Annotated in this window: 54 protein-coding genes (2 of these 54 cut by a window edge); 25 read left to right on the top strand and 29 right to left on the bottom strand. The window is 66.0% G+C overall.

Annotation, left to right across the window (positions count from 1 at the left end; all coding sequences use genetic code 11):
* Positions 1-676, top strand: the 3' end of a protein-coding gene (recN, locus tag AC56LU_RS04245) for a DNA repair protein RecN (RefSeq protein ID WP_497174356.1). Its footprint begins 989 nt before the window's first position; 676 of the gene's 1,665 nt are visible here — the last part of the coding sequence; its start codon lies beyond the left edge, outside the window; the stop codon is at positions 674-676.
* A gap of 33 nt (positions 677-709) precedes the next feature.
* On the opposite strand, the gene AC56LU_RS04250 is transcribed toward recN, so the two are convergent.
* Entirely contained in the window at positions 710-1,867 is a 1,158-nt protein-coding gene (locus tag AC56LU_RS04250; protein ID WP_497174357.1) for an NHL domain-containing protein, read from the bottom strand.
* Positions 1,868-2,056: 189 nt separating this feature from the next.
* On the opposite strand from AC56LU_RS04250, the gene AC56LU_RS04255 reads away from it, so the two are divergent.
* From AC56LU_RS04255 to AC56LU_RS04285, 7 genes are all read left to right on the top strand, one after another.
* The gene (locus AC56LU_RS04255) at positions 2,057-2,491 is read left to right on the top strand and encodes an organic hydroperoxide resistance protein (RefSeq protein ID WP_497174358.1); all 435 of its coding nucleotides are present in this window, start codon (positions 2,057-2,059) and stop codon (positions 2,489-2,491) included.
* A 92-nt stretch (positions 2,492-2,583) separates the two neighbouring features.
* On the top strand, positions 2,584-3,687 hold the full coding sequence (gene hemH, locus AC56LU_RS04260; protein ID WP_497174359.1) for a ferrochelatase: 1,104 nt from the start codon (positions 2,584-2,586) through the stop codon (positions 3,685-3,687).
* Positions 3,688-4,064: 377 nt separating this feature from the next.
* The gene (grpE, locus tag AC56LU_RS04265; RefSeq protein ID WP_497174360.1) at positions 4,065-4,682 is read left to right on the top strand and encodes a nucleotide exchange factor GrpE; all 618 of its coding nucleotides are present in this window, start codon (positions 4,065-4,067) and stop codon (positions 4,680-4,682) included.
* Between the two features lie 93 nt (positions 4,683-4,775).
* Positions 4,776-6,719, top strand: coding sequence for a molecular chaperone DnaK (gene dnaK, locus AC56LU_RS04270; RefSeq protein ID WP_497174361.1), 1,944 nt, complete (start codon positions 4,776-4,778; stop codon positions 6,717-6,719).
* 139 nt (positions 6,720-6,858) lie between these two features.
* The gene (gene dnaJ / locus AC56LU_RS04275; protein WP_497174362.1) at positions 6,859-7,992 is read left to right on the top strand and encodes a molecular chaperone DnaJ; all 1,134 of its coding nucleotides are present in this window, start codon (positions 6,859-6,861) and stop codon (positions 7,990-7,992) included.
* Positions 7,993-8,173: 181 nt separating this feature from the next.
* Positions 8,174-8,869: a carbonate dehydratase gene (can, locus tag AC56LU_RS04280; protein WP_497174363.1), complete on the top strand. Its 696-nt coding sequence runs from the start codon at positions 8,174-8,176 to the stop codon at positions 8,867-8,869.
* Positions 8,847-9,218 (top strand): nucleotide pyrophosphohydrolase, encoded by a 372-nt coding sequence (locus AC56LU_RS04285; protein ID WP_497174364.1) that lies wholly within the window; start codon positions 8,847-8,849, stop codon positions 9,216-9,218. Before can ends, AC56LU_RS04285 begins: the two co-directional genes overlap by 23 nt.
* A gap of 18 nt (positions 9,219-9,236) precedes the next feature.
* Here AC56LU_RS04285 and AC56LU_RS04290 read toward each other — a convergent pair whose 3' ends face one another.
* Positions 9,237-9,911, bottom strand: coding sequence for a hypothetical protein (locus AC56LU_RS04290; protein WP_497174365.1), 675 nt, complete (start codon positions 9,909-9,911; stop codon positions 9,237-9,239).
* A 258-nt stretch (positions 9,912-10,169) separates the two neighbouring features.
* Between AC56LU_RS04290 and AC56LU_RS04295 the strand changes: the two genes are divergently transcribed.
* From AC56LU_RS04295 to AC56LU_RS04310, 4 genes are all read left to right on the top strand, one after another.
* Positions 10,170-11,813, top strand: a complete 1,644-nt coding sequence (locus tag AC56LU_RS04295; RefSeq protein WP_497174366.1) for a S41 family peptidase — start codon at positions 10,170-10,172, stop codon at positions 11,811-11,813.
* 310 nt (positions 11,814-12,123) lie between these two features.
* Positions 12,124-12,885, top strand: coding sequence for a gamma-glutamyl-gamma-aminobutyrate hydrolase family protein (locus AC56LU_RS04300; protein ID WP_497174367.1), 762 nt, complete (start codon positions 12,124-12,126; stop codon positions 12,883-12,885).
* A gap of 122 nt (positions 12,886-13,007) precedes the next feature.
* Positions 13,008-14,378 (top strand): glutamine synthetase family protein, encoded by a 1,371-nt coding sequence (locus AC56LU_RS04305; protein WP_497174368.1) that lies wholly within the window; start codon positions 13,008-13,010, stop codon positions 14,376-14,378.
* A 27-nt stretch (positions 14,379-14,405) separates the two neighbouring features.
* Positions 14,406-15,848 (top strand): aspartate aminotransferase family protein, encoded by a 1,443-nt coding sequence (locus tag AC56LU_RS04310; protein WP_497174369.1) that lies wholly within the window; start codon positions 14,406-14,408, stop codon positions 15,846-15,848.
* 3 nt (positions 15,849-15,851) lie between these two features.
* Here AC56LU_RS04310 and AC56LU_RS04315 read toward each other — a convergent pair whose 3' ends face one another.
* Positions 15,852-17,312, bottom strand: a complete 1,461-nt coding sequence (locus AC56LU_RS04315) for a high affinity choline transporter 1 (RefSeq protein WP_497174370.1) — start codon at positions 17,310-17,312, stop codon at positions 15,852-15,854.
* 129 nt (positions 17,313-17,441) lie between these two features.
* On the opposite strand from AC56LU_RS04315, the gene AC56LU_RS04320 reads away from it, so the two are divergent.
* Positions 17,442-18,941 (top strand): aldehyde dehydrogenase, encoded by a 1,500-nt coding sequence (locus AC56LU_RS04320; RefSeq protein WP_497174371.1) that lies wholly within the window; start codon positions 17,442-17,444, stop codon positions 18,939-18,941.
* A 19-nt stretch (positions 18,942-18,960) separates the two neighbouring features.
* Here the strand turns inward: AC56LU_RS04320 and AC56LU_RS04325 are convergent, their stop codons facing one another.
* From AC56LU_RS04325 to AC56LU_RS04370, 10 genes are all read right to left on the bottom strand, one after another.
* Positions 18,961-20,346, bottom strand: coding sequence for a sensor histidine kinase (locus AC56LU_RS04325; RefSeq protein ID WP_497174372.1), 1,386 nt, complete (start codon positions 20,344-20,346; stop codon positions 18,961-18,963).
* Complete coding sequence (locus AC56LU_RS04330) at positions 20,343-21,008, bottom strand: response regulator (RefSeq protein ID WP_497174373.1); 666 nt, start codon at positions 21,006-21,008, stop codon at positions 20,343-20,345. The genes AC56LU_RS04325 and AC56LU_RS04330 overlap by 4 nt, the downstream gene beginning before the upstream one ends.
* A 25-nt stretch (positions 21,009-21,033) precedes the next feature.
* A complete protein-coding gene (locus AC56LU_RS04335) occupies positions 21,034-21,675 on the bottom strand; it encodes a TRAP transporter TatT component family protein (RefSeq protein ID WP_497174374.1) in 642 nt (213 codons plus the stop codon).
* A 25-nt stretch (positions 21,676-21,700) separates the two neighbouring features.
* Positions 21,701-22,483, bottom strand: coding sequence for an SDR family oxidoreductase (locus AC56LU_RS04340; RefSeq protein ID WP_497174375.1), 783 nt, complete (start codon positions 22,481-22,483; stop codon positions 21,701-21,703).
* A complete protein-coding gene (locus tag AC56LU_RS04345) occupies positions 22,483-23,157 on the bottom strand; it encodes an iron-containing redox enzyme family protein (RefSeq protein WP_497174376.1) in 675 nt (224 codons plus the stop codon). The genes AC56LU_RS04340 and AC56LU_RS04345 overlap by 1 nt, the downstream gene beginning before the upstream one ends.
* On the bottom strand, positions 23,154-24,629 hold the full coding sequence (locus AC56LU_RS04350; protein ID WP_497174377.1) for an AMP-binding protein: 1,476 nt from the start codon (positions 24,627-24,629) through the stop codon (positions 23,154-23,156). The genes AC56LU_RS04345 and AC56LU_RS04350 overlap by 4 nt, the downstream gene beginning before the upstream one ends.
* Positions 24,613-25,239 carry a thermostable hemolysin gene (locus AC56LU_RS04355; RefSeq protein ID WP_497174378.1) on the bottom strand — a complete coding sequence of 209 codons (627 nt, stop codon included), beginning with the start codon at positions 25,237-25,239 and terminating at the stop codon, positions 24,613-24,615. The genes AC56LU_RS04350 and AC56LU_RS04355 overlap by 17 nt, the downstream gene beginning before the upstream one ends.
* A 107-nt stretch (positions 25,240-25,346) precedes the next feature.
* On the bottom strand, positions 25,347-26,102 hold the full coding sequence (locus AC56LU_RS04360) for a LytR/AlgR family response regulator transcription factor (RefSeq protein WP_497174379.1): 756 nt from the start codon (positions 26,100-26,102) through the stop codon (positions 25,347-25,349).
* A complete protein-coding gene (locus tag AC56LU_RS04365) occupies positions 26,099-27,178 on the bottom strand; it encodes a sensor histidine kinase (protein ID WP_497174380.1) in 1,080 nt (359 codons plus the stop codon). The genes AC56LU_RS04360 and AC56LU_RS04365 overlap by 4 nt, the downstream gene beginning before the upstream one ends.
* 96 nt (positions 27,179-27,274) lie before the next feature.
* Positions 27,275-28,888, bottom strand: a complete 1,614-nt coding sequence (locus tag AC56LU_RS04370; protein ID WP_497174381.1) for a response regulator — start codon at positions 28,886-28,888, stop codon at positions 27,275-27,277.
* A 78-nt stretch (positions 28,889-28,966) separates the two neighbouring features.
* On the opposite strand from AC56LU_RS04370, the gene AC56LU_RS04375 reads away from it, so the two are divergent.
* From AC56LU_RS04375 to AC56LU_RS04385, 3 genes are read left to right on the top strand one after another with little or no spacing between them, the layout of a single operon-like run.
* The gene (locus tag AC56LU_RS04375; protein ID WP_497174382.1) at positions 28,967-30,112 is read left to right on the top strand and encodes an MFS transporter; all 1,146 of its coding nucleotides are present in this window, start codon (positions 28,967-28,969) and stop codon (positions 30,110-30,112) included.
* Between the two features lie 37 nt (positions 30,113-30,149).
* On the top strand, positions 30,150-30,422 hold the full coding sequence (locus tag AC56LU_RS04380) for a hypothetical protein (protein ID WP_497174383.1): 273 nt from the start codon (positions 30,150-30,152) through the stop codon (positions 30,420-30,422).
* Between the two features lie 17 nt (positions 30,423-30,439).
* Positions 30,440-30,970, top strand: a complete 531-nt coding sequence (locus AC56LU_RS04385; RefSeq protein ID WP_497174384.1) for a dihydrofolate reductase family protein — start codon at positions 30,440-30,442, stop codon at positions 30,968-30,970.
* Between the two features lie 52 nt (positions 30,971-31,022).
* Here AC56LU_RS04385 and AC56LU_RS04390 read toward each other — a convergent pair whose 3' ends face one another.
* The 9 genes from AC56LU_RS04390 to AC56LU_RS04430 form a co-directional block, all read right to left on the bottom strand.
* Positions 31,023-33,746, bottom strand: coding sequence for a DUF4214 domain-containing protein (locus AC56LU_RS04390; RefSeq protein WP_497174385.1), 2,724 nt, complete (start codon positions 33,744-33,746; stop codon positions 31,023-31,025).
* Between the two features lie 186 nt (positions 33,747-33,932).
* Positions 33,933-34,427 carry an RNA 2',3'-cyclic phosphodiesterase gene (thpR, locus tag AC56LU_RS04395; RefSeq protein WP_497174386.1) on the bottom strand — a complete coding sequence of 165 codons (495 nt, stop codon included), beginning with the start codon at positions 34,425-34,427 and terminating at the stop codon, positions 33,933-33,935.
* Between the two features lie 7 nt (positions 34,428-34,434).
* The gene (panB, locus tag AC56LU_RS04400) at positions 34,435-35,283 is read right to left on the bottom strand and encodes a 3-methyl-2-oxobutanoate hydroxymethyltransferase (RefSeq protein WP_497174387.1); all 849 of its coding nucleotides are present in this window, start codon (positions 35,281-35,283) and stop codon (positions 34,435-34,437) included.
* A gap of 128 nt (positions 35,284-35,411) precedes the next feature.
* Entirely contained in the window at positions 35,412-35,747 is a 336-nt protein-coding gene (locus AC56LU_RS04405) for a DMT family protein (protein ID WP_497174388.1), read from the bottom strand.
* 10 nt (positions 35,748-35,757) lie between these two features.
* Positions 35,758-36,231, bottom strand: a complete 474-nt coding sequence (gene folK, locus AC56LU_RS04410; RefSeq protein WP_497174389.1) for a 2-amino-4-hydroxy-6-hydroxymethyldihydropteridine diphosphokinase — start codon at positions 36,229-36,231, stop codon at positions 35,758-35,760.
* Complete coding sequence (gene pcnB, locus AC56LU_RS04415) at positions 36,228-37,628, bottom strand: polynucleotide adenylyltransferase PcnB (protein WP_497174390.1); 1,401 nt, start codon at positions 37,626-37,628, stop codon at positions 36,228-36,230. The genes folK and pcnB overlap by 4 nt, the downstream gene beginning before the upstream one ends.
* Positions 37,621-38,295 (bottom strand): HAD family hydrolase, encoded by a 675-nt coding sequence (locus AC56LU_RS04420; RefSeq protein WP_497174391.1) that lies wholly within the window; start codon positions 38,293-38,295, stop codon positions 37,621-37,623. The genes pcnB and AC56LU_RS04420 overlap by 8 nt, the downstream gene beginning before the upstream one ends.
* The gene (gene hda, locus AC56LU_RS04425; protein ID WP_497174392.1) at positions 38,292-38,975 is read right to left on the bottom strand and encodes a DnaA regulatory inactivator Hda; all 684 of its coding nucleotides are present in this window, start codon (positions 38,973-38,975) and stop codon (positions 38,292-38,294) included. Before hda ends, AC56LU_RS04420 begins: the two co-directional genes overlap by 4 nt.
* Before the next feature lie 34 nt (positions 38,976-39,009).
* The gene (locus AC56LU_RS04430) at positions 39,010-40,092 is read right to left on the bottom strand and encodes an AI-2E family transporter (RefSeq protein WP_497174393.1); all 1,083 of its coding nucleotides are present in this window, start codon (positions 40,090-40,092) and stop codon (positions 39,010-39,012) included.
* 138 nt (positions 40,093-40,230) lie between these two features.
* Between AC56LU_RS04430 and purM the strand changes: the two genes are divergently transcribed.
* Positions 40,231-41,274, top strand: a complete 1,044-nt coding sequence (gene purM / locus AC56LU_RS04435; RefSeq protein ID WP_497174394.1) for a phosphoribosylformylglycinamidine cyclo-ligase — start codon at positions 40,231-40,233, stop codon at positions 41,272-41,274.
* Between the two features lie 68 nt (positions 41,275-41,342).
* Here purM and AC56LU_RS04440 read toward each other — a convergent pair whose 3' ends face one another.
* The 5 genes from AC56LU_RS04440 to AC56LU_RS04460 all read right to left on the bottom strand — a co-directional run bounded on the left by AC56LU_RS04440 (position 41,343) and on the right by AC56LU_RS04460 (position 48,202).
* The gene (locus AC56LU_RS04440) at positions 41,343-43,397 is read right to left on the bottom strand and encodes an alpha/beta hydrolase family protein (RefSeq protein ID WP_497174395.1); all 2,055 of its coding nucleotides are present in this window, start codon (positions 43,395-43,397) and stop codon (positions 41,343-41,345) included.
* Positions 43,398-43,520: 123 nt separating this feature from the next.
* Complete coding sequence (locus AC56LU_RS04445) at positions 43,521-45,590, bottom strand: VC_2705 family sodium/solute symporter (RefSeq protein ID WP_497174396.1); 2,070 nt, start codon at positions 45,588-45,590, stop codon at positions 43,521-43,523.
* On the bottom strand, positions 45,587-45,913 hold the full coding sequence (locus tag AC56LU_RS04450) for a DUF4212 domain-containing protein (protein ID WP_497174397.1): 327 nt from the start codon (positions 45,911-45,913) through the stop codon (positions 45,587-45,589). Before AC56LU_RS04450 ends, AC56LU_RS04445 begins: the two co-directional genes overlap by 4 nt.
* Complete coding sequence (locus tag AC56LU_RS04455; RefSeq protein WP_497174398.1) at positions 45,900-47,498, bottom strand: sensor histidine kinase; 1,599 nt, start codon at positions 47,496-47,498, stop codon at positions 45,900-45,902. The genes AC56LU_RS04450 and AC56LU_RS04455 overlap by 14 nt, the downstream gene beginning before the upstream one ends.
* Positions 47,495-48,202, bottom strand: coding sequence for a response regulator (locus AC56LU_RS04460; protein ID WP_497174399.1), 708 nt, complete (start codon positions 48,200-48,202; stop codon positions 47,495-47,497). The genes AC56LU_RS04455 and AC56LU_RS04460 overlap by 4 nt, the downstream gene beginning before the upstream one ends.
* Positions 48,203-48,439: 237 nt before the next feature.
* Here AC56LU_RS04460 and recA point away from each other — a divergent pair, with 237 nt between their 5' ends.
* The 6 genes from recA (at position 48,440) to AC56LU_RS04490 (ending at position 53,989) form a co-directional block, all read left to right on the top strand.
* Complete coding sequence (gene recA, locus AC56LU_RS04465; RefSeq protein WP_497174400.1) at positions 48,440-49,522, top strand: recombinase RecA; 1,083 nt, start codon at positions 48,440-48,442, stop codon at positions 49,520-49,522.
* A gap of 10 nt (positions 49,523-49,532) precedes the next feature.
* Entirely contained in the window at positions 49,533-49,991 is a 459-nt protein-coding gene (recX, locus tag AC56LU_RS04470) for a recombination regulator RecX (RefSeq protein WP_497174401.1), read from the top strand.
* 504 nt (positions 49,992-50,495) lie between these two features.
* Complete coding sequence (locus AC56LU_RS04475; RefSeq protein WP_497174402.1) at positions 50,496-51,071, top strand: DUF2889 domain-containing protein; 576 nt, start codon at positions 50,496-50,498, stop codon at positions 51,069-51,071.
* 77 nt (positions 51,072-51,148) lie between these two features.
* Positions 51,149-52,318, top strand: coding sequence for an ADP-forming succinate--CoA ligase subunit beta (gene sucC / locus AC56LU_RS04480; protein WP_497174403.1), 1,170 nt, complete (start codon positions 51,149-51,151; stop codon positions 52,316-52,318).
* 17 nt (positions 52,319-52,335) lie between these two features.
* The gene (gene sucD, locus AC56LU_RS04485; RefSeq protein WP_193688192.1) at positions 52,336-53,217 is read left to right on the top strand and encodes a succinate--CoA ligase subunit alpha; all 882 of its coding nucleotides are present in this window, start codon (positions 52,336-52,338) and stop codon (positions 53,215-53,217) included.
* A 292-nt stretch (positions 53,218-53,509) separates the two neighbouring features.
* The gene (locus AC56LU_RS04490) at positions 53,510-53,989 is read left to right on the top strand and encodes a pilin (protein WP_497174404.1); all 480 of its coding nucleotides are present in this window, start codon (positions 53,510-53,512) and stop codon (positions 53,987-53,989) included.
* Between the two features lie 89 nt (positions 53,990-54,078).
* Here the strand turns inward: AC56LU_RS04490 and AC56LU_RS04495 are convergent, their stop codons facing one another.
* The gene (locus AC56LU_RS04495) at positions 54,079-54,789 is read right to left on the bottom strand and encodes a flagellar brake protein (protein ID WP_497174405.1); all 711 of its coding nucleotides are present in this window, start codon (positions 54,787-54,789) and stop codon (positions 54,079-54,081) included.
* A gap of 229 nt (positions 54,790-55,018) precedes the next feature.
* On the opposite strand from AC56LU_RS04495, the gene AC56LU_RS04500 reads away from it, so the two are divergent.
* Complete coding sequence (locus AC56LU_RS04500) at positions 55,019-55,459, top strand: LysM peptidoglycan-binding domain-containing protein (RefSeq protein WP_497174406.1); 441 nt, start codon at positions 55,019-55,021, stop codon at positions 55,457-55,459.
* Between the two features lie 49 nt (positions 55,460-55,508).
* Here the strand turns inward: AC56LU_RS04500 and moaC are convergent, their stop codons facing one another.
* A complete protein-coding gene (moaC, locus tag AC56LU_RS04505; RefSeq protein ID WP_497174407.1) occupies positions 55,509-56,015 on the bottom strand; it encodes a cyclic pyranopterin monophosphate synthase MoaC in 507 nt (168 codons plus the stop codon).
* Between the two features lie 86 nt (positions 56,016-56,101).
* On the opposite strand from moaC, the gene AC56LU_RS04510 reads away from it, so the two are divergent.
* A protein-coding gene (locus tag AC56LU_RS04510; protein WP_497174408.1) for a M48 family metalloprotease crosses the window boundary here: on the top strand, positions 56,102-56,392 show its 5' portion. 1,302 nt of this gene lie beyond the right edge of the window; the window shows 291 of its 1,593 coding nt (coding positions 1-291); it begins with the start codon at positions 56,102-56,104; its stop codon lies beyond the right edge, outside the window.

Raw genomic sequence — 56,392 nt, forward strand, 5'->3', positions numbered from 1 at the left:
GGCGCTCGCCGCCCGCCTGCGCCAGCTGGCCGATGCCAGCGACCTCGACGGCTTGCGCAAGCAGGAAGAGAAAGCCAGGACGGCTTACATGAAAGTGGCCGAACGCCTGTCGAAGCGGCGCGCGGAGGCGGCCGTGGAGCTGGGCAAGGGTGTCACGGCGGCGATGCAGGAACTGAGCATGAGCGGCGGCAGCTTTGCCGTGGCCCTGAATCCCGGCGAGCCGGGCGCGCACGGGCTGGAGCAGGTCGAATTCCTGGTGGCCGGCCATACCGGGGTCGCACCGCGGCCGCTGGCCAAGGTGGCCTCGGGTGGCGAACTGGCGCGCATCTCGCTGGCCATCGCCGTGATCACCGCGCACGCCACCACCACCCCGACCCTGATCTTCGACGAGGTCGACACCGGCATCGGCGGCGGCGTGGCCGAGGTGGTGGGCCGCCTGCTCAAGCGCCTCGGCCACCAGCGCCAGGTACTGTGCGTGACCCACCTGCCGCAGGTGGCCAGCCAGGCCAACCAGCACTTCCAGGTGGCCAAGGGCGCAACCAGCGAGGGCCGCACGGTGTCGCGCATCGACGTGCTCGACACGCGGGCGCGGGTGGAGGAAGTGGCGCGCATGCTGGGCGGGATCGAGATTACCGAGACGACGCGCAAGCATGCGCGGGAGCTGTTGGCGTCCTGAGGCCGTCAGCGGGCAAAGTGCAATTCGGTGCTCCTAGCGCGCAGGCACAACCCGCAGGACCATGTTCTGCGAGGTCGTGGCCAGGCCGCCATCGGCCAGCACCGTGATGCCGCGCGGCGTGTTCAGGCTGCCCGGCAAGGGCCCGAGCACGACGTTCTGGGTGCCGGCCGCGCCGGCGACGGTGCTGACCTGGCCAGAGGGTGCGATGCGGCGGACGGTGCCGTTGCCGGTGTCGGCCACGAACAGCGTGCCTGCGCCATCGATCGTCAGCGCGGCCTGGCGGCAGAAGCGGGCGTTCGTTCCCTGGCCGTCGGCGCTGCCGCATTGTCCGGCGGCCCCGGCGATGGTGCGCACCTCGCCCGAGGGCGAGATCCGGCGGATGGTCGAGTTGGCGGTATCGGCCACGTACAGGTTGCCGTCGTAGTCGACCCGAATGTCCTGCGGTTCGCAGAAGCGCGCCTGCGCGCCGCGTCCGTCCGCGCTGCCGCAGGCGCCAGCCACGCCGGCGACGGTGGTGACGTTGTTGGCGCGGTCGATGCGGCGAATCGTGTGGTTCATCGTGTCGGCGACGTAGAGGTTGCCCTTGCGGTCGAGCGTGATGCCCTGCGGCTTGCAGAAGCGCGCGTTGCCGGCGTTGCCGTCCACGCTGCCGCATTCGCCGGCGCGGCCGGCGAGGGTGGTGACGGCGCCGCTGGCCCTGACTTCCCGGATCGTCGAGTTGCCGGTGTCGGTCACGTACAGGTTGTTGTCGATGTCGATCTCGAGCCGGGTCGGTGCGTTGAATCGGGCGGCGCCTCCGGCACCGTCGGCGCTGCCGGGCGTCCCGGCCTTGCCGGCGAGCGTGACGGCAACGCCCTGCTGCGACACCTTGCGGATGGTGGCGCTCCCCCGTTCCGCTATGTAGAGGTTGCCGTCGGCGCCGAGCACGACGCCTTCGGGCGCGTCGAAGCGTGCGGCGGAGCCGGAGCCGTCGAGCGAGCCGCCGCAGTTCGGACACAGGCCGCCGGCGATCAGGAAGATGCCCGGGTCGCCGCGCGGCTTGTCGGGATGGTGGTGCTCGTCGTCATAATCGACGTAGCTGAATCCGAGCGCGACCCCGCCGCCGCAGCCGGCCAGCACGACCGACAGCAAGAGCGCGCCGAGACGCAGCGCGGGATCGCGCCACATGCGGGAAAGAATGGTGATGGCCATGGCATCTCCTGGGGCTTCGTGACCGCATCGAGGCTAATTGATGGGATCACGACGGACTTGACGGCGATCAAGCGTGCGCTGGTGCTGACGCGCGCAAGCTACCGTCCTGCTTCTTCCGCCATTCTGTGGCAAAGTGATAAACGTTCCGCCTCCGGCGGACCTGTCCAACCAACACAGAAGGGAGTTCGAATGAGCATCGAAAAAGTGCTGTACCGCGCCCAGGCCACCTCGCAAGGCGGCCGTGAAGGGACCTCGAAAAGTTCCGACAACGTACTTGACCTGAAGCTGAGCACCCCGAAAGAACTCGGCGGTGGTGGCGGTTCCGGCACCAATCCGGAGCAACTGTTTGCGGCCGGCTATTCGGCCTGCTTCCTCGGCGCCCTGAAGTTCGTGGCGGGCAAGGAGGGCGTGTCGCTGCCGCAAGACCTGACCGTCAGCGGCGACGTCGGCATCGGCCAGATCCCGACCGGCTTCGGCATCGAGGTCGACCTCACCATCAAGGCGCCCGGCATGGACCAGGCCCAGCTGAAAGACCTGGTCGACAAGGCCCACGTGGTCTGCCCGTACTCGAACGCCACCCGCAACAACATCGACGTGCGCCTGCATACGAGCACGGGTAGCTGAATCAGTAACTGAACCGCTGTTGTTTGGCGTACACACGCCAGGCAAGGGGACGCCACTTATAATAGCGGGCGTCCCTTCAACTACCTTCGCTCATGCCCTTCAGACGAGAACCGCCTTTCCCGCACGGCACCGTGCCTTCCAGCGCCATCGTGCTGGTCAACCTCGGCACGCCGGACGAGCCCACCCGCAAGGCCGTGCGCCGCTACCTGAAGCAGTTCCTGTCCGATCCGCGCGTGGTGGAGATCCCGGCCAGGGTCTGGTGGTTCATCCTGAACCTGGTCATCCTGCCGTTCCGCTCCGGGAAGTCGGCCGCAAAATACCGCACCATCTGGACCAAGGAGGGCTCGCCGCTGAAGGTGCATACCCAGAAGCAGGCGAATTTGCTGGAAAAGGCGCTGGTCGAGCGCGGCCACGAGGGTGTGAAGGTGGCGATGGCGATGCGCTACGGCTCGCCCTCGCTGCCCGAGGTACTGGACCAGCTGCAGGAGCAGCACTGCCAGCGCATCGTGGTGCTGCCGGCCTATCCCCAGTATTCCGGCACCACGACCGCCTCGGTCTGGGATGCCGTGTACGCCCACTACGCACGGGTGCGCAACGTGCCCGAGCTGCGCCTGGTGCGCCATTATCATGATCATGAAGGCTACATCGAGGCGCTGCGCGAGCAGGTCGAATCCTACTGGGAAACGCATGGCCGCGGCCAGAAGCTGGTGATGAGCTTCCACGGCACGCCCAAGCGCACCCTGATGCTGGGCGACCCGTATTTCTGCGAATGCCAGAAGACCGCGCGCCTGCTGGCCGTCGCGCTGGGCATGGGCGCCGATGAATACATCGTCACCTTCCAGTCGCGCTTCGGCAAGGCCGAGTGGCTGCAGCCGTACACCGCCCCCACCGTGCAGGAACTGGCGCGCCAGGGGCTGGAGCGCATCGACGTGATCTGCCCCGGTTTTACCAGCGACTGCCTGGAAACCCTGGAAGAGATCAATATGGAAGTGCGGCACGACTTCGAGGCCGCTGGCGGCAAGGAATACCACTATATTCCCTGCCTGAACGAATCGCCGGTCTGGATCACCGGCCTGGCCGAGATCGCCGAACAGCACCTGATCGGCTGGCCGACCATCCTCACCCCGGCGCAGCGGGCGGCGCGCAAGCGCGATGCGCTGGTCGGCGCGCAGCATGCGGCCCAGTTGGGCGCCTGAAGCTGGTTTTATCCAACTGTTAAAATAGGCGTTTACCCGTCAGTGCCATGGCGCCGCGGCGATACCGGCGTGGCTTAGCCATGCCAGCACCGCGAGGGTGTACAGCACGATGGCGCCACTGATCAGCCGGAGTCTCATGATTCCTTATCCCTGGTATGCGCGGCTGCTTGCCGCAAGCTTGTCGAGAAGATTAAAACTTTTCAGCGGGAAATGATTCAGGGAAACCGTAAATCTTGTAACAAATGATTTCCACTTTTTCATGGGCTGTCCTGGAAATGCCCCTTGAAAATGTAGGACATCGCCCCATGTAGGGCCCTGTGTGTCAGGCAGGACACGTTACCAATTCAGCCAAGTCCTTGATTCTAGGAGTTTTTTCGATGCAAGACCAAGAAAACCAAGAGCTGTCCAAGCAGGGCAACGACGCAGCGCCGCAGGCCGATACCGCCGCAGCCGCCGCTACCGAAGCCGCGCAGGCCAGCGCCGGTCAGGCAGGCGTTCCGCCAGCCCCTGCCGACATGTCGGACCAATCGCACCAGTCGCACCTGGAAGCCCAGCTGAGCGCTACCGAAGCCAAGCTGGCCGAGATGCACGACGCCTTCATGCGCGCGAAAGCCGACGCGGAAAACATCCGCCGCCGCGCCCAGGAAGACGTGACCAAAGCGCATAAATTCGCCATCGAAAGCTTCGCCGAGGCCATGGTGCCGGTGCGCGACAGCCTGGAAATGGCGCTGAAGGTCGAAACGCAAACCGTCGAAGCCATCCGCGAGGGTGTCGAAATGACGCTCAAGCAGCTGAGCGCCGCTTTTGAAAAGAACCGCCTGGTGGAAGTCATGCCGGCGGTGGGCGAGAAGCTCGACCCGAACAAGCACCAGGCCGTGGCCGTGGTGCCATCCGAGCAAGAGGCCAATACCGTGGTCACCGTGCTGCAAAAGGGATACATGATCGCCGACCGCCTGCTGCGTCCGGCCATCGTGACGGCCGCAGCGCCGAAATAAGCAGCAGCTGGACCGCTGCGCCCTTGAAAGAGCGCGGTATTTCCCAATATTGAATCCATCCGAAACTAAGCGTTTATATAAAAGGAACACATCATGGGCAGAATTATCGGTATTGACCTGGGAACCACCAACTCCTGCGTCGCGATCATGGAAAACGGCCAGCCGAAGGTCATCGAGAACGCCGAAGGCGCGCGTACCACGCCTTCGATCATCGCCTACCAGGAAGACGGCGAGATCCTCGTCGGCGCCCCTGCGAAGCGCCAGGCCGTCACCAACCCGAAGAACACCCTGTTCGCGGTCAAGCGCCTGATCGGCCGCAAATTCGCCGAGAAGGAAGTCCAGAAAGACATCACGCTGATGCCTTACCAGATCCTCGGCGCCGACAACGGCGACGCATGGGTCGGCGTGCGCGACAAGAAGCTGGCGCCACCGCAGATCTCGGCTGAAGTGCTGCGCAAGATGAAGAAGACCGCCGAAGACTACCTCGGCGAAGAAGTCACCGAAGCGGTCATCACCGTGCCGGCCTACTTCAACGACTCGCAGCGCCAGGCGACCAAGGACGCCGGCCGCATCGCGGGCCTGGACGTCAAGCGCATCATCAACGAGCCGACCGCGGCCGCGCTGGCATTCGGCCTGGACAAGACCGACAAGGGCGACCGCAAGATCGCCGTGTATGACCTCGGCGGCGGCACCTTCGACGTGTCGATCATCGAGATCGCCGACGTGGATGGCGAGAAGCAGTTCGAAGTGCTGTCGACCAACGGCGACACCTTCCTGGGCGGCGAAGACTTCGACCAGCGCATCATCGACTACATCATCGACGAGTTCAAGAAGATCAACGGCCTCGACCTGTCGAAGGACGCGATCGCCCTGCAGCGCATCAAGGCCTCGGCCGAGCGCGCCAAGATCGAACTGTCGTCGTCGCAGCAGACCGAGATCAACGAGCCCTACATCGCCATGGCGAACGGCGCGCCGGTCCACCTGAACCTGAAGATGACCCGCGCCAAGCTGGAATCGCTGGTCGAGGAACTGATCAACAAGACCATCGAGCCATGCCGCGTCGCCATCAAGGATGCCGGCGTCAAGGTCTCGGACATCGACGACATCATCCTGGTCGGCGGCATGACCCGTATGCCGAAGGTGCTGGAAAAGGTCAAGGAGTTCTTCGGCAAGGAGCCGCGCCGTGACGTCAACCCGGACGAAGCCGTCGCTGTCGGCGCCGCCATCCAGGGCTCGGTCCTGTCGGGCGAGCGCAAGGACCTGCTGCTGCTGGACGTCACCCCGCTGTCGCTGGGTATCGAAACCCTGGGCGGCGTGATGACCAAGATGATTCACAAGAACACCACGATCCCGACCAAGTTCTCGCAGGTGTTCTCGACCGCCGACGACAACCAGCCGGCCGTGACCATCAAGGTCTACCAGGGCGAGCGTGAAATCGCAGCGGGCAACAAGGGCCTCGGCGAGTTCAACCTCGAAGGCATCCCGCCGGCAGCGCGCGGCACCCCGCAGATCGAAGTGACCTTCGACATCGACGCCAACGGCATCCTGCACGTGGGCGCCAAGGACAAGGCCACCGGCAAGGAAAACAAGATCACCATCAAGGCCAACTCGGGCCTGTCGGAAGACGAAATCCAGAAGATGGTGAAGGACGCCGAGCTGAACGCGGAAGAGGACAAGAAGGTCAAGGAACTGGCCGAAGCCCGCAACCAGGGCGACGCGCTGGTCCACTCGACCAAGAAGTCCCTGACCGAATACGGCGACAAGCTGGAAGCCGGCGAGAAGGAAGCGATCGAAGCGGCGATCACCGACCTGGAAGGCGCGATCAAGAGCGGCGACAAGGCCGACATCGACGCCAAGACCGCGGCCCTGTCGAGCGCATCGCAGAAGCTGGGCGAGAAGATGTACGCCGACATGCAGGCGCAGCAGGCCGGCGCGGCCGGTGCGGCCGGCGGCCAGCCGGGCGGCGAGCAGCAACAGCAGCCGCAGCAGGACGACGTGGTCGACGCCGACTTCAAGGAAGTGAAAGACGCGAAGTAATCCCCGGGCGGGGCAGGCTTGAGAAGCTTGCCCACTTGCGGGAACCGCCGAGCCGCTGCGACCGAATGGTTCTCCGGCTCGGTTTTTTTGCCTTTCAGCTTAACCCGTTTTACCAGTACATAACAGCAAGGTGCCGCCAATGGCAAAGCGTGATTTTTACGAGATCCTCGGGGTCGCGAAGAATGCGTCGGAAGACGACATCAAGAAGTCGTATCGCAAGCTCGCGATGAAGTACCACCCCGACCGCAACCCTGACAACAAGGAAGCGGAGGAGAAGTTCAAGGAGGTCAAGGAAGCCTACGAGATGCTCACCAATCCGGAGAAGCGCGAGGCGTATGACCGTTACGGTCATGCCGGCGTCGATCCGAACATGGGCGGCGGCGGTGGCTTCGGCGGCGGCGCGGGCGGCTTCGGCGATGCCTTCGGCGATATCTTCGGCGACATCTTCGGCGGCGGCCGCGGCGGGCGCGGCGGCGGCGGACCTCAGGTCTACCGCGGCGCCGACCTGCGCTACAACCTCGAGATCACGCTCGAGCAGGCGGCCCACGGCTACGAGACCACCATTCGCGTGCCGAGCTGGGACAAGTGCGACACCTGCCACGGCAGCGGCGCCAAGCCGGGCACCCAGCCGGTCACCTGCACCACCTGCTCGGGCCACGGCCAGGTGCGCATGCAGCAGGGCTTCTTCAGCATCCAGCAGACCTGCCCGAAGTGCCACGGCAGCGGCAAGATCATCCCGGAACCGTGCGCGGCCTGCGGCGGCGCCGGACGCATCAAGCGCAACAAGACGCTGGAAGTGAAGATCCCGGCCGGTATCGACAACGGGATGCGCATCCGCTCGACCGGCAACGGCGAGCCGGGGACCAACGGGGGCCCGGCGGGCGACCTGTATGTGGAGATCCACATCAAGCCGCACGCCGTGTTCCAGCGCGAAGGCGACGACCTGCACTGCGAAATGCCGATCTCCTTCGCCAAGGCGGCGCTGGGCGGCGAGATCGAAGTGCCGACGCTCACCGGCAAGGTCTCGTTCACGGTGCCCGAAGGCACCCAGACCGGCAAGACCTTCCGCCTGAAGGGCAAGGGCGTCAAGGGCGTGCGCTCGGGCTACACCGGCGACCTGTTCTGCCACGTGGTGGTCGAGACCCCGGTCAAGCTGACCGACAAGCAGAAAGACCTGCTGCGCGAGTTCGAACGCTCGACCAACGAAGGCGGCGCCAAGCACAGCCCGCAGAGCAAGGGCTGGATGGACAAGGTCAAGGACTTCTTCGAATAAGCAGCCGCATCAAAACCGCTGACCGGTGCAAGCCGTCAGCGGTTTTTTTTCGTCTTTCGTAGGGTGGACGGCTTTGCCGTCCGCGCGTCCAACTCCGGCTTGCTTTGCCACTGCGCAGCCGGGAGCTGAACGCTGCTGGTATACTTTCGCCCATTCAGCACGCATCAAACCAGGGAGAACAATGGATAACAACACGACGGGCGTAAGCGCCGAAGACCTCTTCGCACGCAACCGCAAATGGGCCGCCTCGATGGTGGCCGAAGACCCGAACTTCTTCAAGGCGCTGTCGGAACAGCAGGCCCCGGAATACCTGTGGATCGGCTGCTCCGACAGCCGCGTGCCGGCCAACGAGCTGCTGGGCATGGCGCCGGGCGAACTGTTCGTGCACCGGAACATCGCCAACGTGGTCGCGCACTCCGACCTGAACTGCCTGAGCGTGCTGCAGTTCGCGATCGACGTGCTGAAAGTGAAGCACATCATCCTGTGCGGCCACTACGGCTGTTCGGGCGTCGGCGCCGCACTGACCGGCACCCGCGTGGGCCTGGCCGACAACTGGCTCGGCCACGTGCGCGACGTGCGCGACAAGCACGGCAAGTACCTCGGCAACGTGGTGGGCCGCGCGGCCGTCAACCGCCTGGTCGAGCTGAACGTGGCCGAGCAGGTGATCAACGTGGCGCAGACGACCATCGTGCGCGACGCCTGGGAACGCGGCCAGCCGCTGACCATCCACAGCTGGGTGTATGGCGTGCACGACGGCCTGCTGCGCGACCTCGGCATCACGGTCAGCAGCTTCGAGGAGATCGCGCCCAAGCTCACGCGCGTGCTGAACGGCTACCTCGACGGAGACCAGGTCCGTGCAGAACGACGCGGACAGTGACCTGGTCCGCTTGCGCGGCCTGGTACGTGAATTCGTCGACGAGCGCGACTGGGACCAGTTCCACACGCCGAAGAACCTCGCCTCGGCCCTGAGCGTCGAGGCGGCCGAGCTGCTGGAACACTTCCAGTGGCTGCAGCACGGCCGCCTTGAAGAGCTTGGCGAAGCCAAGCGCCAGGAAGTGCGGCACGAGATGGCGGACGTGCTGGTCTACCTGGTGCGCCTGGCAGACAAGCTCGACGTCGACCTGTTCGCCGCGGTGCAGGAGAAGATGGTGCTCAACCGGGCCAAGTACCCGGCCGAGCAGGTGCGTGGCGACGCCCGCAAATACGACGAGTACAAGACGAAGTAGACCCCGGCCCGGCAGTGCTCAGGGAGCGCTTGCCGCTACCTGGGTGGTCCCCGGCGCCGGACTGAGTTGCGGCTTGCCTTCCACATAGGTGGCCTTGGCCTGCGCCGCCGCTTCGACGCTGCGCACCATGTCCCAGACCGTCTTGTTCACCCATTCCTCGGGCGTTCCCACCAGCCGGTTGGCGAGATCGCGCGGTAGCCGCATCAGGCCGCCTTCGGTCTTCTGGAATACCGTGTAGGTGTCGAGTTGGTAGCCTTCCTTGTACGGGTACAGGCAGGCGTGCAGCGTCAGCTTGCTGGCCAAGGCAGTGGTCCGCACTGCGCGCCCGGTCCATGCGGCGCCTTCGCAACTGGCGCTCTTCAGCCCGGTGCCGCCGTTCCCCATCGCCGCCGGCTGCGCGGTTGCGGCCGCGCCCGGATCCGCCGCCTTGGCGCCGGTGTCGGCGGTGGTGAAGCGGCCGGGCTTGGCGGGCACCTCCGCACCCGGCTGCAGCAGGGTATTCGAGATGACGCTGCTCGTATTTTTGCCCAGCCCATCGGTTGCGGCTCGCGCGATCGCCAATGTCGGCGCCGCCGTCTTGAAGTCGAAGATGTGATACATCTCGACGGCGGTGCTTTTGTGCGCGAGGTAGTTGTTGCTGGTCCCGCAGCCGGCGGCGAACAGCAGGGGCAGGAGAACGCTCAATTTCTTCATGGATAAGCCTCTTCACGTGATGGACGGCGATAAGCCGGGAAACGCTCGCACTTTACGTGGCCTGTCGTAACGCACTTTGTGTGCACGCAGGGCTTATCGGGAACTTGCCCGCGGCGCCGTGCATGATGGGCTGAGCTGGGTATTAAGCAATTGCTGTCGTGCAGTCTGCTCCGTGATTCATGCCGCCTGTCGCATCCCGCTCCACTCTCGCGAACCGCTTTCGTAGAATCGCCCCCATCGAACACAAGGGGAGAATCCATGGTACGTCGCATCATCGCGGCCGCAGTCTTCGCGGCCTGGTCCGGAGCAGCGTTCGCGCACGACGCGGACGGGCTCGCACAACGCGGCCGCGCGGCCTACGCCGCCGGGCAGTACGCCGAATCGGCGGCCTTCTACCTGCGGGCGGCGGCGCAGGGACCGAGTGCCGGCCTGCTGTACGACGCCGCCTGCTCGCAGGCGCTGGCGGGCGACGTCGACGGCGCCTTCGGCAGCTTGCAGAAGGCCTTCGAAGGCGGCTGGTCCAACGTTGCGCATGCCGAGAAAGACGTCGACCTGGCCGCGCTGCGCGGTGACGCCCGTTGGCAGCAGCTGCTGGCGGCAATGAAGGAGCGGCAGGCGGCCGACGCCAAGCTGTTCGACTCACCGGCGCTGGCCTCGCCCTACCGCGACAACATCAGCGAAGACGAGAAGCTCGCAGGCCTGTCGAAGTTCTGGTCCGAGGTGAAGTACAACTTCGTGTATGTCGACAAGCTCAAGCAGATCGACTGGGACCAGCTCTATCTCGACACCATTCCGAAAGTGCGCGCCACTACCTCTACCGCCGCGTACTACCGCGTGCTGATGGAACTGTGCGCCAGGCTGCAGGACGGCCACACCAACGTCTATCCCGGTCCCGAGCTGCGTAACGCGATGATGGCGCGTCCGCTGCTGCAGACCCATCTGGTGGAAGGCAAGGTGCTGGTGCGCGCCGTGCACGATCCGGCGCTGGCCGCCAAGGGCATCGTCGCGGGCGCCGAGGTGGTCGAGGTCGATGGCGAGCCGGTGCTGGCCTATGCCGAGCGCGAGCTCGTGCCCGTCACCAGCGCCTCCACCCCGCAGGACATGGCGCAGCGCGCCTACGGCTACGCCTTCCTCTCGGGCCCGATCGACAAGGCGCCGCGGGTGCGCTTCCGGCTGGCCTCCGGCAAGCTGCTCGACCTGGACGTGCGCCGCGTCGACGCCGACACCTATGGCAAGGCGATGCCGTCGCGGCCGCCTTTCGAATTGCGCAAGCTGCCGGGGAACGTGGCCTACGTCGCGCTCAACAGCTTCGGCGACAGCCGGGCGGCCGACGCCTGGCTGGCCGCGTTCGACCAGATCGCCGCGAGCGCGGCCGTCATCGTCGACGTACGCAACAACGGCGGCGGCAATTCGGACGTCGGCTACAAGGTGCTGGCCACGCTCACCGACAAGCCGTTCGAGACGGGCAGGTGGTCGACCCGCCAGTACCTGCCCACCTACCGCGCCTGGCAGCGCCCGATGCCGAACCTGGACCAGCCCCATGCGACCCGGCCGGCCGACGGCAAACGCCACTTCCGCGGCCCGGTCGCGGTGCTGTCTTCGGGCGGCACCTACTCGGCGGCCGAAGACTTCCTGGTGGCCTTCGCATCGATGGGGCGCGGCGCGATCGTGGGCGAGGCCTCGGGCGGCAGCACCGGCCAGCCGCTGTTCATCAAGCTGCCCGGCGGCGGGGTAGCGCGCATCTGCACCAAGGCCGATACCTATCCGGACGGACGCGCCTGGGTGGGCCACGGCATCCAGCCGACCATCAAGGCCGCGCCGACCGTGGCGGACCTGCGCCGCGGCCGCGACACGGTGCTGGAAGCGGCGCTGGCATCCTTGTCCCTGGAAGGGAAGAGGTAGGCCGCGTTTTGCCGAGATGAAATAATATTTCATGGGGGCGCCCTGCATGAAATAGTATTTCACCGTCAGGTTTGCCTTGGGGCCGCCTTACCGTGTTGGCATGCTTCTCGAGTTACCGTTATGATTTTGTTATGGATTGCGCGCGCCTATCCTGTGGGTGGCGCGCGTTTCCTTCGCAGATCAGCGGAAGCAAGCATTGCTCCGGTCGCGCCACATTGATCTGGCGCATTTGATCTGAGTCATAGACCTTCGCGCCCGGACCTGAATCGTCGTATCATGGTTTCGTGCGCTTCACCACAAGGTAGAGACCATGCGCCCCATCGTCATCGTCCCCGCATGCACGCGCGATTTCGGCGAACACCCGTATCACGCGGCCCAGCACAAGTATGTCGACGCCGTCGTTCTCGGCGCCGATTGCGCCCCCATGATCCTGCCCTCGCTGGGCGAGTCGCTCGACCTGGAAACGGTGCTGGCCTTGTGCGACGGCATCATGCTGACCGGCTCGGCGTCGAACGTCCATCCCAGCTACTACTCCGAAGAAGTGCTCGACCCCACGCTGCCGCAAGACCCGGCGCGCGACCTGACCACGCTGCCCCTGATCCGCGAGGCGGTAAAACGCGGCATCCCGATCATCGCGATCTGCCGCGGCTTCCAGGAGATGAACGTGGCCCTGGGCGGCAGCCTGCACCAGGCGGTGCAGAGCGTGGCCGGCAAGTTCGACCACCGCGAGAATCCCGAGCTCGGCATGGACGAGCAGTATGGCGACGCGCATAACGTCACCATCATCCCGGGCGGCTGCCTCGAGCGCATGCTGGGCCAGTCGGAGATTCCCGTGAACTCGCTGCACGGCCAGGGCATCAACGAACTCGCGCCCGGCATGACGGTCGAAGCAGTAGCGGAGGATGGCCTGGTCGAAGCCTTCTCGGTCTCCACCGCGCCCGGTTTCACGCTGGCCTTGCAGTGGCACCCCGAGTGGCGCATCCAGCACAACCCGTATTCGATGAAGATGTTCGGCGCCTTCGGCGATGCCTGCCGCGCGTATCAGGCGCGAACGAAGCGGAGTTCCGCATGAACGTATTTGCCAACCCGATGGCCCGCTCTCCCCGGGCCAGGGGCGCCGTTCCCTAGCTTCCCTGCCTGATGCGAGCAGCGCGCACGACCGCGCGCGTATTTCAAACAGACAGTGAGGCAATCATGGCAATCCGCGACAATTTTTCTTACACCGACATGGAGGAGTGGCTCAACGCGAAACGGGTCACCGAAATCGAATGCCTGGTCCCCGACCTGACCGGCGTCGCCCGTGGAAAGATCCTCCCCCGCACCAAGTTCACCAACGACCGCGGCATGCGCATCCCCGAAGTGGTGCTGGGCATGACCGTCACCGGCAATACGCCCGAGCGCGACGAATCGTACAACCGCGCCATCGCAGCCACCGACCGCGACATGATCCTGAAGGCAGACCCGACCACCATCACCATGGTGCCGTGGGCGGTCGACCCGACCGCGCAGGTCATCCACGACTGCTATTTCGCCGACGGCACGCTGGTCGACTACGCGCCGCGCAGCGTGCTGCGCCGCGTGCTCAAGCTCTACGCCGAGCGTGGCTGGAAACCGGTGGTGGCGCCCGAGCTCGAGTTCTACCTCACGGCCAAGAACATCGATCCGAATTTACCGCTGACCTCGCCGGTGGGCCGCAGCGGCCGCGCCGAGACCAGCCGCCAGGTCTACAGCATCGATGCCGTCAACGAATTCGACCCGCTGTTCGAGGACATCTACGACTACTGCGAGATGATGAACCTCGACGTCGACACGCTCATCCACGAGATCGGCGCGGGCCAGATGGAGATCAACTTCCTGCACGGCGATCCGCTCGGCCTGGCCGACAAGGTCTTCTACTTCAAGCGCACCCTGCGCGAGGCCGCGCTCAAGCACGAGATGTACGCCACTTTCATGGCCAAGCCGATGGCCGACGAACCGGGTTCGGCCATGCACGTGCACCAGAGCGTGATCGACCTTGAAACCGGCCGCAATATCTTCAGCAATCCCGACGGCAGCGAGGCGCCGGCCTTCCGCCACTACATCGGCGGCCTGCAGCGCTACATGCCCTCGGCAATGGCCATCATCGCGCCCTACGTGAATTCCTACCGCCGCATCGTGCGCCATTCGGCCGCGCCGATCAACCTGCAATGGGGCATGGACAACCGCACCGTGGGCTTCCGCGTGCCGGTGTCGGGCTCGCAAGACCGGCGCGTGGAAAACCGCGTGATCGGCGCCGACGCCAATCCCTACCTGGCGCTGGCCGTCACGCTGGCCTGCGGCTACCTGGGCATGCTCGACGCGGTCGAGCCGAGCGCGATGGTCGAGGTCAGCGCCTACGACATGCCGGTGGAACTGCCGCAAGGCCTGTCAGAGGCCATCACCCTGCTGCGCCGCGAAGACCGCTTGCGCGACGTCCTTGGCGAGCGCTTCATCGACGTGTACTCTGCGGTAAAGGACCTCGAGCACCAGGAATTCATGCGCGTCATCAGCCCGTGGGAGCGCGAACACCTGCTCCTGCACGTCTGAACGGTTCTTGTACAACGGGAGCCGATCATGACAACCAATACCCCGCTCGCTTCGCTGCGCGTCACCGCACCCGAAGCCAATGACACCTACGACACCCAGGAACTGCAGCGGCTCGACAGCGCGCACTTCCTGCATCCCTTCACCGACCACGCCGCGCTGAGGGAGCAGGGCGCGCGCGTGATCGTGCGCGCCGACGACGTCTACCTGTGGGATTCCGACGGCAAGAAGATCATCGACGGCATGGCCGGCCTGTGGTGCGTGAACGCCGGCTATGGCCGCGCCAGCATCGCCGACGCGGTGCATGCGCAGATGCTGCAGTTGCCCTTCTATAACAGCTTCTTCAACACCACCAACGTGCCCGCGGTGAAGCTGGCCGCGCTGCTGGCGCGCATCGCGCCATCCGGCATGCAGCACGTGTTCTTTACCGGCAGCGGCTCGGAAGCGAACGACACCATCGTGCGCATGGTGCGGCGCTACTGGCAGCTGGCGGGCAAGCCTGAACGCGAAGTCATCATCAGCCGCCGCAACGCCTACCACGGCAGCACGATGGCCGGGGCCTCGCTGGGCGGCATGGCCGGCATGCACGCCCAGGGCGGGCTGCCGATTCCCGGCATCGTCCACATCGGCCAGCCCAATTACGCCGAGGGCGGGCAGGGCATGAGCGAAGCCGAATTCGGGCTGGCGGCGGCCGGCTGGCTGGAAGAGAAAATCCTGGAGCTGGGGCCCGACAAGGTGGCCGCCTTCATCGGCGAGCCGGTGCAGGGCGCCGGCGGCGTGATCATCCCGCCCGCCACCTACTGGCCAGAGATCCAGCGCATCTGTGACAAGTACGACATCCTGCTGGTGTCCGACGAAGTGATCTGCGGCTTCGGGCGCCTGGGCACCTGGTTCGGCTGCGAGCTGATGGGCTTCCAGCCCGACCTGATCGCGTTTGCCAAAGGCGTCACCTCGGGCTACGTGCCGCTGGGCGGGGTGCTGGTGGGCGGGCGCGTGGCGCATGTCCTGATCGAGAAGGGCGGCGACTTCAACCACGGCTTCACCTATTCCGGCCACCCCTCGGCCTGCGCCGCAGCGCTGGAGAACATCCGCATCATCGAGGCCGAAGGACTGGTGGAACGCGTGGCGCTGCAGACCGGCCCGCACCTGAAGTCGCGCTTCGCCTCGCTGGCGATGCACCCGCTGGTCGGGCATGCCGAGACCTGCGGCATGACGGCGGGGCTGAACCTGGTGCGCCGCAAGGGGGCCACCGTGCACGACTGCGTCGCCTTCCCGGCTTCGCACGGGGTGGGGATGCTGTGCCGGAAGCACATGTTCGACAACGGGGTGATCATGCGTGCGGTCGGCGACCGCATGATCGTGGCGCCGCCGCTGTCGATGACGGTGGCGCAGATCGACGAGATGGTGGAGCGGATCGGCTATTGCCTCGACCTGACGCTGGAAGAGCTGGTGGAACGCGGGTGGATGGCCTGAGCGTCAGCTGCCCGCGACGATATGCTTGGTCGGCTCCCCGCCATTCCTGACGAACTGCGGCGCCAGCGAGCCCGCGAACATGCCCATGAAGGCCGCCAGCAGCCCCGCCAGCTGGCCCGGGAAGTGCTCGCCCCAGGTGGTCACGCCTTCGAAGAACAGCAGCCACACCACGATGCCCGCGCCGATCGACACGATCGCGCCCTGGGTGGTCGCGCGCTTCCAGTACAGGCCCATCACCAGCGGCACGAAGGCTCCGACCAGGGTCACCTGGTAGGCGCTCGACACCAGTTCGTAGATCGAGGTGCCTTCCATGGCGATCGCGTAGGTCAGCACCATGGCGGCGAAGATCACGATGGTCAGGCGCATCGCTGCCAGCTTCTGCTTGTCGCCCATGCCGGGCTTCAGGTTCAGGAGGATGTTCTCGACAAAGCTGGTCGACGGCGCCAGCAGGGTGGCCGAGGAGGTGCTCTTGATGGCCGAGAGCAGCGCACCGAAGAACAGGATCTGCATCACCAGGGGCATCTTGGTCATGATGAAGGTCGGCAGCAGGCGCTGGTAGTCGTTCTGGGCGATCTCCATCGCCGAGTTCCCCATTACGACCACGGCCGCAGCGACGATGAACATCGGCACGAAGGCGAACAGGATGTAGCTGGCGCCGCCGATCACGGCGCCGGTGCGCGCGGTCGGCGCGTCCTTGGCCGACATCACGCGCTGGAACACGTCCTGCTGCGGGATCGAGCCGAACATCATGGTGACGGCCGCGCCCACGAAGAAGGCGATGTCGGTGAAGCTCGGCTCCGGCCACACGCGCCACAGGTCGGCCTGGGTCGCCATCGCCAGCACCTTGTCGGAACCGCCGGCCAGGTCGGCCGCGAAGACCGCGATGATGGCCATGCCGACCACCAGCACGATCATCTGGACGAAGTCGGTGATCGCCACGGCCAGGAAGCCGCCCACCACCACGTAGATCAGCACCGCCAGGGTGCCGATCAGCATGCCCATGGCCGGCGACATCGCGCCGTCCGTCAGCACCGTGAACACCAGGCCCAGCGCCGTGATCTGCGCCGCCACCCAGCCCAGGTAGCTCAGGATGATCGCCACCGAGCAGAAAATCTCGATACCCTTGCCGTAGCGCTGGCGGTAGTAGTCGCCAATGGTGAGAAGATTCAGCTTGTACAGTTTCTTGGCGAAGAACAGGCCGACCAGGATCAGGCACATGCCGGCGCCGAACGGATCCTCGATGATCGCGTTCAGGCCGCCCTGCACGAACTTGGCCGGCACGCCCATCACGGTCTCGGCGCCGAACCAGGTGGCGAAGGTGGTGGTGATCACCATGATCAGCGGCAAGCTGCGGCCGGCCACGGCGAAGTCGGCGGTGTTCTTGATCCGCGTGCCCGCCCACATCCCGAGTGCCAGCGTGCCGAGCAGGTAAAGCGCGACGAAAACGATCAAAGTGGTGTTCATGCGGTGCGAGCTCCGGCAGCGGAAAATTGTTGGGCGGAAAATTCGCGATTATAAAGGCAGAATCCGGCCATTGGATCAAGTTTGCTAGTATTTGAGGTCTACTGTTGCGCTACAGGGAGGGAAACTGACATGTCGGATATCCGCATCTCCACAACGTCCTGGCATGAGCGGGCTGCAAAACTGGCTATCGACGGCCGCGCGTTCATCGATGGCTGTCGAGTCGATGCCCGTTCCGGCGCACGTTTCGATTGCCTGTCTCCGGTCGACGGCCGCAAGCTTGCCGAGGTCGCGCGCTGCGAGGCGGCAGACGTTGACGCCGCCGTCGGAAGCAGCCGCGCCGCCTTCGAGGACCGCCGCTGGGCCGGCATGGCGCCCGCCGCGCGCAAGCGCGTGCTGATCCGCTTCGCCGACCTGATGCTGGAGCACCGCGACGAGCTGGCGCTGCTGGAAACCCTCGACATGGGTAAACCCATCCGCTACAGCCTGAGCGTGGACGTGCAGCTGGCCCAGAACTGCATCCGCTGGTACGGCGAGGCGATCGACAAGATCTACGACCAGGTCGCGCCCACCGGCGCCGACAGCCTGGCCCTGATTCAGCGCGAGCCGGTCGGCGTGGTGGCTGCGGTCATCCCCTGGAACTACCCGATGCTGATGGCGGCCTGGAAGATCGGCCCGGCCCTCGCCGCCGGCAACAGCCTGGTCCTCAAGCCGTCCGAAAAGGCGCCGCTCAGCGCACTGCGCCTGGCCGAGCTGGCGCTCGAGGCCGGCGTGCCGCCGGGCGTGTTCAACGTGCTGCCCGGCTACGGCAGTGAAGCCGGCAGCGCGCTCGGCCTGCACATGGACGTCGACTGCATCGCCTTCACCGGTTCGACCCGCACCGGCAAGCAGATCGTGCAAATGGCGGGGCAATCGAACCTGAAGCGCGCCTGGACCGAACTGGGCGGCAAGTCGGCCAACATCGTCTGCGCCGATTGTCCCGACCTGGACGCCGCGGTGGAAAGCGCGATCGGGTCGATTTACTTCAACCAGGGCGAGAGCTGCAACGCACCCTCGCGCCTGTTCGTCGAAGCGTCGATCAAGGATGCCTTCCTGGAAAAAGCGCTCGCACTGGTCCCGCGCCATGCGCCGGGCGACCCGCTGGACGAAGCGACCGTGATGGGCGCCATCGTCGACCCGGTCCAGATGAAGACCGTACTCGGCTACATCGAGGACGGCAAGCGCGAGGGCGCGCGCCTGCTCGCGGGCGGCAATGCGGCCAGGCAGGACAGCGGCGGGCTGTACATCGAACCGACGCTATTCGACGGCGTCGACGCCGGCATGCGCATCGCGCGCGAGGAAATCTTCGGGCCAGTATTGTCTGTGCTGTCGTTTACCGACCTCGACGAGGGCGTGCGGCAGGCGAATGCCACGCCCTACGGCCTGGCAGCGGCGGTGTGGACCGCGGACATGAGCAAGGCGATCCGCACCGCACGCGCGCTGCGCGCCGGCACGGTGCACGTCAACCAGTACGACAACGACGACATCACGGTGCCTTTCGGCGGCTACAAGCAGTCGGGCAATGGGCGGGATAAATCGCTGCATGCCTTCGACAAGTACACGGAGCTCAAGACGACCTGGATCGGGCTGTGAGCGGCCTTGCCGGCGGCGCTCACGCAAGCCGCAGCTCGACCTCGGCCACCGTGCCTTGTCCGTCGGGCTTGCGCCGGAGCCGGATGCTGCCGCCGTGCTGGTCGACGATCTCCTTGACGATGGCCAGGCCCAGTCCGAAGCCGTCCGGGGTGGCGCCTGGACGGCGGTAGTAGGGAGTAAACAGGCGCGCCGCTTCCGCCTCGGGAATCGGCACGCCGTCGTTCGACACGGCCAGCAGCGCATGGTCGCCGCGCCGCGCCAGCGTCACCTGGATGTCGCCGTGCGGCGCGCCGTGCCTTGATGCGTTGTCGATCAGGTTCTGCAGCAAGCGGCGCAGCTGGCTCGGCTCCCCCCAGACCTGGCAATCCTGCAGCGCTTCCAGGCCGATAGTGTGGCCCCTGCGGTCGAGCAGCGGCTCGACGGTCCCGATCACATCGCAGCAGATTTCGCGCAGCGACAGCCGCTCCAGCGGGGCGCCATCGCCGCCCGAACTGATGCGGCCCAGGGCCAGCAGTTGCTCGGCCAGGCGGCTGGTGCGGCGCGCGCCGGCCAGCGCCGCCTCCAGCGAGGCCGCGCGCTGCCTGTCGTCGGTGGCGCGCAAGGCGTTTTCCAGGTGCAGCTGCACGGCTGCGACGGGCGTGCGGATCTCGTGCGCCGCCGCGTTCAGGAAGCGCTGCTCGCGCTCCATCGCGGCGCGGGTGCGGTCCATCAGCTTGTTCAGCTCGGTCACCATGGGCATCAGCTCCATCGGCGTCGCCGACAGCACGACCGGATCGAGCGACTCGGGTTCGCGCGCGGCGATCAGGGCCGCCAGTTCCGACAGCGGCCGCATGCTCCGCAGGATCAGGAAGTTGACCACCGCGAGCAGCAACAGCCCGCCCAGCGCCAGCGGGGCCAGGATCGACATGCCGATGCCTTCGGCCAGCTCTTCGCGCACTTCTTCCTTCTCGGCGGTCATGATCCAGACATCGTCCGAGCGCAGCACGAACACTTCCCACAGGACGCCGTCGATCTCCCGTTCGGAAAAGCCCGGCTGCGGCGGCGCCAGCGCGGTGGCGGGCGCCGCCGCCGATTTCACCAGCAGTGCGCCGTTGCGCCACACCTGGAAGGCGATCTTGGTTTCATAGCGGTGGCCGAAGACTTCCGGCAGGTCGCTGGTGCTGGTCTCCAGTTCCTCGGGCAGCGTGATCACGATGGGGTTGCTGACCGTCGCCGAATCGAGCTGGTGCGCCACCAGCGCTTCCAGCACGCGCGCCGACGTGGCCAGGCGCGCACTGAACAGTTCGACCGATTCGTGGCGCGCCACGCGGTGCGCGCCGAAGCCGATGCCGGCGAAGATCAGCAGCACGCAGGCCAGTGTGCCCAGCACCATGCGGCGCCGGCCCGAATATACGCGCGCGCTCATGCGGCCAGGTCGCCGATGCGGTAGCCGACCCCGCGCACGGTCTTGACCACTTCCGGCGCCAGCTTGCGGCGCAGGTGGTGCACATAGACGTCGATGGTGTTGCTCTCGCTGCCTTCGCCCCAGCCGTACAGCGATTCCTCGAGCTGGGCGCGGTTGAATACCCGCTGCGGGCTCTCGGCCATCTGCTTGAGCAGCATGAATTCTAGCCGGTGCAGCTCGACCGGCTGGCCGTGCCAGCTGACGCTCAGGCTGTCGATCTCGAGGGTCAGGGGGCCCAGCACCAGCCGGTTGACCTGGCGCCCGTTGCGGCGCCGCGCCAGCACGCGCAGGCGCGCCAGCAGTTCGTCGAGTTCGAAGGGCTTGATCAGGTAGTCGTCGGCGCCCAGGTCGAGCCCTGCGATGCGGTCGCGGGTAGCGTCGCGCGCCGACAGGATCAGGACCGGGATCGGGTTGCCGCCGGCGCGCAGCGACTTCAGCACCGCGATCCCGTCCATGCCGGGCAGGCCGAGATCCAGCACCATCAGGTCGAAATCGTTATGGGCCAGCGCCGCCAGGGCGGATTCTCCGTCGCGCACGTGTTCGACCGTGTATTGGGCGCGGTGCAGGGCCAGTTGCAAGCCGCTGCTCAGCAGTTCATCGTCCTCGACCAGCAGCAGCCTCAATCCGGTCCTCCCTTTCCTGGTGTTGTCACTTGCGCTTGGCCGCGATCTGTTCCAGCAGCTGGGCGATCTCGCCGCGCCGCCCCTCGTCGGCCAGCTTGCGGCCCGGACGCGCCGGCGCCTGCAGCGCCTTGCGCAGGGCGCGTTCCGCGCCCTCGTAGTCGCCCTTGCGGAACAGGTAGTCGCCATAGAAATAATTCGGGTCGATACCGTCCGGGTTGATCGCCAGGCCGCGCTTGAGGTGATCGAGCGCCTTCTTGTCGTCGCCGAAGCCGATCGGCCAGCCCGGCACCTGATAATACAACGAGCCCAGGCTGGTGTAGGCCGAACCCGAGAGCGCATTCGGGTCGAGCGCCAGCGCCTGTTCCAGCGTCTTCCTGGCGTTCTTTGCATGCGACAGCGCGCCCAGCCCGCCCTTGGCGCCGGCGTAGGTCGATTCGATGATCGCATACCAGATCAGCACGTCGGCGCTGCCCGGATTCTGTGCCGCGCTCTGGCGGGCCTGCTCCGTGAGGCGTTCGAACTGCGCTTCCTGCTGCTTGGGCGGGGTCTGGTACTTGATCTGTTCCCACGCGCCCTGCAGGCGTGCCACTTCATCGGGCACGGCGGCGCCGGCGGCCAGGGCGGCGGCCGACAACAGGATGATGGCGATTCGGGCGAGGATGTTCATGGTGTCGTTCTCCTTTGGTGCATGATTATTCGGGCAGGTGCTTGCGGATCACCGCCAGTTGCTTGCGGATCGCGCCGTCGGGCAGGCCCGGCAGCAGCTTGTTGAGCAGGACGAAGAAGCGCTCCTGGCGCCCCAGGGTGCGCTGCCAGGCGCGGCCGCGCAGGAAGTCCATGAAGGCGGCGGCGACCGCCTCGGGCGCGTCCTCGGCGGTGCCGAGCTCGCGGTTCATGGCGTCCACCGCGGCGCTGTTGATGGGGGTACGGGTGGCGCGCGGCGCGAAGTGGCGCACCGCGACGGTGCTGTCCGACAGCTCGCGCCGCAGCGCCTGCGAAAACCCGGCCAGGCCGGCCTTGCTGGCGCCGTAGGCGGCAAAGCCCGGATAGCCGAGCATGCCGAACACCGAGCCGATGTTGACGATCTGCGCCGCCGGCGCTTCCCTCAGCAGCGGAATCAGGCGGCGCGACAGCAGCATGGGCGCCAGCAGGTTGGTGTCGAGCATGGCGCGGATCTGTTGCGGCGACTGGGTGGCGAAGGCGTGGAAGTCGCTCACGCCTGCATTGTTGACCAGCAGGTCGATGCCGCCGATGGCGCGTCCGGCGGCTTCGACGGCATCCAGGGTGGCATCCTCGAGCAGGTCGCCGCACACGATCGCCACCCGCGTGCCGAGCTGCGCCGCCAGTGCGTCCAGCGCGTCGCGCCGGCGTCCCACCAGTACCAGGGCGTCGGCCTGCGGCGCCAGCGCATGCGCGATGGCCGCGCCGATGCCGCCGCCGGCGCCGGTGATCACGGCGCGGTAGCGCGCCGCCATCAGGCAGCCTCCCCGAACAGCGCGTCGCCGCGCGGCAGGCTGCGGAACACATTGCCGTACAGGCCATACATCATGCGCGCCATATGGGTCACGGCGTCGCGGTCGCGCTGCTCGTCCAGGCGGTTCACCAGCTTCTCGAAGAAGGCCACGTGCTCCAGGTCCAGGCTGCCGTGAGAGCTGAGGTAGCTGAACGCTTCCGGCGGCAGCGCCAGGGCGCCGCGGATGGTGTCGGCGGCATGGGTGGCCAGCGCCGTGCTGGTGCCTTCCAGCACGTGCACCATGCCGAAGAAGGCCACCGGGTTGTGGCGGTCGACCTGGTGGTAGGCATAGGCCACCATCAGTTCGGTGCTCGGATGGGGGCGCGAACGGCGCACGGCGCCGGCGTCGCCGCTGCAGGCCGCGATGTCGTTCAGGATCCATTCCTGGTGCCCGATCTCTTCCTCGATGTACTCGGCGATGGCCTGGCGCAGCCATTCGTGGCGCTCGCCCAGGCGGCTGCCGCAGGCCATCATCAGCGGCACGGTGTGCTTGACGTGGTGGTAGGCCTGGGTCAGGAAGGCGATGTATTGCGGCGTGCTCACGCTGCCGCTCAGCGCGTCCTGGATGATCGGGATGGAGAACAGCTGCTGCCGTTCCTGCTCGGTCTCTGCCTTGAGCTGGTCGAAATAATTCACGATGCGTGCTCCATCTGGTCGAAAAGGGATGCGATGCGGTCCGCGTGGCGCTGCGCGATGGCGGCGCGGCGCGGACGGCCGTTGGCGGTCAGCAGCCCGTCGGCCGGGGTGAAGGGCGCCACGGCCGCCCAGCGCCGCACCCGGGCGTAGTCGGGCAGGTCGCGGTTGGCCAGGTCGACGGCCCGCTGCAATTGTTCCGGCGTGACTGCCGCGCCGGCCGGCACCAGCAGGGCGCCGAGCCAGGGCTGGCCGTCGCCCAGCACCAGCGCCTGCGCCACCAGGCCGGTGCCGAGCAGGGCCGATTCCGGCCACTCGGGCGAGACGTTGCGGCCATAGCCGGTGATCAGGATGTCCTTCTTGCGGCCCTCGATGAACAGGTAGCCGTCGCCGTCGAGGCGGCCGAGGTCGCCGGTGGCGAGCCAGTCGCCTCCCGCGCGCGGCTGTCCCAGGTAATGGGGGGCGGCGCAGCGCACCTCGATCTCGCCGTCGGATGCGATGCGCACGGCGCGGTGCGCCAGTGGGCGGCCCACGCTGCCGTCGCGCGCCGCGCCCGGCAGGTTCAGCGCCACCACCGAGCTGCACTCGGACAAGCCGTAGCCCTCGAACACCGGGATGCCGCGCGCACGCGCCGCGGCCAGCACGCGGGCCGGCGTCCGGGCCCCGCCGACGGCCGCGAAGCGCAGGCTGGCCAGGCGCGGATCGCCCGGCGCGCTGGCCGCGAGCAGCGCAGCCAGCATCTGCGGCAGCAGGATGACGCTGTGCGCCTGGTAGCGCGCGATCGCGTCCAGGCAACGCTGCGCATCAAAACCGCTGGCGCCGCTCAGGCCCACTTCCGCCAGCGGCGGGCAGATCGTGGTCGCGCCGCTCAGGAGCGCGGTGTAGGGCCCGGCAATATTCTCCAGCAGCACCGCGAATGGCAGCAGGCACAGGTGGCGCTCGACGCCCAGCCGGCCCAGGCCTGCGTGCAGGGCCTGGGCGACTTCCCATTGCTGGGCGCTGCCCAGGCACACGCCCTTCGGGGCCGCGGTGGTGCCGGAGGTGAAGGTAATCTTCTGCACCCCGGCCAGCTCGGCCGCGCCGGCGGCCGCCAGGGCGCCGGGACGCTGGCACAGCGCCAGCGCGCCGCCGTGGCCGACGAACTCGGTGAAGCCGAGCGCCGCGCCCTGGGCCGGGTCGGCGCAGAACAGGGCCTGGGCGCCGCTGGCGGCGATCACGTGGCCCCACTGGGCCGGCGTGAAGAACAGGGGCAGGGGCACCAGGGTCAGTCCGGCCTGCTGCGTGGCCAGGTCGACTGCCAGCCAGTCGGGGCTGTTGTCGGCCAGGATGGCCACCGGTGCGCCGGGCGCGGTGCGCGCCGCCAGGGCGGCTTCGATGGTGGCGATGCGCTGCGCCAGCGCGGCGTGATCGAGAGCGTGGACGCCGTCGCTCAGCAGGTCGCGGCCGGCGGGAAAGATGTCAGGAAAGCTGGTCATGGCCATAGCGGATGTCACCAAACATGACGTGTGGATGGGTTTCGTAGTAAGTGCCCCAGTGGCGTCCCGCATCGGGCAGGCGCGCCGGGTCGGCCGGCGCCAGCAGCTGCGGCTTCAGGCGCAGGCGGCTGAACGAATTCAGCAGGCTGGGGGTGGCGGTGAAGGCCACCCAGCGCAGGCCGAGGCCGTGCAGCAGGTGGGTGGTACGCACGATCAGGGCGCGCGCCGCGCCGGCGTGGGCCGCCGCCAGGTTACCGACCTCGACAATGTCCGAGCGTTCCACCGGCTCGCCGCTGCGGGCCGCGATCTCGCGCTCCAGCGGCGCATCGAGGTACTGCTCCAGGAAGGTCGGGCCGGAAGCGGCCAGGGTATAGCCGAGCGCGGCGATCCACGGGCCCCCGTCGCCGCGGCAGCCGATCAGGGTGTCGCTGAAGTGCTGCAGGTGGGCGCCGTAGCTCGCCAGGAAGGTGGCGGCGATGAAGGCTTCCAGGCCGGCGCGCCGGCGGTCGCCGCGGGGGACGGTCTCGATCCGGTAGGAGGGGCGGCGCGTGCCGCCGGCCGCGTCCGCCGGCGGGGCGAAACTCTGGGCGAAAGCCGGGAGCAGGGACATGGGATTCTTCCGTTATTGTTGCGTTGGAAGAAGCCTAGGGGGCGAAGATTAATGGCAGATTAAACAGGCGGACGGGGGCAGGACTTCGGTCGACCTGCGCGCGCCGTCTAGATCGCCATGTCGCGCAGGATCTTCGACGCGTCGCGGTTGGCCCCCAGCACCGTGCCGTCGCGCATGTGGATCTGCAGCTGCGACTGGTCGTCGGCCCGCATCGATTCCACGAAATCGAGGTTGACCAGGGCCGACCGGTGGATGCGCACGAAGCGCGCCGGGTCGAGCTGGGCTTCGAGCTCCGAAATGCCGATCCGGACCAAGAAGGTCTGGCCGCGCGCCGTGATGACCGTGTACTTCGAATCGGATTTCATGTATTCGATCTCGCTGGCGGCCAGCGGGAAGATGCGTCCGCGGTCGCGCACCAGGATGCGTTCCAGCCGGGCCGGCGCGGAGGCGGCCTGCGCCAGCACGCCGGCAAGCGCCTCGCGGCCCTGCGCCGCGCTCTCGTGCGCCGACCCCTCCAGCAGCCGCGTCACGGCCGCCGCGAAGCGCGCCCGCGTGAAGGGCTTGAGCAGGTAGTCCACCGCATTGAGCTCGAAAGCGGTGACGGCATACTGGTCGTAAGCCGTGGTGAACACGATCCGGGGCAGGTAGTCGAGCCGGCGCAGCACCTCCAGCCCGGTCATCTCGGGCATCTGGATGTCCATGAACACCACCTCGGGCCGCAGGCGTCCGATCTGGGCCAGTGCGCTGGCCCCGTCGGCCGCTTCGCCCACCAGGCGCAGCCCGGGATGGGCATAGATGGCGTCGCGCAGCACGTCGCGCGCCAGCGGTTCGTCCTCCGCGAAGAACGCGGTCTTCATGTTCATGCTGTCTGCTCCTCGCGGACTGCGGGAATGGTGACCGATACACGGAAGCCCGCGCCCGGCGCGCTCTGCACGCGCAGCGCGGCGCGGCTGCCGTAGTCCAGCTGCAGGCGCCGCTCGATGGTGCGCAGGCCGAGTCCCGGCGCGGTGGCGATGCTTGCAGGATCGGCGCCGGGCCCGGTGTCGCGCACGGTCATGGTGAGGGCGCCGGTCTCGAGGTCGCGCCGGGTGGAGATCTGCAGGATGCCGGGCCGGCTGTGGGGATTGAAGGCGTGCTTGATGCTGTTCTCGACCAGCGGCTGCAGCGACAGGGCCGGCAGCGGGTGGACGCCCGCATCCTCGTCGAGGTCCCACTCGACATGCAGGCGCTCGCCCAGGCGCAGCTGTTCCAGCTCCAGGTAGTCGCGCACGAAATCGAGTTCCGCTGCGAGCGTCACGCGGTCGCTGCCGCTGCGTTCGGTGTCGAGCACGTAGCGCAGCATGTCCGAGAACTGGAACAGCGCGGTCTCGGCCGCGGCCGGGTTGCGCTGGGTGAGCGCGATGATCGAGTGCAGGGTGTTGAACAGGAAGTGCGGATTGAGCTTGTTGCGCAGTGCGCTCAGCTCCGAGGCGATCACGAGGTTCTGTGCGTCCTTCATCGCCAGCGCCTGGCGGTTCGCGGCTTCGTTGGCGCGGATCAGGTGGAAGATGCCGGCGCCGAGCAGGTAGGTCATGACCTGGTAAAGCAGGGGCCAGACGTACCAGCTGATCGGCTTGTTGGGGTTGAACAGCACCCAGAACATCCCCTGCGACAGGATCGCGTACAGGAGTGCCGCTGCGATATGGGTGCCCGTGAGCCGTGACAGCCGGTAGCGCCGGCGCTCGAGATAGCCGGTCAGCGGCCAGACCAGCGCCAGCAGCGAGGCCGATGGGAGAATGGTGGCGAAGGTCAGTATGGCCCGGGCGGTGTCGAAGCGTCCCTGGGCCACTGAATCGAGCTGGTCGACGAACGACAGGAACAGCGCATAAACGAGCCAGCCGGCGATGTAGATGCGCCACATCAGGCTGAGTCCGTTTTTATTCGAAGGCGAAGTGTTCATGTCGACAGTGTCGCCCGCGATGGGACGGGACGCGCCTGTCATGTCACGAACTGCGGGATTCACGATCCGGATTGCAGGATTGTGGTACGGGCCGGATTACGGGCAGGACAGGGTGACCGTCAGCCGCGTGCGGCCGTGGCCCGTGTCCATGCTCACGCTGCCGCCCTGCACCTCGGCCATCAGGCGGATCGAGTAGGTTCCCAGGCCGTTGCCGCCGATCTTGCTCGACGCCGCGTATTTCTCGAAGAAGCGTTCGCGCGCCGCCGGCGGCACTTCGCCGGCGTTATCGATCATGACATGCAGGTTGCCGTAGCCGGGCGCGATGTTCACCGTCACCCGCCCGCCAGCGGGCGAGGCCTCGATCGCGTTCTTCAGCATATTGTTGAACAGCGAATAGCACAGCAGCGGCTCGCCCAGGCACATGGCGCCCTCCGGCTTGTCGTAGCTCACGGTGATATCGGTGCTGTCGAAGGTGAACTGGAGCTGCCGGCAGACCTTGTCCAGCATGTCGCCCAGGTCGAACACCTGCAGCGCCGGCTGGTAGGTGCCTTGCTCCATCTTGTAGACGTCGAGGGTGCGGTTGATCATCTCGAGCGCATTCTCGGCCGCGGTCTCGATCATGTGGGCCTGCTCGCGCTGGGATTGCGTGAGCGGGCTGACGAGCAGCGCCTGGCTGCCGTGCAGCGCCACCGCGATCGGGCTTTTCAGGTCGTGGCGCGTGATGCGGTCGACGTCCTCGCGCAGGCGCGCGTTCTCGATCAGGAGTTCGTTCTGGCGCTTGACGTCCTGCAGGGCGGCGGCCAGCAGCAGGTGGGCCGACAGGCGCGCCTTCAGGATGGTCGGGTCGGCCGGCTTGGACACGTAGTCCACCGCGCCCAGGCGCAGGCCGGCCACCACGTCTTCGGTGCCGTCGCGCGCCGACAGGAAGATGATCGGGATGTGCGCGGTCTTCGGGTTGGCCTTGAGCTGGCGGCAGGTCTCGAAGCCGTCCATCAGCGGCATCATGATGTCGAGCAGGATCAGGTCGATGTGGAACGCGTCCGCGATCTCGAGCGCTTTCTTGCCGCTGATCGCGACCTTGATCGCGTATTCGTCCTTCAGCACGCCGGCCAGCACTTCGATGTTGGTCGGGATGTCGTCCACGATCAGCACCGTCGATTTCTTCACCCGCTCGCCGATCGGCGCATCCAGGCCGATGACGTTCGATTCGGGCAGCACCACGGGGGCGGCGGTCGGCGCCGGAGCCGCTGGCGCAGCGGCTGGCTTCGGCATCGGCGCGGGTGCGGGTACGGACGCCTGTTGGTGCGCGAATGGACCAGGTGCCGTTTCCAGCTGCACGCCCAGCATGCTCATGAACTTGCAGGCGAAGCTGTGCACCGTGAACGGCTTGATCATGTAGGCGTTCACACCGGCCTGCAGCGCGGTGCGCACCGACTGCGGGTTGGCTTCCGCGGTCAGCATCATGAATGGCGTGCTGGCGTAACGGTGGTCGGTCCGCATCCATTTGAGCAGGTCGATCCCGCTCATGATCGGCATGCCCCAGTCGCCGACGACGATATCGATCTGCTGCTTGCGCATGAGGTCCTGCGCCGTCTTGCCGTTATCGGCCAGGAACACGTTCAGGAAACCAAGTTCCGCCAGCACCTGCCGCACGTGGGTGCGGATCAGCAGATAGTCGTCGACGATGAGAATGGCAGCGGACTTGTCCATGATCTTTCTCTCAAAAAGTAGATGAAGTTTAACAACTTCTTGGCGGGCCGCCTACGGCTGAATGTGTAGAATCCACACATGGCTTCCCACTCTTCCGCGCTGTCCGCCGCGCGCTGGTCGATCTCGACCGTTTTCCTGGTCAACGGCGCCGGCATCGGCCTGTGGGCCGCGCACGTGCCGGTGGTGCAGGCGCGCGCCGGCATCGACACGGCGACGCTCTCGCTGGTCCTGCTCACCATCGCCGCTGGCGCGCTGCTGGCGATGCCCCTGATGGGCGGTTTCACCGCGCGCTGGGGCACGCGCCGCATGACGCTGTGGTCCGGTTTTGCTTTCGCGCCGATGCTGGCGCTGGTCATGAACGTCAGCGCGCTGCCGCTGCTGTTCGCGGCAGCCTTTGCCTTCGGTATCAGCAACGGCGCGCTCGACGTGGCGATGAACGCCAATGCCAGCGAAGTCGAGACCGCGCGCGGCCTCCCGACCATGTCGTCCTTCCACGGCTTTTACAGCCTCGGCGGGCTGCTGGGCGCGGCGCTCGGCGGCATCATCCTCCAGCAGGGCTGGGGCGACGGGCAGGGCGCGCTGGTCATGGGCATCCTGAGCGCGGTCGTGCTGGCGCTGGCGGCGCCGCGCGTGATGGCCTTCGCACCGACTCACGAAGCAGGCGCCCACTTCCAGCTGCCGCGCGGCGCGGCCCTGAGTCTCGGCCTGCTGGCGCTGCTGTGCTTCGCGGTGGAAGGCGCACTGGTGGACTGGAGCGCGCTGCTGATGCAGGAGCGCACCGGCGCCGATCCGGCCAGGGCGGCGCTGGCCTATTCGGCCTTCTCGATCGCGATGGCGGCCTGCCGCTTCGCCGGCGACCGCATCATCCTGCGCTTCGGCGCGCTGCGGGTGATGGTGCTGGGCGGGCTGGCCATGTTCGCGGGCCTGGCCACCGCGGTGCTGAGCACGCACTTCCTGCTGTCGGCCGCCGGCTTCTGCCTGATCGGCATCGGTGCGGCCAACGTGGTGCCGCTGCTGTTCGGCGCGGCTTCGCGGATTCCCGGCATGAGCGCCGGCGCGGGCGTGGCGGCGGTGGCGACGCTGGGATACGGCGGCCTGCTGCTGGCGCCGCCGGTGCTGGGCTATATCGCCTCGCAGGCGAGCATCATGGTGGCCTTGGGCATGCTGTCGCTGTCGGGCCTCGTGATCGCGCTAAGCGCGGGGATCATCAAGCGCCAGACATAGGCGTAGAATCCCTCTTCGACAATAAACGAGGCATGCAATGAAAAAAACCGATTTGGCCAAGAGCGACGCGAAGAAACTGATGAACCAGATGGGCGCGAAAGGCGCGGCCTTCGGTACGGCAGCCAGGCAGGAGGTGCCGGATCGCCGCGAGCAGCGCGACCGCGACCGCGCGCTGGGCCTGGTGCCCTTCGCCGTGAAGCTCAACAGCGACCTGGTGCAGCAGCTGCAAACGCTGAGCAAAGAGCGCGGCGTCGAGCTGAACCAGCTGGTGGCCGAGCTGGTGCAAAAGGGCCTGGCGTCGCAGGAATAATTGTTGGAGGAGCAGCGATGGCCAGGCTCGTATTCGGCATGAACCAGTCCCTCGACGGCTACGTCGACCACACGGGGTTTGCGCCGGGCCCGGCGCTGTTCCGCCACTTCGTCACGGAGGCCCAGGGCCAGGCGGGCAGCGTGTATGGCCGCAAGATGTACGAGATCATGCGCTACTGGGATGACGAGCATCCCGAATGGGGCGCCGACGAACGGGCGTTTGCGGCCGCCTGGCGCAGGCAGCCGAAATGGGTGGTCTCGCGCACGCTGGAATCAAGCGGGCCCAATGCCACGCTGATCAAGGGCGAGCTCGCGGGCGCCATCGGCAGGCTGAAGGCCGAACATGAAGGCGAGATCGAAGTGGCCGGCCCGGACCTGGCGCGCAGCCTCACCGAACTTGGCCTGATCGACGAGTACCGGATCTACCTGCACCCGGTCGTGCTGGGCCAGGGCAGGCCGTATTTCGCCGGGCCCCGGCCGCCCTTGCGCCTGGTGTCCCACGACCGGATCGATGACGACGTGCTCAGGCTGACCTACGTTCCTGCCTGACGTGAAAATGGCCCTTCCAATCGCTTGGTAGGGCCATGCAGGGGCGGCTGGATCAGAAGATGAAGTCGCTCATCACCGGAATCGCCGTGTTGCCGTACATGCTGAAGATCATGTCGGTATCGCTCGAGTAGTTGCCGTCGCCATTGACATCCACCAGCATCCAGCCATCGTCCACGCCGTACATCGCGAAGGCGATCGAGCGCTGGGTGCCATTGTCGTTGAATACGCCGACGCCGTCCTTGAGCGTGCCCTGCAGGATGTGATCGGTGTTCGACGCCAGCTTGATGGTGGCGAAGCCCTGCAGGTTCGCGCCCGCCGCCAGGTGCAGGCCGGACAGGTCGATCTTGTCCACACCGACCTGGAAGTCGAAGATGGTGTCGTAGCCGTTAAGCTGCTTGTTGCCGTCCTTGGCCCAGATCAGCTGTGAGTCGCTGGCCTTGTCGAACTTCACGACGTCCTTCACCTGTTCGTAGCGGTACAGCAGCACCGTATCCTTTCCCTCGTTGCCGTCGAATACCACCCCGGTCTTGGTCGCGGTGTGGTAATCCATGCCCTTGCTGCCGATATAGTTCAAGGTCGCGGCAGGCGCATTGGTGCTGCGGGTCACGCCGTCGAAGTTCACGTTGCCGGTCGAGCCGGACGCGTCGAAGGTGGTCATCACGTCGGAAGTGACCGTCAGCAGGCGGGCGCTGGCATCGCCCGTCACCAGCAAGGTCTTGACACCCTGCGCGTACAGGTAGGAGAAGCCGTTCACGTAGTCCGCGGCGACACGGCCTTCGTTGGTACCGGTGGCCGGATTGTCCGCTTCCATCTTGTCGACGCTCGAGTGGATGGTGATGGTCTCGATGCCGCTGGTTTCGATGACGTTGCCTTGTACCAGGCCACTGGTCCGGCCGTCGGCGTTGGCGTCGTTCGCGATCATGCTGATGGTCAGCTTGTCGTTGGCGCCGGTGGCATCCTTCAGGTTGAATTTGACGGTCTGGCCGATCGTGTGGTGCTCGGTCGGCTTTCCGTACAAGTCGATGTTGACGTCTTCGCTGACGAACTGGATGGTCGAGTTGGCGCGTCCGTTGGTGAATTCGACTTGCTCGCGCAGGCGGCCATGGCTGTGCAGGGTGGTGACGTCGCCCGCGCGGTCGAGGTTGTAGACGCCTTTGCCGGTCGAGAAATCGAGGGTCTCGAAGTTGGCGTAGACCACGTTGCTGGTCACGCCCAGGAAGGCCGCGTCGCTGACCACCATGGTGTCGGTGCCGGCCCCGCCATCGACCTTCGCCCCGCTGAACGCCGACTGCGAGAAGGTATAGCGGTCGTTGCCGGCGCCCAGGTCCACCGCCGCGGTGCCTGCCAGGCCGCCGGTCATGGTGAGGGTGTCCGCGCCGGAGCCGGTCTTGATGGTCAGGTTGGCGGTGGTGGTGGCGCTCAAGCTGTGTGCGCCGCTCGACTGTGCACCGTCGAAGGTTTTCAGCGAAGCGATATCCTTGAGATTGGCGTCGAACTTGCCGGCGCCCTTCAGGGTCATCGTGACCAGCTTGTCGTCCGCGGCCAGCGCGGTGGTGCTCAGCTGGAAAATGGCGGCGCTGTCGATGTTCAGCGTGGTGGCCTTGGCCGCCGCCAGGTTGATGTGCGAGCCGGCGCCGCCCGGTGCGGCACTCACCTGCAGGTTGATGGTGCTGGCGTTGGCGTCCGAGATCGTCGCGCCGTTGCCGACTTCGCTCAAGCGCAGGGCCAGGGTATGGTCGGCGGTGCCGTTGTTGATGGTAGCGGCCTGGCTGGTGTTGGCCAGGCTGACCGTGGTGAGCGCATTGCCGGTGAGCGTGGCTGCGCCCGTGTTGCCGGTAATGGCGACGGAACGGCCGCCAGTCGTCGTGACGGCGCCGGAGGTGGTCTGGATGTCCATGCCGACCGCGTCGCCGACCTTCAGGTTGACGGCGCCGGCGGCGACGATGTCCACCTGTTCCAGCCCGACGAAGCCCGAGATGTCATAGGCGCCTGCATTGCCGATGCCGCCCTTGGTGCTGATGTCGAGGTGCTGGACATTGGTCACCGATGCCGCCGGGGCGCTGGTCGCCAGCGCGCTGCCGTCGTCGGCAATGATCAGCGAATTGCTTCCGCCGCCACCGTGGATGGCGTCGGCGGCGGAGAAGGTCGCTGCGGTGGCCTTGAAGGTGTCGTTGCCACCGCCGCCCTTGAAGGCGGCGCCCGTGTCGGCATTGGCGCTCAGGGTGAAGGTGATCGGGGCCTTGCTGGCTGCGACGAAGCTCGCGGTCGAGGCATCCAGGTTGGCGGTTGCGGTGACCAGCGAGGCGTCGGTGGTCACGGCGGAGGTCAGCTGCTTGGCGAAGGCCAGTGCGTCGCCGCCATCGTAGGCGGCCCGCTCCGGATGCAGGTCCAGTGCGGAGGTGAAGCTGGTGGCGAACTTCACCTTGTTGTTGTAGGCGGTCAGGTCGGCGTTCTGCGCGCCGCCGGCGATGGCGGTGACCACCGCATCCACCGTGAGCACCTTGTCGTCGAGTGCCTTGGCCCAGTAGTCCAGGCCGGCCGGTTCGCCGTCGCGGCCGAACAGGTTGCGGTAGACGGTATTGACCACGGTGCGGCTGTCCTTGCCGCCGTAGGCCGCGATGTATTCGGCCGAGGATGCGAAGGCTGCCGCGACGGCCGACAGGCTGCCGCCCTGGCTATCGACGACTCCGTTCCAGAATGCCAGGCCGGCGGGATCGCCCGGGCGGTTGTAGTAGGCGACGTACAGTTGTTGGATCGCGTTTTCGTAGTTGGCCATGCTGTGCTCCAGAGTGTGTCGGTTCATCTGAGGGCGACTGTCTCGTTGCAGTCGACCGATGTGAAACATTCTGGCAGAGGCGTCCGGCGATTACCTCCCCCCGCAAAGGGGGAAAGCAGGGCCGCGGCGTATGCACGTTCGTTACATGGAAGTAAAGAGCCTGCCGCCGAACCGGCCGGCCGCGTGTCAGGCGTAGTCGCGCAGGACGGTGTAGACGCCGTTCTTCGATGCGACAAGCGCGTAGCCGCGCGCTTCCCACAGGATCGGGGCGACCTCTGGAGGCAGGGTGGCGCCACCCGCGCGGCGCGCCATCGTCACGTGCGGACGGTAGCTGCGTGTTTCCGGCTGGAGGCCGAGCGCCGCCAGCGCATCCGCCAGGTGCGCGTGCAACGCCAGTAAGGCGGGCGGGGCATGGTCGGGTTCGAGCACGGCGATCCCGTTATGCCACAGGGCCGCGCGATTCAGTTCGAGCTGGAAGGGTTCGAAGGGCACGGCGAAACCCTCCAGCAGCTCGGGCAGGCGTTCGCCGGGGACGCCGCCGAGGAAGTGCAGGGTGAGGTGCAGCTTGTCGGGATGGACCGGCGAGGCGTTCTTCGGCCAGGCCCAGGCATCGCGCCGCTCCTTCAGCAGTCGGCGCAGCGCCGGGTCGGGCCACAGGGCGAGGAACAGCCGCCTGTCCATGCGAGGCTCAGAAGCAGTGTTCCGGCGCCGGGAAGCTGCCGTCCTTCACGGCCGCGACGTAGCTGGTCACGGCGGCGTCGATGCTGGTCTGGCCTTCCATGAAGTTGCGCACGAAGCGCGCCTTGCGGCCCGGGAAGACGCCCAGCAGGTCGTGCATCACCAGCACCTGGCCGGAGCAGTCCGGACCGGCGCCGATGCCGATGGTCGGGATCGAGAGCAGGTCGGTGACGTCCTTCCCGAGCGCGGCCGGGATGGCTTCCAGCACCACCAGCGAGGCGCCCGCCGCCTGCAGCGCCAGGCCGTCGGCCCTGAGCTGCTCGGCCGCGGCATCGGTCTTGCCCTGCACCTTGAAGCCGCCGAAGGCGTGCACGAACTGCGGCGTCAGGCCGATGTGAGCGCATACCGGAATGCCGCGCTCGACCAGGAAGCGGACGGTCTCGGCGAGCCAGGCGCCGCCCTCGATCTTGACCATCTGCGCGCCGGCGCGCATCAGCGTGACGGCGTTGTTGTAGGCCTCGACCGGCGTGGTGTAGCTTCCGAAGGGCATGTCGGCCAGCACCAGGGCCAGCTTGTTGCCGCGCGCGACAGACGCCGTGTGGTAAGCCACATCGAGTACCGTGACCGGCAGCGTCGAATCGTGGCCGGCGCAGACCATGCCCAGCGAATCGCCGATCAAGAGCACGTCCACCCCGCAGCGGTCCATCAGCGAGGCGAAGCTGGCGTCGTAGGCGGTCAGCATCGCGATCTTGTCGCCTGCGGCGCGCATGGCCAGCAGCGCGGGCGCGGTCACGGCCTTGCGGACGGGTTTCGGGGCATCGTTGGCAGCCGGATCCTGGCCCTGCAGGTAAGCGCTCATGGAAATCCTTTTAAGACGGTCGTACGGAAACGCGTAGTGTAATGCGGCGGCGGCAAACGCGCAGGGACTTTGTCGGAATATCGATCAGGGCGCTGATCGCTTTCGCGGCTGTGCCGGCGGCGTATTCGCTACTTGCCGATGAAGAGGAAGCCCACCGCGGCCATGATGCAGACAAAGGCGGCCAGGTGGCGCCATGAAACCGGTTCGCCGAGGACGGTCACCATGAACACGCCGAACACGACCAGCGCGATCGCCTCCTGCATGACTTTCAGCTGCCCGGCGCTCCAGCCGCTGGCGAAGCCGATGCGGTTGGCCGGGACGGCCAGGCAGTATTCGACGAAGGCGATGCCCCAGCTGATCATGATGACGGTGAGCAGGGGCTTGTGCATGCCGCCCTTGAGATGCCAGTACCAGGCGATCGTCATGAAGATGTTCGAGGCGGCGAGCAGCAGGAAGGTAGTCATGAAATAAGGCTCAGCCGATCTTCTCGACGGCCTGGCTGGCCACCAGCGGCAGGTAATCGCGTATCGGCCCCACGCCAGGAATGGCCAGATCGGGGGCGATCTCGGCCAGGGGCGCCAGCACGAAGCCGCGCTCGTGCATGCGCGGGTGCGGCACGACGAGGGTGTCGGTGGCGATGCATTGCTCGCCGTACAGCAGCAGGTCGAGGTCGAGCGTGCGCGGTGCGTTGCGGTAGGGGCGCTCGCGGCCGTGCGCCAGTTCGATGTCCTGCAGCGCGTTCAAGAGCTGCTGCGGGTCGAGCGCGGTGTCGATGCAGGCGACCGCGTTGATGTAGTCGTCGCCGCTCGCGTCGACCGGCGCGGTGCGGTACAGGCCGGAGGTCTCGATGACCGTCGTGCCGTCCAGCAGGGCCAGGCGGCGCAGCGCGTCCAGCACATTGGCCTGGGCGTCGCCGAGATTCGCACCGATGCCGACGAAAGCGATCATTCGTCGCCGCCGCCCGCGCGCTCCGCCCCTGCCGGCGCTGCGCCTTCGCCGCCGCCACTCGTCTTGCGTGGCCCGCGGCGCGGTGCGCGCTTGCGTTTCGCCGCTCCCTGGCCCGGCTCGCCGCGCTGGCTGGCGGCCGCCAGCAGGGCTTCGCGCTCGCCGCCTTCGGCCGCATAGAACGCGGTCCACCATTCGCCTACTTCACCCGGCAGCTCGCCCGATTCGCAGCGCAGCAACAGGAAGTCGTAGCCGGCGCGGAAGCGCGGGTGCTCGAGCAGCTTGAACGGCGCCTTGCCGGTGCGGCGCTCGAAGCGCGGCTGCATGGCCCAGATGTCGCGCATGTCGGTGGCGATGCGGCGCTGCAGGGCCAGGTTGTCGGTCTGGGTGTCGAGCACGTCGTCGGCGGCCAGGTGCAGGGCCGGGATCGGTGCTTCGCCGGCGGCGCGGTAGGCATTCCACTTTTCCAGCACCTGGTGCCACAGCAGCGAGGCAAACAGGAAGCCCGGCGAGACGCCCTTGCCGGCCTTGACGCGGCCGTCGGTCGACTCCAGGGCGAGCGTCACGAACTTCATGCCGATCGGCTGTTCCAGTACGACGTCCAGCAGCGGCAGCAAGCCGTGGTGCAGGCCGGCCGAGCGCAGCTCTTTCAGGCAGGCCAGCGCGTGGCCCGACAGCAGCAGCTTGAGCATCTCGTCGAACACGCGCGCGGCCGGCACGTTGTCGATCAGCGGCGCCATGACGGGAATCGGCGCGCGCGTGGTCGGCTCGATGGTGAAGCCGAGCTTCGCCGCGAAGCGCACCACGCGCAGCATGCGCACCGGGTCTTCGCGGTAGCGCGCTTCCGGCATGCCGATGATGCGCAGCAGCTTGGCACGGATGTCTTCCATGCCGCCGTGGTAGTCCAGCACCGTCTGGGTGGCCGGGTCGTAGTACATGGCGTTGATGGTGAAGTCGCGGCGCGCCGCGTCTTCGTGCTGGGGGCCGAAGTTGTTGTCGCGCAGGACGCGGCCATGCTCGTCCTTTGGCGCGTTGTCGCTGCCGTTGCCGCGGAAGGTGGTCACTTCGAGCAGGTCCTGGCCGAACATGACATGCACGATCTGGAAGCGCCGGCCGATGATGAAGGCGCGCCGGAACAGGCGCTTGACCTGCTCGGGCGTGGCGTCGGTGGCGATGTCGAAGTCCTTCGGCTTCACGCCCAGCAGCAGGTCGCGCACTGCGCCGCCCACCACGAAGGCCTGGAAGCCGGCTTCCTGCAGCGTCTGGGTCACCGTGACCGCATTGCGCGACACGTTGCGCGGGTCGATCTTGTGCTCTTCGGGACCGAGGATGGTGGCCTGGGTCGGGTCGCGGCCGTCGTCTTTTACGCCGAGGATTTTACGGATGAATTTCTTAATCATTGAAGAGATGGATGGTTGGCCAACCCTGCTCGCGCGCATGGGTGGCGAGCTTGGCGCTCGGGTTGGTGGCGACCGGGTGGCTGACGATCGAGAGCAGCGGCAGGTCGTTGTGCGAGTCGCTGTAGAAGTGGCAGCGTTCGAATTGCTCGAAACGCGCACCCAAGCGTTCCAGCCACGCGTGCATGTGCGTGATCTTGCCGGGACCCGAGGTCGGCGTGCCGAGCAGCTTGCCGGTGAGGTTCCCTGCGGCGTCGTATTCCGGCATGGCGCCGATGTGGTGCTGCACGCCGAAGCGCGCCGCGATCGGCGCCGTGATGTGGTAATTGGTCGCGGTGATGATCGCCACCAGGTCGCCGGCAGCCTGGTGTTCGCGCACCAGCGCCAGGGCCTTCGGCCTGATCGCCGGTTCGATTACTTCCGCCATGTAGCGCGCGTACAGGGCGTCCAGCTCGGCGCGCGGGAAGCGCGCCAGGGTGCCGAGGGCGAACTCGAGGTATTCCACGGGATCGAGCACGCCCGCCTGGTACTGGGCGAAGAATTCGTCGTTGCGGTGGCGGAAGGCGGTTTCGTCCACCGCGCCGATGCGGACCAGGAACTCGCCCCATTCATAGTCCGAATCGATCGGCAGCAGGGTGTGGTCGAGGTCGAATAGCGCAAGGTTTTTCATTCTTTGGGTTCCGACTGCTGGTTTTCTTGCAGCAACAAATCACGCAGCAGCGGGACGGTGACGGGGCGCTGGGTCTCGAGCGAATACTGGTCGAGGGCGTCCAGCATCGTCGCCAGCGACCGCATGTCGCGCTTGAAGTGAGACAACAAATAGGGTAACACGCTGGCCGATAGCGTCAAACCGCGCGCTTCGGCCGCCTGTGTGAGCGCGGCGATCTTCTCGTCGTCGGACAGGCCCTTGATCTGGTACACCAAACCCCAGCCCATGCGCGTGCGCAGGTCTTCGCGCACCCCCAGCACCGCCGGCGGCACCGGGCCGGTGCTGACCATGTAGGCGCCGTGCTCGCGGATCTGGTTGAACAGGGCGAAGGCGTCGATCTGGCGCTGCGGCGACAGGCGGTCGCAATCGTCCAGCAAGTAGAGCGTGACAGCATCGGAGTGGACGAACTCATCCTCCGGGGCATCGAAGGGGATGTAGCGCGAGGCCGGGCTGGCCGCCAGCGCCTGCAGCAGGTGGGTCTTGCCGGCGCCGGTGTCGCCCCACAGGTAGGCGAAATGCTCGCGCGAAGCACGCTGCGCGAACTGGTGCATCAGGTGCGCCAGTTCGGCATTCTCGCCCACCTGGAAGGTGTCGAGGCTGTGCGCCGGTTCGGCGCCTAAATCGAGCACCAGCTGTTTCATGGCGTCGTCGGACTCACATTAAATGTCATATGCTTCAGCCATTATAGAAGCTGCTACGCAGGTAGTGGGCACGCACGTGGCGGAAACCGACCATCAGCACCGCGGACGCGGGCAGGGCCAGCAGCACGCCGGCAAAGCCGAACAGCTCGCCGAAGGCCATCAGGGCGAAGATCACCGCCAGCGGATGCAGGCCGATGCGCTCGCCCACCAGGCGCGGCGTCAGGAAGAAGCTTTCGATCAGCTGCCCCAGCGTGTAGATCGCCACCACCCAGGCCAGGCCGGTCCAGTCGGCGAACTGCAGCAACGCCGCGATCAGTGCCAGCAGCATCCCGAGGCCGAAGCCCAGGTAGGGCACGAAGCCCAGCAGGCCGGTCAGCACGCCGACCGGCAGCGCCACGTCCAACCCGAGAATGGCCAGCGCCGCCGAGTAGTACACGGCCAGCACGATCATCACCAGGAGCTGGCCGCGCAGGTACTGGGCCAGCAGCACGTCGGATTCGACCGCCATGCCGACCGTTTGCGGCGCCCAGCGCCGTGGAATGGCGCCTTCGATGCGGGCCAGCAGCGAGTGCCAGTCGAGCAGCAGGTAGAACAGCACCACCGGTACCAGCGTCAGGGTGGCGATCCAGCCCAGCAGGGCGCTGCCACCCACCCGTACCTTGGCCAGCACCGAGGTCCAGAGATCGTCGCCGCCGGCCGCTACCTGCTGCTCGACCAGCTGGCGCAGGCCCGCGCCGTCGAGTTTCACGTTGATGCCGTAGCCGGCCAGCCAGGGCGAGACGAAGGTGTCGAGCCAGGTGAAGAAGGCGGGGACCTTGGCCTGCAGCAGGGGGATCTCGGCGCGCAGCACCGGCACCACGACCAGGAACAGGGCCACCACGGCGGCGAAGAATGCGGTGAGGACGATCGAGACGGCGACCACGCGCGGCATCCTGCCCTTGCCGAGGCGGACCCCGGCCAAGCGGTCGACGGCGCCGCCCAGCATGTAGGCGAGGATGGCCGCCGCCAGGAAGGGAGAAAGGATCGGCCCCAGGATGTACAACAGCAGTGCCACCGCCAGCCAGAGCGCCAACCAGAACGTGGACTGTTTTTGCTCCGGGGTCAGGAAAAATGGCATGCAGTTATTGTTATTTTGCTAAAACGAGTTGTAAATGGGGCGCAAACGGGTTGGAAACAGACCGTTTTGCTAAAATAGCGGATTGACCAGGTTCCAGGTCTGTCGCCTTCTATTTTACCGCCTCCGCTGCCAAATACCATGAGCCAACCATCTAATGTTTCCCTCTCCTACCGCGACGCCGGTGTCGACATCGATGCGGGCGACGCCCTGGTCGAAGCGATCAAGCCCCTCGCCAAGCGCACCATGCGCGAAGGCGTCCTGGGCGGCATCGGCGGCTTTGGCGGGCTGTTCGAGATCAGCAAGAAGTTCAAGGAACCGGTGCTGGTCTCCGGTACTGATGGCGTCGGCACCAAGCTCAAGCTGGCTTTCGAGCTGAACCGCCATGACACGGTCGGCATCGACCTGGTCGCGATGAGCGTGAACGACATCCTGGTGCAGGGCGCCGAGCCGCTGTTCTTCCTCGACTACTTCGCCTGCGGCAAGCTGGACGTGGCCACCGCCACCGCGGTCGTCTCGGGCATTGCCAAGGGCTGCGAAGAATCGGGCTGCGCGCTGCTGGGCGGCGAAACCGCCGAGATGCCGGGCATGTACCCGGACGGCGAATACGACCTGGCCGGCTTCGCCGTCGGCGCGGTGGAGAAATCGCAGATCATCGACGGCAGCAAGATCGTCCCGGGCGACGTGGTGCTGGGCCTGGCCTCGTCGGGCATCCACTCGAACGGCTACTCGCTGGTGCGCAAGATCATTCAGGTGGCCAAGCCGGACCTGGAAGCCGACTTCCACGGGCGCAAATTATCGGATGTCTTGATGGCGCCGACCCGCCTGTACGTCAAGCCGCTGCTGGCCCTGATGGCCTCGATGGAAGTGAAGGGCCTGGTGCACATCACCGGCGGCGGCCTGGTCGAGAATATCCCGCGCGTGCTGGCGGATAACCTGACCGCGGTGCTGGATGCCACATCGTGGACCATGCCGCCGCTGTTCCAGTGGCTGCAGCAGCACGGCGGCGTGGCGGATGCCGAGATGCACCGCGTGTTCAACTGCGGCATCGGCATGACCGTGATCGTCGCGAAGGAAAACGCGGATGCCGCCATGGCGCAGCTGCAGGCTGCCGGCGAGACCGTGTACCGCATCGGCGAGATCCGTGCGCGCGAAGAAGGCCAGGCGCAGACCGTCGTTCAGTAAGCCGGCTCCGCTTCACGTAAAAATGGGCGCCGCGGCGCCCTTTTTCATTCCGGCCGCAGTGCGGGCGCTTACTGTTTCGCCGCACCCGCGCCGATATGGCGGTCGAGGAAGCGCTCGACGCGGCCCCAGAAGTCGACCTGGTTCTTCGGCAGGGACCAGCCATGGCCTTCTTCCGGATACTCGACCCATTCGACGTTCCTGTTGGTCTTCAGGAGGGCGTCGCGAAACCGGGTGCCGTGATTGATGGGCACGCGCCGGTCGACGCCGCCATAGGCCAGCAGCACCGGTTGCGTGATACGGGCAGCCTGCTCGATCGGCGAGGTGGCCTTGAGCTGGGCCGCGTCCTTGACCGGATCGCCAACCATGTGCGGCATGCCGTACGTCTTGTACTCGGACGACATGTCATTGGTGAAGCTCCAGCCCCCGTTGTACATCAGGTTGATGTCGGTGACGCCCACCCAGTTGATGCCGCACTTGTACAGTTCCGGGTCCCTGACCAGTCCCATCAGCGTGGCGTAGCCGCCATAGCTGGCGCCGGCGATGCAGACGCGCTTGATGTCGGCAATGCCTTGTTGCGCCGCCCAGCGCACGCCGTCCGCGACGTCGTCCTGCATTGCCAGGCCCCACTGCTTGAAGCTGGACTTGAAATGCTTGATGCCGAAACCCAGGCTCCCGCGGAATTCCGGCTCGAGCACGGCATAGCCGCGCGAGGCCATGAACTGGGAATACGGGTTCCAGCCCCAGGATGCGCCACGCACCCAGGGCCCGCCATGGACCAGCACGACCAGCGGCAGGCCGGTGCGCCTGGCCCCGGGCGGCAGCGTCAGCAGCGCCGGAATCTCCAGGCCGTCGCGCGCCTTGTAGCGGACGAACTGCTGGCGTCCCATCTGCGCCGGATTGATGGTCGGACGCACGTCGACAATCTTGTTCAGCTGTTTCGTCTGCGTGTTGTAGAGCGAGTAGGTGCCCGGCAGGACGTCCGAGTACGACCACACCAGCACCCAGGGCGACTCGGGCTGCGCCGGCACCGAGATCGTGTTGACGGTCGATGGCAGCAACTTGTCGACCGAAGCCTGGACCTGCTTCATGCCCGGATCGAACCATTCGTTCGACACGGCATCGGTACGAAAGCGCACGCCCAATACCTTGTCGCGGTTGCTCACCAGGCCGCCGTCGAAGTCGTAGCCTGCGGTGACGAATATCGGCTGCGGATCGGTCTTGCCGGTGGCCGGGTCGAGCAGGTGGACCGAGGTGGTATCGCGTCCTTCGCTGCGCGCTTTAACGAACAGCTTGCCGTCCTGCGCGAAGCCGATGGGCTCCACCGCCTGGCTGCCGTCGCCGAAGGCCGGATAGCTGGCCAGCACGCGCCAGGCCTGGGTCGCCGGATCACGGTAATACAGGGTGTGGGTATCGCGCTCGAGCGCCGTCGCCAGCCGCGGTTCACCCTTGTTGTCGAGAGACCAGCCGCGCACCGCGGCGGCGGGGCGCGGCACCGTCTGCGTGGCCCCGGTCAGGGTGTTCAGGCGCAGCAGGTCGACGCTGCGCACTTCTCCGCCGCCGTCGCGATTGACGCTGGCGACATACACGAATTCCGAATCCTGCGCGCCTGTCTGGTCGAGCATGTAGGTGTGCCATGGCAGGACCTTGCGCGTGCTGCGGGTGCCATGGGTGGCGCGGGCGCCGGTGCGGTCGGCCAGTTCCACGAAGCGCCCGCCGTCGCTGTCCACGGCGTACAGCCCGGGCGCATAACGCAGGTCGCCCTGGCCGACGCCTTTTTCGCGCGTGTCGAAGAGCAGGCGCCCGTTGCTGATCCACTGGAAGTCGTTGATGTCGGCATCGTCGTACGAGGCAACCACCTTGGCGCTGTTGGACTGCAGGTCCACCACCACCAGCGCGTCGCGCCGGCCGGGGGCGCCCGAGCGCGCAGCCAGGTAGCGCGCGTTCGGCGACAGCTTGGCGCCGCTGATCGGGGCACTGGAAAAGAAATTGGCAATCGGCGGCAGGCCGGCCGCGGCCTGCGTCGGGGCTTGCGCCTGCGTTTCGGCGTGGGCGCAGGGAAGGGCGCAGGCAATGGCGGCAGCCAGTGCGGCGCTGCCCAGTGCACGCGAGAAGAATGGTGTCATGTCGGATCGTGGATAGGTCATGCCGAAAACGGCGCCCCAACAATAGCAGCCGCCGCCGCCGGCTGGAACCCTTCGGGCGACATCCATGCCGCATGCATACATGCCGTCGCGCCAACGCCGCATTCAGCGGCTGCCTGGCTCCTGTTCGGGCGCGCGGATGTACTCCACCATGCCCTGGCTGGCATGGCTCGGCGGTGCGCTCAGCAGGCTGCCGACCACGGTCGCCAGCAGCCCGGCCGGCACCCCGAACACGCCCGCGGCCAGCGGCTGGATCCCGAGCCAGGACTGGTCCAGGCTGCCGCCCAGGGTCGGGCTGGCGCGCAGCATGTACCACAGGCAGACCAGGAAGCCGCTGAGCATGCCGGCGATCGCGCCGGTGTGGTTGGCGCGCTTCCAGAACACGCCCAGCACCAGCACCGGGAACAGCGTCGAACCGGCGAGGGAGAAAGCCGCCCCGACCAGCGACAGGATGTCGGCCGGCTTTTGCGAGGCGGCGTAGGCGGCGATGAAGGCCACTGCCAGCAGCAGCAGCTTGGAGATCGTCACCCGCTTCTGGGTCGATGCGCCCGAATCGACCATCTTGTAGTAGACGTCGTGCGACAGCGCGTTGGAGATCGCCAGCAGCAGGCCGTCGGCGGTGGACAGCGCCGCGGCCAGGCCGCCGGCCGCCACCAGGCCCGAGATCACGTAGGGCAGGCCGGCGATCTCGGGCGTGGCCAGTACCAGCACGTCGGCGTCGATCGCGATCTCGGCCAGCTGCACCACGCCGTCGTGGTTGATGTCGGCAATGCTGAGCAGGGGATTGACCTTGTCCACGTTGGCCCAGTACGAGACCCAGGTGGGCAGCGAAGAGAAGTCGCTGCCCACCAGCGCGGTGTAGATGTCGTACTTGGCCAGCACCGCCAGCGCCGGAATGGTCAGGTAGATCAGCAGGATGAAGAACAGGGTCCAGAACACCGACACCCGCGTCTCGTCGACCGAGGGCGTGGTGTAGGCGCGCATCAGGATGTGGGGCAGGGCGGCGGTGCCGAACATCAGGCAGAACACCACGGCCAGGAAGTTGTTGCGGCGTTTGTCCGATTCCGCTTCGGTGGCGCCGGGAAAGGGCGTCGTGTGCGGCAGCGGCGGACGGGCGCGCGCCAGGTTGGCGTCGCGCCGCTCGCTCCACAGCGCCTGCGCCTCGTCGACCGTGCCGGGATAGGTGTTCAGGGCACGCTCGGCCTGGCGTACTTCGCCCAGCGAGGCATTGCGCGCGCGTACCTCGCTGAGCGCGCGCTGCGCTTCCAGCTTGCCCGCGTCCCATGACGCCGGCAGGGCCGCCAGGCGGGCGGCATATTCGCCGGCGCGGCGCCGGAATTCGGCCCGCACCTGTTCTTCGCGCGGGTCCTTCTCGAGCTGTGCCTCGCGCGCCGCCAGCTTGGGCAGCAGCGAGCCATAGGCCACCTGGGGCACCGGGTTGTCGGCATGCTTGGCCGACAGCCAGATGGTCGGAATCAAAAAGGCGACCAGCAGGATGATGTACTGCGCCACCTGGGTCCAGGTGATGCCGCGCATCCCGCCCAGGAACGAGCACACCAGGATCGATGCCAGGCCCAGGAAGATGCCGACCGAGAAATCGACCCCCGTGAAGCGCGAGGCGATCAGGCCGACCGCATAGATCTGCGCGACCACGTAGGTGAAGGAGACCAGGATGGTGGCGCCCACCGCCAGGCCCCGCACCGGCCCGCCGCGCCCGCCTGCGCCGCCGCCGTAGCGCACCGCCAGGAAATCGGGGATGGTGTACTGCCCGAACTTGCGCAGGTAGGGCGCGATGAGCAGGGCCACCAGCACGAAGCCGCCGGTCCAGCCCATGATGTAGGCCAGTCCGTCGAAGCCGTACAGGTACAGGCCGCCCGCCAGGCTGATGAAGCTCGCCGCCGAGATCCAGTCGGCGGCGGTGGCCATGCCGTTGAACAGGGCCGGCACGCGCCGCCCGGCCACGTAGTATTCGGTGACGCTGGAAGTGCGCGCCACCACCCCGATCGTGGCGTACAGGACGATCGTCGCCAGCATGAAGATGTAGCCGATCCACAGGCGCGGCATGCCTTCCTGCTCGAGCAGGGCCAGCGCCACCAGGAACAGGGCGAAGCAGGCGGTGTACCAGAGGTAGTAGCGCGACAGCTTGCGGAAGTAGGGCGGCTTGCTCGCGTTCACGCGTCCTCCCGGGCGGCCTGGCCGCGCTGCCGATTGAAAGCGCGGTCGAGCCGGCGCAGCCGCCAGGCGTAAACCGCGATGATCGCCAGCGACACCAGCGAGGCGCCCTGGGCCGCCATGTAGAAGGATAGCGGCCAGCCGAACAGCGAGAAGTGCGACAGCTCGCGCGCGAAGTACACGGTGCCGAAACCGGTGCATAGCCACAGCACCATCAGGACCAGGGTCAGCCGGCGCGTGGCCAGCCAGTGCGCCGCGCGTGCCTGCGCCTCGCTCGGCGGTCGGCCTGGACGGCCCTGCGGTGGCGTGGGTTCAGTCGGCATCATCGGGTTCATGGACGGGAGGCGGGAAGGTCAGGCGGAACAGGCTGCCCGGGAACTTGGGCGAGTGGCTGCGCGGGTTGTTGAAGATGTCGATCTCGGCGCCATGCTGCTGGGCGATCTCGCGCACGATCGCCAGTCCCAGGCCGCTGCCCTGCACGTTGCTGCCGAGGATGCGGTAGAAGCGTTCGAACACGTTGGCGCGCTCGCCTGGTGCGATGCCCGGACCGGTGTCCTCGACCTCGAGCAGGGCATACTCGCCGTCGCGCCGCACCCGCACCGTCACGCTGCCACCCTGGGGCGTGTAGCGCAGCGCGTTGTCGATCAGGTTGGACAGCAGTTCGCGCAGCATCAGCGCATTGCCGGCGATCAGGAGGGGCTGGTCGGACGGAGCATCCGGTGATTCATAGCCGAGGTCGATGCGGTGCGCGAACGAGGCCTGCACCCAGTCCTGCACGGTGGCGCGCGCCAGCTGGGCCAGGTCGATTTCTGCGAACGCCAGTCCCGCATGCGGCTGGTTCTCGGCGCGCGCCAGCGCCAGCAGCTGGTTGACCAGGCGCGTGGCCGATTCCGAACTCATGGCCAGCTGCTCGAGCGAGCGGTGGATCTCGCCCGGATCGACCTGGCGCAGCGCGAGCTCGGACTGCATCCGCATGCCGGCCAGCGGGGTCTTCATCTGGTGCGCGGCGTCGGCGATGAAGCGCTTCTGCATGTCGACGGTCTGGGCCAGGCGCTCGAGCATGTCGTTGAACGAGCCCACCAGCGGCGAGATCTCTTCCGGCACCTGGCGCGGGTCGATCGGCGACAGGTCGTCCTGCGGGCGTGCGCGGATGCGCTCCTGCAGCTCGGCTAGCGGGGACAGGCCGCGCGACAGGGCGAACCAGACCAGCGCCAGGATCACCGGCAGGATGATGAACTGCGGCAGGATCACACCCTTGATGATCTCGTTGGCCAGGTGGGCGCGCTTGTCCAGGGTTTCCGCAACCTGCACCAGGGCCAGGCCGGGCGCCGGATCGGCGGAGCGTGCGCCTTCGTGCAGCGGGTCGAGGCTGACCCAGGAATAGGCGACGCGCACCGGCGTGCCATGGATGCTGTCATTGCGGAACATCACGCTGCCGCTGCGCGCGCGTTCGTCGTCGACGCCGCCGTCGCCGCCGGTACTGTTGCCGCCGCGGGGACGCGGCAGGTCGCGGTCGCCGTCGAGGTGGGCGCCGCTTGGCCCGCTGATCTGGAAGTACACGCTGTCGACGTCGTCGGCGCGCAGCACGTCGCGTGCGCTGCCGGGCAGCTGCGCCACCGGCCGGCCGCCCACCGTGCGGATCTGCTGCGACAGCACGGTGACCCGGTCTTCCAGCGCATCGTCGAAGGGCTGGTTGGCGATCGACTTGGCCACCAGGTAGGTGATGGCAATGCTCATCGGCCACAGCAGCAGCAGCGGGGCCAGCATCCAGTCGAGGATCTCGCCAAACAGCGAGTGGCGGATGTTCTCGTCGGGTTCGGGATTGGGCGGCACCCAGGGCGCCGCCGGCAGGCCGTCCGGCGGCGACTGCGGCGCAGGAGGATCGGCGAATCCCGCGTCGCGCTCGTTCACTTGCTGTCGGTGCCCGGTGCGGGTGCGCGCGGCGCTTCGGAGAATTTTTCGAGGCAGTAGCCGAGGCCGCGCACGGTGGCGATGCGCACGCCGCCAACCTCGATCTTCTTGCGCAGGCGGTGCACGTAGACCTCGATGGCGTTGTTCGAGACTTCCTCGCCCCATTCGCACAGGTGGTCGACCAGCTGCTCCTTGGAGACCAGGCGCCCGGTGCGCGCCAGCAGCACCTCCAGCAGGCCGAGTTCGCGCGCCGACAGGTCGAGCATCTGGTCGTTGATATAGGCGCTGCGCCCGACCTGGTCGTATACCAGCGGGCCGTGGCGCACCACGGCCGGGCCGCCGCCGGCGCCGCGGCGGGTGAGGGCGCGCACCCGCGCCTCCAGCTCGGACAGCGCGAAGGGCTTGGCCATGTAGTCGTCGGCGCCGAGGTCGAGGCCTTCGACGCGCTGCTCGACCGAATCGGCGGCGGTGAGGATCAGCACCGGCAGCAGCGAGGAACGGGCGCGCAGGCGGCGCAGCACCTCGAGCCCGGACAGCTTGGGCAGGCCGAGGTCGAGGATCAGGAGGTCGAACTCCTGGGTGGACAGGGCCGTGTCGGCATCCTGGCCGTTTTCGACGCAGTCGATGGCATAACCGGACTGGCGCAGCGAACGGGTGAGTCCGTCGGCAAGTACGCTATCATCTTCGGCGAGCAGAATTCGCATGAGGAGCACCTGGGAAAACGTTGGACATCTATCAGGCCCTATTGTGTTTGATTTATCGCAACAACGCGAGTCTTGCAGGCGACAACACTTCGCTTTTTTTGCTTGCGCAAACCACTGGATTTATATACAGTAGTGGCTTGATTTCGCATGTTGGAACCACTGAGTCTTTATACAGCGGTCACCTTGATTTGCGCGGTAGTACCCCTACCTTGCCTACTCCACAGCTGAAAGTACACCATGGACGACAAAAAAACCGCAGTAAATGCCGCTGAAAAGGGCAAGGCGCTGGCCGCCGCCCTGGCGCAAATTGAAAAGCAGTTCGGCAAGGGTTCGGTCATGCGTATGGATGCCAATACGCCGGTCGAAGAAGTGCAGACTGTTTCCACCGGCTCGCTCGGCCTGGACATCGCGCTGGGCGTCGGTGGCCTGCCGCGCGGCCGTATCGTCGAGATCTACGGTCCGGAATCGTCGGGTAAAACCACGCTGACACTGCAGACCATCGCCCAGATGCAAAAGCTCGGCGGCACCTGCGCCTTCATCGACGCCGAGCACGCGCTCGACGTGGGCTACGCACAGAAGCTGGGCATCAAGCTCGACGAGCTGCTGATCTCGCAGCCGGATACCGGCGAACAGGCCCTGGAAATCACCGACGCCCTGGTGCGTTCGGGTTCGGTCGACCTCGTGGTCATCGACTCGGTGGCGGCACTGACCCCGCGCGCCGAGATCGAAGGCGACATGGGCGACTCGCTCCCGGGCCTGCAGGCGCGACTGATGTCGCAGGCGCTGCGCAAGCTCACCGGCTCGATCAACCGCACCAACACGCTGGTCATCTTCATCAACCAGATCCGCATGAAGATCGGCGTGATGTTCGGCAGCCCGGAAACCACCACCGGCGGTAACGCGCTGAAGTTCTATGCTTCCGTGCGCCTGGACATCCGCCGTACCGGCTCGATCAAGTCGGGTGACGAGGTGATCGGTAACGAAACCAAGGTCAAGGTCGTCAAGAACAAGATCGCGCCGCCGTTCAAGGAGGCCCACTTCGACATCCTGTACGGAGAAGGCACCTCGCGCGAAGGCGAAATCCTGGACCTGGGCGCCGACAACAAGGTCGTCGAGAAGTCGGGCTCGTGGTACAGCTATAACGGCGAGCGCATCGGCCAGGGCAAGGACAACGCCCGTCAGTTCCTGAAAGACCGTCCGGCACTGGCGCGCGAAATCGAGAACAAGGTCCGTGCCGCCCTGGGCGTGCGCGAACTGCCGCCGGTCCTCGCTGCTGTCGAAGACAGTGGCAAGGACAAGCTGAAGGCAGTCGGCGAGTAATCAAGCGTCTATGCCGGCACCCCAGCTGAGTCTTAAAGGGCGCGCGCTTCGCTACCTGTCGATGCGTGAGCACAGCCGGCTCGAGCTGGGGCGCAAGCTGGCCCGTTATGCCGAGGAGGGCGACGACGTGGAAGCCCTCCTGGATTTCCTTGAAAAAAACAACTGGCTGTCGCAGGAACGTTTCGCCGAGTCGCTCATCAACCGGCGGGCTGCGCGTTTCGGCAACAGCCGGGTGATGGCCGAGTTGCAAAGCCACGGTATCAAAGGCGAAGCGATGGACGAGATCAAAGCCTCGCTTGCCGATAGCGAAACGGCGCGTGCCTCCGAAGTCTGGCAGCGCAAGTTCGGCACCGTCGCCGTCGATGCGGCCGAGCGTGCCAAGCAGATGCGCTTCCTGCTGCAGCGTGGATTCTCCCAACGCGCTGCACGGACCGCAATGCAGGGCGCTCCCGACGACGACGAGCTGTAAGCAGGCGCGGTACGTCAATACCGCCGCCTGTTGCCACGACGAGCCGGCCTGGCCCCAGGCTGCTCCGACGATATGCCAGGCTGGGCCGCAGGTCTGTTATATCACCCCATCTTCCTGTGCTTCTTTCTCTATCTATATAGAAGCAAGAAGCGCTGCTCCGGCGCCAGCGTGGAGCGTCATCTCCGATATGCTCCGGCATACTCCTCAACGGACGATGACGCTGCACCCTGGCGCTGTCGTTAACCCATGGCGCATCAATTGGTCCTGCCACCACCCCATCCCGTCCAGCCGCCCGCAACATTGCTCGCTCAACAAGAAACCCCGCCAATCTCGCCCACAGCGCGGCAAAAAGGCTTCTGTTGCAGTGCAACCGAGAACGCCCTGTGCTAAACTTCCCCGGTTTAAGCAGCGCCGCATGAGCGGTTGTTGTCGTAGAAGCTACGTCAACGTGCACAAAGCACACTGGCTGCACCACTAACCGCCGCGAAAGCGGCATTGGTTTTTATGCCCCTGTCTCCTCCCGTATCGCGCTCGCTCCGGCATACGCGCGCCATCACCGTCGACGCCTATGCGCGCGATGATGGCCTGTGGGATCTGGACGCCAGTATCCGCGACGTCAAGACGCGCGACATCGCGCTCGCCTCCGGCACCCGTCCGGGCGGCATCCCCGTACACGACCTCAAGCTGCGCATCACCATCGACCGCGACCTGAAGATCGTGGATGCCGAAGCCGCGTCCGATTCCGTCCCGTATCCCGGTTTCTGCGAGACCATCGTCCCTGCTTACAAAAAGCTGGTCGGCCTGTCGCTGATGAACCACTTCCGGTTGCACCTGAAAGACCGCCTGTCGGGCGTGCTCGGCTGCACCCACCTGACCGAATTGGCCCAGGTGCTGCCCACGGCAGCCCTGCAAGCCTTCGCCGACGAGGTCTTCGAGACCCGCGGCGGTGCCGACGCGAATGTAATTCCTAGCTCGGCCGAACGGCCCTTCGAGCTCGACCGTTGCCATGCGCTGCGCAGCGACGGACCAGCCGTAGCCACCTACTATCCCCGCTGGTCGATCAAGGCCGTGTCGGGTTAGGATTCGCTGTTTTCGAACGTAGTTAACTATTAATTCAACCGTATTTCTAATTCAGTAATAGAAGAAGGGAAGCCAGCATGAAAATCCATGAGTATCAGGGCAAAGAGATCCTCCGAAAGTTCGGAGTGACCGTTCCGCGCGGCATTCCGTGCATGTCGGTCGAAGAAGCTGTCAAGGCAGCTGAAGAGCTGGGCGGCCCGGTCTGGGTCGTCAAGGCGCAGATCCACGCTGGTGGCCGCGGCAAGGGCGGCGGCGTGAAGGTTGCCAAATCGCTCGAACAGGTCAAGGAATACGCCGAGCAGATCATGGGCATGCAGCTGATCACCCACCAGACCGGCCCTGAAGGCCAGAAGGTGCGTCGCCTGCTGATCGAAGAAGGCGCCGACATCAAGAAAGAACTGTACGTCTCGATGGTCACCGACCGCGTGACCCAGAAGGTCGTCCTGATGGCATCGTCGGAAGGCGGCATGGACATCGAGGAAGTCGCTCACTCGAACCCGGAAAAGATCCACTCGATCGCGATCGACCCGGCCGTCGGCCTGACCGACGCTGAAGCGGACGACATCTCGACCAAGATCGGCATCCCGGCCGAATCGCTGGCCGAAGCGCGCCAGAACCTGAAGGGCCTGTACCAGGCTTACTGGGAAACCGATTCGTCGCTGGCCGAAATCAACCCGCTGATCCTGACCGGCAACGGCAAGGTCATCGCACTGGACGCCAAGTTCAACTTCGACGCCAACGCCCTGTTCCGCCAGCCGGACATCATGGCCTACCGCGACCTGGACGAAGAAGATCCAGCCGAAGTCGAAGCATCGAAGTTCGACCTGGCCTACATTTCGCTCGACGGCAACATCGGCTGCCTGGTGAACGGCGCCGGCCTGGCCATGGCCACCATGGACACCATCAAGCTGTTCGGCGGCGAGCCGGCCAACTTCCTGGACGTGGGCGGCGGTGCGACGGCTGAGAAAGTCACCGAAGCATTCAAGATCATGCTGAAGAACCCTGGCCTGAAAGCCATCCTGGTCAACATCTTCGGCGGCATCATGCGCTGCGACGTGATCGCCGAAGGCGTGATCACCGCATCGAAGGCCGTGTCGCTGAAAGTGCCGCTGGTCGTCCGCATGAAGGGCACCAACGAAGACCTGGGCAAGAAGATGCTGGCCGACTCCGGTCTGCCGATCATCGCCGCCGATACGATGGAAGATGCAGCCAAGGCCGTCGTCGCCGCTGCAGCTGGTAACGCCTAATTCGAAGGAATAAACAAATGTCGATCCTGATCAACAAAGATACTAAAGTCATCACCCAGGGTATCACCGGCAAGACCGGTCAGTTCCATACCCGTATGTGCCGCGACTACGCGAACGGCAAGGCCGCTTTCGTCGCCGGCGTCAACCCGAAGAAGGCCGGTGAAGACTTCGAAGGCATCCCGATCTTCGCGAACGTGTCGGAAGCGAAAGCTGCCACCGGCGCCACCGTGTCGGTCATCTACGTTCCGCCGGCAGGCGCAGCCGCTGCGATCTGGGAAGCTGTCGAAGCCGACCTGGACCTGGCGATCTGCATCACCGAAGGCATCCCTGTCCGCGACATGATGGCCCTGAAGGACCGCATGGCCAAGGCCGGCTCGAAGACCCTGCTGCTGGGTCCTAACTGCCCAGGCCTGATCACCCCGGACGAAATCAAGATCGGCATCATGCCGGGCCACATCCACCGCAAGGGCCGTATCGGCGTCGTGTCGCGCTCGGGCACCCTGACCTATGAAGCAGTCGGCCAGCTGACCGCACTGGGCCTGGGCCAGTCGTCGGCAGTCGGCATCGGCGGCGATCCGATCAACGGCCTGAAGCACATCGACATCATGAAGATGTTCAATGATGATCCAGATACCGACGCGGTCATCATGATCGGCGAAATCGGCGGTCCGGACGAAGCCAATGCTGCGCATTGGGTCAAGGACAACATGAAGAAGCCGGTCGTCGGCTTCATCGCCGGCGTCACCGCGCCTCCGGGCAAGCGCATGGGCCACGCCGGCGCGCTGATCTCGGGCGGCGCCGATACTGCGCAAGCCAAGCTGGACATCATGGAAGAGTGCGGTATCAAAGCTACCAAGAACCCATCGGAAATGGCACGCCTGCTGAAGGCAATGCTGTAATCCGACGATTTCAAGCTGGTTAAAGACGGGGAGCTCAGGCTCCCCGTCTTCTTTTCCAGACCCGTCAAAACGTGACAAATTGCGTTACGTAAACTGTCCAACTGACAAAAATTGCTGAGCTCGCGTGACAAAATTTGTCACCGCTCAAGCCGGAACTTGTCCTGGCACGCCGTTTTGTTATCTCCACACTAATAAAATCAGCATTTTTTGGGCTGGCACGCGGATTGCATATAGGAAAGCGTGGCAACAAGCAGTAACCCAATCACCTGACACACCACCCTGGAGAGACAAAATGAACTTCAAGCAAATGCAAACCAAAAAGGCCGAAGGCGGCTTCACCCTGATCGAACTGATGATCGTTGTCGCCATCATCGGTATCCTGGCTGCCGTCGCAATCCCGGCTTACCAGGACTACATCGCCAAGTCGAAGGCGGCTGCGGCTTACTCGGACATCGCCTCCGGCAAAACCGGTTTTGAAATGGCCGTTGTCGAAGGCATGCCTGCAGACGCAGACGGTCCTGCTTACCTGGCGAAGGCTGGTTTGGCTGCAGCGACCGGCAACTGCAGCGAAATTGCTGCAGCCGCTCCTGGCGCCAACACCGCTGTTTTGACCTGCACCATTAATAGCCCGGGCCGTATTGGCACCGCCCCCACCATCGCACTGCACCGCTCGACCAGTGGTATCTATAGCTGCGTTACCAGTGGCTTCCCTGACGGCGACACCAAGTACACTCCAGCAGGTTGCTTGTCTGCTGCTGCTGCAGACTCCTAATTGCCAAAATGATGGCTGACCGTGCAAGCGGTCAGCAAGCAAAAAGAGACCGCCTTGGCGGTCTCTTTTTTTTACTTGTTTAAAACAATTCAAACAATCTTGAGCCGGTCCGCCAGCAGCGCCTCGTAGGTCATGTTCTGCAGCAGCGTGTAGTGCACCGGATCCAGGTCGACGAACTGGACGCCATAGCTGTACACCTCGGGCTTGTCCGGCGCCGGGCGGGACACCGTCATGTTCCGGATGGCGGCCAGGGTCTCGACCGCCACTTCCTCATTCGTGGGCGGCGTCGCCAGCGTGAATGCCAGCGTGACGGCTTCGCTGCCCTGGGGGAGCGGATGGGCCGAGTCGATCCGCGCCCCCGTCACCGAGACGTTCGCCAGCGTGCAGGCGACCCCGGAGGCATCGCCGATCCTGGACACGCGCGCCGGGATCTCGGCCTTGACCCGCATCGCGCCGCGCAGGCTGGTGCCCTGGATCGAGGTCGGAAAAGACAGGTGCACGTAGTTCAGCGGACGGGGAAACACGCGCTGGATCGAGCACGCGAACGAGCACACGTTCACGCCCGAGAACACCCGAACCGTCAACGGATCGCCTTCCGTGATCGCAATCGGTACGCCGTTTTCGGTCGGGATCTTGATGATGAGGTACTCGTCCTTGACGTACCCGATCAGGGTCGAGAAATGCTGGACGGGTTTCAGGTGCCGGTGGGTCATGACCTGCAGGCGGACGCCGACTTGCAGGTTCATGGTTTCGAACTCGAATTCCTGGGATTTGAGTTCGCGTGCTTGTTCGGTATTCATCTGATACTGGGGCTTGGTTCGGCGTCAGGAAGACGCGCGAAAGGCAGAATCATATCAGATTATATGTAGCTAAGCTTCGCTTCATCAGGATGGTGAATATTGGATAGATTTCCAGCATCCCGACCGCAGTCTTGTCGATCGTTGATGAAAACAATGACGGGTAGTTAAATAATATTTGTACAAAAGTGCTTGATTTTCTGATTACGGAGCCTACTGTAAGGAGAACAGGGTGTATCAGGCGCTGCCTGGCATGTGGAAGCAGGGAGCGACTCCCTTCAATCAACTCATCGAGGTCGATATGAAAACACTACTCACTGCTTTCGCTTGCGTTACCTTATTAGCCGCATGTAACAAAGACGAACCTGCGCCGATCGCTGCTGAACCAGTCGTCGCCGCACCTGGCGACACCATGACGACTACCCCGGCAGCTAGTCCGCCGCCCGCCACGCAGGCGACGGAGGCCGCACCCGTATCGGGCTCATCGGGCTCATCGTCTGCCGGCGCAATGGAAGGAAGCGGCGGTAACACGTACGTGGTGGACAAGGGCGACACCTTGTGGGGCATCGCGCAGAAAAATGGGGTCAGCCATGGCGACCTCGCGAAATGGAACAATATCAACGATCCCAGGGAATTGCAGGTTGGCCGGGAGCTGAAGTTGACTGCGCCATGAGCTTGACCGCTGTGGGTCACTGAACAGGCTCGCAGAGCGCGCCCGGCCGTCAGCGGTCGGGCTGCGCCGTCCAGTCGCCGCTTTTGCCCCCATGCTTCTCCAGCACCCGCACATTCGTCATCACCATCCCGCGGTCGACGGCCTTGCACATGTCGTACACCGTCAGCAGGCCTACCTGCACGCTAGTGAGCGCTTCCATCTCCACCCCGGTCTTGCCGATGGTCTCGACCTGCGCCCGGCAGTGCACGCTGGAAGCCGCCGCATCGATCTCGAAATCCACCGTCACCCGGGTGATCGGCAGCGGGTGGCATAGCGGCACCAGGTCGCTGGTACGTTTCGAGGCCATGATGGCGGCGATGCGCGCGATGCCGATCACGTCGCCCTTCTTCGCAGTGCCCGATTGGATCAATGCCAGCGTCTCCGGCTTCATGCGGATGGTGCCGGCCGCGACGGCGATGCGGTGGGTGTCCTGCTTGGCGCCGACGTCGACCATGTGGGCCTGGCCGGTGGCGTCGAAGTGGGTCAACTGGTCTGCGGTCGGGGAAGTGATGCTCATTGCGGGTTCATTGCCATCTAAATAAGGTTGGAACAAAGTGTTTCGCCATGCAGCAGCGCATCGGCGGATAGAGTTATCATAGCATTGTGAAATTCGCTCCCCGCCCAGCATCGGCGCGCCGCTGGCGCCCTGCGTTGACCGCCATTGCCCTGTGCACGGCGGCCGCTGTCGCCATTGCCGCCCCCGCCGAACGCCTGCAAAAACCTGTTCATTCGGGTTTGCCGACGCTCGGCGACTCCGCGCGCCAGGACCTGTCGCCCGTCATCGAGCGCAAGCTTGGCGAAGAAATCATGCGCGACGTCCGGCGCGACTCGAGCTACCTCGACGACGACCAGATCACCGAGTACCTGAACAACCTCGGCAATGCGCTGCTATCG

The organism is Telluria sp. PB2R4 (genome assembly GCF_059685695.1).

Coding starts and splice junctions, on each gene's coding strand:
- AC56LU_RS04475 (WP_497174402.1), top strand. CDS start 50,496: ATGCCCCTGTCTCCTCCCGTATCGCGCTCGCTCCGGCATACGCGCGCC.
- AC56LU_RS04390 (WP_497174385.1), bottom strand. CDS start 33,746: ATGGCCAACTACGAAAACGCGATCCAACAACTGTACGTCGCCTACTAC.
- AC56LU_RS04430 (WP_497174393.1), bottom strand. CDS start 40,092: ATGCCATTTTTCCTGACCCCGGAGCAAAAACAGTCCACGTTCTGGTTG.
- AC56LU_RS04370 (WP_497174381.1), bottom strand. CDS start 28,888: ATGGACAAGTCCGCTGCCATTCTCATCGTCGACGACTATCTGCTGATC.
- grpE (WP_497174360.1), top strand. CDS start 4,065: ATGCAAGACCAAGAAAACCAAGAGCTGTCCAAGCAGGGCAACGACGCA.
- AC56LU_RS04440 (WP_497174395.1), bottom strand. CDS start 43,397: ATGACACCATTCTTCTCGCGTGCACTGGGCAGCGCCGCACTGGCTGCC.
- AC56LU_RS04460 (WP_497174399.1), bottom strand. CDS start 48,202: ATGCGAATTCTGCTCGCCGAAGATGATAGCGTACTTGCCGACGGACTC.
- AC56LU_RS04450 (WP_497174397.1), bottom strand. CDS start 45,913: ATGATGCCGACTGAACCCACGCCACCGCAGGGCCGTCCAGGCCGACCG.
- AC56LU_RS04340 (WP_497174375.1), bottom strand. CDS start 22,483: ATGGCGGCGCGCTACCGCGCCGTGATCACCGGCGCCGGCGGCGGCATC.
- AC56LU_RS04405 (WP_497174388.1), bottom strand. CDS start 35,747: ATGACTACCTTCCTGCTGCTCGCCGCCTCGAACATCTTCATGACGATC.
- AC56LU_RS04325 (WP_497174372.1), bottom strand. CDS start 20,346: ATGAGCGCGCGCGTATATTCGGGCCGGCGCCGCATGGTGCTGGGCACA.
- AC56LU_RS04310 (WP_497174369.1), top strand. CDS start 14,406: ATGACAACCAATACCCCGCTCGCTTCGCTGCGCGTCACCGCACCCGAA.
- AC56LU_RS04385 (WP_497174384.1), top strand. CDS start 30,440: ATGGCCAGGCTCGTATTCGGCATGAACCAGTCCCTCGACGGCTACGTC.
- dnaJ (WP_497174362.1), top strand. CDS start 6,859: ATGGCAAAGCGTGATTTTTACGAGATCCTCGGGGTCGCGAAGAATGCG.
- hemH (WP_497174359.1), top strand. CDS start 2,584: ATGCCCTTCAGACGAGAACCGCCTTTCCCGCACGGCACCGTGCCTTCC.
- sucC (WP_497174403.1), top strand. CDS start 51,149: ATGAAAATCCATGAGTATCAGGGCAAAGAGATCCTCCGAAAGTTCGGA.
- AC56LU_RS04295 (WP_497174366.1), top strand. CDS start 10,170: ATGGTACGTCGCATCATCGCGGCCGCAGTCTTCGCGGCCTGGTCCGGA.
- recX (WP_497174401.1), top strand. CDS start 49,533: ATGCCGGCACCCCAGCTGAGTCTTAAAGGGCGCGCGCTTCGCTACCTG.
- AC56LU_RS04380 (WP_497174383.1), top strand. CDS start 30,150: ATGAAAAAAACCGATTTGGCCAAGAGCGACGCGAAGAAACTGATGAAC.
- thpR (WP_497174386.1), bottom strand. CDS start 34,427: ATGGACAGGCGGCTGTTCCTCGCCCTGTGGCCCGACCCGGCGCTGCGC.
- AC56LU_RS04335 (WP_497174374.1), bottom strand. CDS start 21,675: ATGAACATCCTCGCCCGAATCGCCATCATCCTGTTGTCGGCCGCCGCC.
- AC56LU_RS04350 (WP_497174377.1), bottom strand. CDS start 24,629: ATGACCAGCTTTCCTGACATCTTTCCCGCCGGCCGCGACCTGCTGAGC.
- dnaK (WP_497174361.1), top strand. CDS start 4,776: ATGGGCAGAATTATCGGTATTGACCTGGGAACCACCAACTCCTGCGTC.
- AC56LU_RS04290 (WP_497174365.1), bottom strand. CDS start 9,911: ATGAAGAAATTGAGCGTTCTCCTGCCCCTGCTGTTCGCCGCCGGCTGC.
- AC56LU_RS04420 (WP_497174391.1), bottom strand. CDS start 38,295: ATGAAAAACCTTGCGCTATTCGACCTCGACCACACCCTGCTGCCGATC.
- can (WP_497174363.1), top strand. CDS start 8,174: ATGGATAACAACACGACGGGCGTAAGCGCCGAAGACCTCTTCGCACGC.
- AC56LU_RS04360 (WP_497174379.1), bottom strand. CDS start 26,102: ATGAACATGAAGACCGCGTTCTTCGCGGAGGACGAACCGCTGGCGCGC.
- AC56LU_RS04300 (WP_497174367.1), top strand. CDS start 12,124: ATGCGCCCCATCGTCATCGTCCCCGCATGCACGCGCGATTTCGGCGAA.
- recA (WP_497174400.1), top strand. CDS start 48,440: ATGGACGACAAAAAAACCGCAGTAAATGCCGCTGAAAAGGGCAAGGCG.
- pcnB (WP_497174390.1), bottom strand. CDS start 37,628: ATGATTAAGAAATTCATCCGTAAAATCCTCGGCGTAAAAGACGACGGC.
- folK (WP_497174389.1), bottom strand. CDS start 36,231: ATGATCGCTTTCGTCGGCATCGGTGCGAATCTCGGCGACGCCCAGGCC.
- moaC (WP_497174407.1), bottom strand. CDS start 56,015: ATGAGCATCACTTCCCCGACCGCAGACCAGTTGACCCACTTCGACGCC.
- AC56LU_RS04375 (WP_497174382.1), top strand. CDS start 28,967: ATGGCTTCCCACTCTTCCGCGCTGTCCGCCGCGCGCTGGTCGATCTCG.
- AC56LU_RS04355 (WP_497174378.1), bottom strand. CDS start 25,239: ATGTCCCTGCTCCCGGCTTTCGCCCAGAGTTTCGCCCCGCCGGCGGAC.
- hda (WP_497174392.1), bottom strand. CDS start 38,975: ATGAAACAGCTGGTGCTCGATTTAGGCGCCGAACCGGCGCACAGCCTC.
- AC56LU_RS04250 (WP_497174357.1), bottom strand. CDS start 1,867: ATGGCCATCACCATTCTTTCCCGCATGTGGCGCGATCCCGCGCTGCGT.
- AC56LU_RS04490 (WP_497174404.1), top strand. CDS start 53,510: ATGAACTTCAAGCAAATGCAAACCAAAAAGGCCGAAGGCGGCTTCACC.
- purM (WP_497174394.1), top strand. CDS start 40,231: ATGAGCCAACCATCTAATGTTTCCCTCTCCTACCGCGACGCCGGTGTC.
- AC56LU_RS04365 (WP_497174380.1), bottom strand. CDS start 27,178: ATGAACACTTCGCCTTCGAATAAAAACGGACTCAGCCTGATGTGGCGC.
- AC56LU_RS04320 (WP_497174371.1), top strand. CDS start 17,442: ATGTCGGATATCCGCATCTCCACAACGTCCTGGCATGAGCGGGCTGCA.
- AC56LU_RS04495 (WP_497174405.1), bottom strand. CDS start 54,789: ATGAATACCGAACAAGCACGCGAACTCAAATCCCAGGAATTCGAGTTC.
- AC56LU_RS04255 (WP_497174358.1), top strand. CDS start 2,057: ATGAGCATCGAAAAAGTGCTGTACCGCGCCCAGGCCACCTCGCAAGGC.
- panB (WP_497174387.1), bottom strand. CDS start 35,283: ATGAGCGCTTACCTGCAGGGCCAGGATCCGGCTGCCAACGATGCCCCG.
- AC56LU_RS04315 (WP_497174370.1), bottom strand. CDS start 17,312: ATGAACACCACTTTGATCGTTTTCGTCGCGCTTTACCTGCTCGGCACG.
- sucD (WP_193688192.1), top strand. CDS start 52,336: ATGTCGATCCTGATCAACAAAGATACTAAAGTCATCACCCAGGGTATC.
- AC56LU_RS04305 (WP_497174368.1), top strand. CDS start 13,008: ATGGCAATCCGCGACAATTTTTCTTACACCGACATGGAGGAGTGGCTC.